This is a genomic window from Anaerofustis stercorihominis DSM 17244 (assembly GCF_000154825.1).
Taxonomy (GTDB): domain Bacteria; phylum Bacillota; class Clostridia; order Eubacteriales; family Anaerofustaceae; genus Anaerofustis; species Anaerofustis stercorihominis.
In genome coordinates this window covers 115,343-173,013 of the sequence record NZ_DS560019.1, presented here as the reverse complement: position 1 = coordinate 173,013, position 57,671 = coordinate 115,343, and the positions used below count along the sequence as shown (strand labels likewise).

54 protein-coding genes and 1 riboswitch (1 of these 55 cut by a window edge) are annotated in these 57,671 nt (G+C 36.9%); of the genes, 38 read left to right on the top strand and 16 right to left on the bottom strand.

Annotated elements, in window-relative coordinates; translation table 11 throughout:
* Positions 1–12 precede the first annotated feature (12 nt).
* From ANASTE_RS05455 to ANASTE_RS05405, 11 genes are all read left to right on the top strand, one after another.
* Positions 13–474 (top strand): ribosome maturation factor RimP, encoded by a 462-nt coding sequence (locus ANASTE_RS05455; RefSeq protein ID WP_052294597.1) that lies wholly within the window; start codon positions 13–15, stop codon positions 472–474.
* Positions 475–491: 17 nt separating this feature from the next.
* Complete coding sequence (gene nusA, locus ANASTE_RS05450; protein WP_007049973.1) at positions 492–1,676, top strand: transcription termination factor NusA; 1,185 nt, start codon at positions 492–494, stop codon at positions 1,674–1,676.
* An 18-nt stretch (positions 1,677–1,694) separates the two neighbouring features.
* Entirely contained in the window at positions 1,695–1,979 is a 285-nt protein-coding gene (gene rnpM / locus ANASTE_RS05445) for an RNase P modulator RnpM (RefSeq protein ID WP_007049972.1), read from the top strand.
* A 1-nt stretch (position 1,980) separates the two neighbouring features.
* The gene (infB, locus tag ANASTE_RS05440) at positions 1,981–4,440 is read left to right on the top strand and encodes a translation initiation factor IF-2 (protein WP_007049971.1); all 2,460 of its coding nucleotides are present in this window, start codon (positions 1,981–1,983) and stop codon (positions 4,438–4,440) included.
* Between the two features lie 5 nt (positions 4,441–4,445).
* The gene (rbfA, locus tag ANASTE_RS05435) at positions 4,446–4,811 is read left to right on the top strand and encodes a 30S ribosome-binding factor RbfA (protein ID WP_007049970.1); all 366 of its coding nucleotides are present in this window, start codon (positions 4,446–4,448) and stop codon (positions 4,809–4,811) included.
* Positions 4,801–5,736, top strand: a complete 936-nt coding sequence (locus ANASTE_RS05430) for a DHH family phosphoesterase (RefSeq protein ID WP_039945181.1) — start codon at positions 4,801–4,803, stop codon at positions 5,734–5,736. Before rbfA ends, ANASTE_RS05430 begins: the two co-directional genes overlap by 11 nt.
* Entirely contained in the window at positions 5,737–6,645 is a 909-nt protein-coding gene (truB, locus tag ANASTE_RS05425; protein WP_007049968.1) for a tRNA pseudouridine(55) synthase TruB, read from the top strand. It begins immediately after the preceding gene.
* Positions 6,646–6,648: 3 nt separating this feature from the next.
* A complete protein-coding gene (locus ANASTE_RS05420) occupies positions 6,649–7,563 on the top strand; it encodes a bifunctional riboflavin kinase/FAD synthetase (protein WP_007049967.1) in 915 nt (304 codons plus the stop codon).
* Between the two features lie 148 nt (positions 7,564–7,711).
* Complete coding sequence (locus ANASTE_RS05415) at positions 7,712–8,485, top strand: transporter substrate-binding domain-containing protein (protein ID WP_007049966.1); 774 nt, start codon at positions 7,712–7,714, stop codon at positions 8,483–8,485.
* A 31-nt stretch (positions 8,486–8,516) separates the two neighbouring features.
* Positions 8,517–9,185 (top strand): amino acid ABC transporter permease, encoded by a 669-nt coding sequence (locus ANASTE_RS05410; protein WP_007049965.1) that lies wholly within the window; start codon positions 8,517–8,519, stop codon positions 9,183–9,185.
* Complete coding sequence (locus ANASTE_RS05405) at positions 9,178–9,906, top strand: amino acid ABC transporter ATP-binding protein (RefSeq protein WP_007049964.1); 729 nt, start codon at positions 9,178–9,180, stop codon at positions 9,904–9,906. Before ANASTE_RS05410 ends, ANASTE_RS05405 begins: the two co-directional genes overlap by 8 nt.
* 27 nt (positions 9,907–9,933) lie before the next feature.
* Here the strand turns inward: ANASTE_RS05405 and rsgA are convergent, their stop codons facing one another.
* A complete protein-coding gene (gene rsgA, locus ANASTE_RS05400) occupies positions 9,934–11,010 on the bottom strand; it encodes a ribosome small subunit-dependent GTPase A (RefSeq protein ID WP_007049963.1) in 1,077 nt (358 codons plus the stop codon).
* 560 nt (positions 11,011–11,570) lie between these two features.
* On the opposite strand from rsgA, the gene ANASTE_RS05395 reads away from it, so the two are divergent.
* Entirely contained in the window at positions 11,571–13,703 is a 2,133-nt protein-coding gene (locus ANASTE_RS05395; RefSeq protein WP_007049962.1) for a leucine-rich repeat domain-containing protein, read from the top strand.
* A gap of 402 nt (positions 13,704–14,105) precedes the next feature.
* Here the strand turns inward: ANASTE_RS05395 and ANASTE_RS05390 are convergent, their stop codons facing one another.
* The 6 genes from ANASTE_RS05390 to ANASTE_RS05365 form a co-directional block, all read right to left on the bottom strand.
* Positions 14,106–14,924, bottom strand: coding sequence for a ClpP family protease (locus ANASTE_RS05390; RefSeq protein WP_007049961.1), 819 nt, complete (start codon positions 14,922–14,924; stop codon positions 14,106–14,108).
* Between the two features lie 84 nt (positions 14,925–15,008).
* Complete coding sequence (gene dapG, locus ANASTE_RS05385; RefSeq protein ID WP_007049960.1) at positions 15,009–16,199, bottom strand: aspartate kinase; 1,191 nt, start codon at positions 16,197–16,199, stop codon at positions 15,009–15,011.
* 25 nt (positions 16,200–16,224) lie between these two features.
* Positions 16,225–16,464 (bottom strand): YlmC/YmxH family sporulation protein, encoded by a 240-nt coding sequence (locus ANASTE_RS05380; RefSeq protein WP_007049959.1) that lies wholly within the window; start codon positions 16,462–16,464, stop codon positions 16,225–16,227.
* Positions 16,465–16,935: 471 nt separating this feature from the next.
* Complete coding sequence (spoIVA, locus tag ANASTE_RS05375) at positions 16,936–18,405, bottom strand: stage IV sporulation protein A (protein ID WP_007049958.1); 1,470 nt, start codon at positions 18,403–18,405, stop codon at positions 16,936–16,938.
* A 61-nt stretch (positions 18,406–18,466) separates the two neighbouring features.
* Complete coding sequence (gene der / locus ANASTE_RS05370; RefSeq protein ID WP_007049957.1) at positions 18,467–19,786, bottom strand: ribosome biogenesis GTPase Der; 1,320 nt, start codon at positions 19,784–19,786, stop codon at positions 18,467–18,469.
* A gap of 11 nt (positions 19,787–19,797) precedes the next feature.
* Positions 19,798–21,546, bottom strand: a complete 1,749-nt coding sequence (locus ANASTE_RS05365; RefSeq protein WP_007049956.1) for an Rqc2 family fibronectin-binding protein — start codon at positions 21,544–21,546, stop codon at positions 19,798–19,800.
* A 131-nt stretch (positions 21,547–21,677) separates the two neighbouring features.
* Here ANASTE_RS05365 and ANASTE_RS05360 point away from each other — a divergent pair, with 131 nt between their 5' ends.
* From ANASTE_RS05360 to ANASTE_RS05310, 11 genes are all read left to right on the top strand, one after another.
* Positions 21,678–22,241 carry a manganese efflux pump MntP gene (locus tag ANASTE_RS05360; protein ID WP_007049955.1) on the top strand — a complete coding sequence of 188 codons (564 nt, stop codon included), beginning with the start codon at positions 21,678–21,680 and terminating at the stop codon, positions 22,239–22,241.
* 80 nt (positions 22,242–22,321) lie between these two features.
* Entirely contained in the window at positions 22,322–22,507 is a 186-nt protein-coding gene (locus ANASTE_RS05355; protein WP_007049954.1) for a hypothetical protein, read from the top strand.
* Positions 22,508–22,678: 171 nt separating this feature from the next.
* Positions 22,679–22,954 (top strand): hypothetical protein, encoded by a 276-nt coding sequence (locus tag ANASTE_RS05350; RefSeq protein WP_007049953.1) that lies wholly within the window; start codon positions 22,679–22,681, stop codon positions 22,952–22,954.
* 288 nt (positions 22,955–23,242) lie between these two features.
* Positions 23,243–24,001, top strand: a complete 759-nt coding sequence (locus tag ANASTE_RS05345; RefSeq protein ID WP_039945177.1) for a DeoR/GlpR family DNA-binding transcription regulator — start codon at positions 23,243–23,245, stop codon at positions 23,999–24,001.
* Between the two features lie 125 nt (positions 24,002–24,126).
* Complete coding sequence (gene dhaK, locus ANASTE_RS05340; protein WP_007049951.1) at positions 24,127–25,119, top strand: dihydroxyacetone kinase subunit DhaK; 993 nt, start codon at positions 24,127–24,129, stop codon at positions 25,117–25,119.
* A gap of 10 nt (positions 25,120–25,129) precedes the next feature.
* Positions 25,130–25,744, top strand: coding sequence for a dihydroxyacetone kinase subunit DhaL (gene dhaL / locus ANASTE_RS05335; protein ID WP_007049950.1), 615 nt, complete (start codon positions 25,130–25,132; stop codon positions 25,742–25,744).
* A gap of 458 nt (positions 25,745–26,202) precedes the next feature.
* A complete protein-coding gene (locus tag ANASTE_RS11945; RefSeq protein WP_148344967.1) occupies positions 26,203–27,786 on the top strand; it encodes an FILTED domain-containing surface protein in 1,584 nt (527 codons plus the stop codon).
* A 358-nt stretch (positions 27,787–28,144) separates the two neighbouring features.
* Positions 28,145–28,522: a dihydroxyacetone kinase phosphoryl donor subunit DhaM gene (gene dhaM / locus ANASTE_RS05325; protein ID WP_007049948.1), complete on the top strand. Its 378-nt coding sequence runs from the start codon at positions 28,145–28,147 to the stop codon at positions 28,520–28,522.
* Between the two features lie 390 nt (positions 28,523–28,912).
* Positions 28,913–29,010, top strand: a riboswitch (SAM riboswitch).
* A gap of 67 nt (positions 29,011–29,077) precedes the next feature.
* Complete coding sequence (gene metK, locus ANASTE_RS05320; RefSeq protein WP_007049947.1) at positions 29,078–30,241, top strand: methionine adenosyltransferase; 1,164 nt, start codon at positions 29,078–29,080, stop codon at positions 30,239–30,241.
* Between the two features lie 93 nt (positions 30,242–30,334).
* Positions 30,335–30,760, top strand: a complete 426-nt coding sequence (locus ANASTE_RS05315; protein ID WP_039945175.1) for an Lrp/AsnC family transcriptional regulator — start codon at positions 30,335–30,337, stop codon at positions 30,758–30,760.
* A gap of 117 nt (positions 30,761–30,877) precedes the next feature.
* A complete protein-coding gene (locus ANASTE_RS05310; RefSeq protein ID WP_007049945.1) occupies positions 30,878–35,158 on the top strand; it encodes a 2-hydroxyacyl-CoA dehydratase in 4,281 nt (1,426 codons plus the stop codon).
* 16 nt (positions 35,159–35,174) lie between these two features.
* On the opposite strand, the gene ANASTE_RS05305 is transcribed toward ANASTE_RS05310, so the two are convergent.
* The 4 genes from ANASTE_RS05305 to ANASTE_RS05290 form a co-directional block, all read right to left on the bottom strand.
* Positions 35,175–35,687 (bottom strand): hypothetical protein, encoded by a 513-nt coding sequence (locus tag ANASTE_RS05305; protein WP_007049944.1) that lies wholly within the window; start codon positions 35,685–35,687, stop codon positions 35,175–35,177.
* A 2-nt stretch (positions 35,688–35,689) separates the two neighbouring features.
* Positions 35,690–36,076: a holo-ACP synthase gene (gene acpS, locus ANASTE_RS05300; protein WP_007049943.1), complete on the bottom strand. Its 387-nt coding sequence runs from the start codon at positions 36,074–36,076 to the stop codon at positions 35,690–35,692.
* Between the two features lie 75 nt (positions 36,077–36,151).
* Entirely contained in the window at positions 36,152–36,415 is a 264-nt protein-coding gene (rpsT, locus tag ANASTE_RS05295) for a 30S ribosomal protein S20 (RefSeq protein WP_007049942.1), read from the bottom strand.
* Between the two features lie 123 nt (positions 36,416–36,538).
* Complete coding sequence (locus ANASTE_RS05290; RefSeq protein WP_007049941.1) at positions 36,539–37,798, bottom strand: pyridoxal phosphate-dependent aminotransferase; 1,260 nt, start codon at positions 37,796–37,798, stop codon at positions 36,539–36,541.
* A 358-nt stretch (positions 37,799–38,156) separates the two neighbouring features.
* Between ANASTE_RS05290 and ANASTE_RS05285 the strand changes: the two genes are divergently transcribed.
* The 5 genes from ANASTE_RS05285 to ANASTE_RS05265 all read left to right on the top strand — a co-directional run bounded on the left by ANASTE_RS05285 (position 38,157) and on the right by ANASTE_RS05265 (position 42,702).
* Complete coding sequence (locus tag ANASTE_RS05285; protein ID WP_007049938.1) at positions 38,157–39,440, top strand: CobW family GTP-binding protein; 1,284 nt, start codon at positions 38,157–38,159, stop codon at positions 39,438–39,440.
* An 11-nt stretch (positions 39,441–39,451) separates the two neighbouring features.
* Positions 39,452–40,396: a TIGR03943 family putative permease subunit gene (locus tag ANASTE_RS05280; RefSeq protein ID WP_007049937.1), complete on the top strand. Its 945-nt coding sequence runs from the start codon at positions 39,452–39,454 to the stop codon at positions 40,394–40,396.
* Positions 40,397–40,546: 150 nt separating this feature from the next.
* Positions 40,547–41,704 carry an endolytic transglycosylase MltG gene (gene mltG, locus ANASTE_RS05275; RefSeq protein WP_007049936.1) on the top strand — a complete coding sequence of 386 codons (1,158 nt, stop codon included), beginning with the start codon at positions 40,547–40,549 and terminating at the stop codon, positions 41,702–41,704.
* A gap of 2 nt (positions 41,705–41,706) precedes the next feature.
* On the top strand, positions 41,707–42,348 hold the full coding sequence (locus ANASTE_RS05270) for an O-methyltransferase (protein WP_007049935.1): 642 nt from the start codon (positions 41,707–41,709) through the stop codon (positions 42,346–42,348).
* Between the two features lie 90 nt (positions 42,349–42,438).
* On the top strand, positions 42,439–42,702 hold the full coding sequence (locus ANASTE_RS05265; protein WP_007049934.1) for an HPr family phosphocarrier protein: 264 nt from the start codon (positions 42,439–42,441) through the stop codon (positions 42,700–42,702).
* 285 nt (positions 42,703–42,987) lie between these two features.
* Here the strand turns inward: ANASTE_RS05265 and ANASTE_RS05260 are convergent, their stop codons facing one another.
* The gene (locus ANASTE_RS05260; RefSeq protein WP_007049933.1) at positions 42,988–43,899 is read right to left on the bottom strand and encodes a LysR family transcriptional regulator; all 912 of its coding nucleotides are present in this window, start codon (positions 43,897–43,899) and stop codon (positions 42,988–42,990) included.
* A gap of 127 nt (positions 43,900–44,026) precedes the next feature.
* Between ANASTE_RS05260 and ANASTE_RS05255 the strand changes: the two genes are divergently transcribed.
* Both ANASTE_RS05255 and ANASTE_RS05250 read left to right on the top strand, forming a co-directional pair.
* On the top strand, positions 44,027–44,749 hold the full coding sequence (locus ANASTE_RS05255; RefSeq protein ID WP_052294596.1) for a DedA family protein: 723 nt from the start codon (positions 44,027–44,029) through the stop codon (positions 44,747–44,749).
* 232 nt (positions 44,750–44,981) lie between these two features.
* Positions 44,982–46,520, top strand: coding sequence for a sodium/proline symporter (locus ANASTE_RS05250; RefSeq protein WP_007049931.1), 1,539 nt, complete (start codon positions 44,982–44,984; stop codon positions 46,518–46,520).
* 43 nt (positions 46,521–46,563) lie between these two features.
* Here ANASTE_RS05250 and ANASTE_RS05245 read toward each other — a convergent pair whose 3' ends face one another.
* A complete protein-coding gene (locus ANASTE_RS05245; RefSeq protein WP_007049930.1) occupies positions 46,564–47,265 on the bottom strand; it encodes a DUF554 domain-containing protein in 702 nt (233 codons plus the stop codon).
* Positions 47,266–47,403: 138 nt separating this feature from the next.
* Here ANASTE_RS05245 and ANASTE_RS05240 point away from each other — a divergent pair, with 138 nt between their 5' ends.
* From ANASTE_RS05240 to ANASTE_RS05220, 5 genes are all read left to right on the top strand, one after another.
* A complete protein-coding gene (locus ANASTE_RS05240) occupies positions 47,404–48,393 on the top strand; it encodes an ABC transporter substrate-binding protein (protein WP_039945172.1) in 990 nt (329 codons plus the stop codon).
* A 19-nt stretch (positions 48,394–48,412) separates the two neighbouring features.
* The gene (locus ANASTE_RS05235; RefSeq protein ID WP_007049928.1) at positions 48,413–49,174 is read left to right on the top strand and encodes an ABC transporter ATP-binding protein; all 762 of its coding nucleotides are present in this window, start codon (positions 48,413–48,415) and stop codon (positions 49,172–49,174) included.
* Entirely contained in the window at positions 49,161–49,970 is an 810-nt protein-coding gene (locus ANASTE_RS05230; RefSeq protein ID WP_007049927.1) for an ABC transporter permease, read from the top strand. The genes ANASTE_RS05235 and ANASTE_RS05230 overlap by 14 nt, the downstream gene beginning before the upstream one ends.
* A gap of 168 nt (positions 49,971–50,138) precedes the next feature.
* Positions 50,139–51,209, top strand: coding sequence for an NAD(P)H-dependent glycerol-3-phosphate dehydrogenase (locus ANASTE_RS05225; protein WP_039945645.1), 1,071 nt, complete (start codon positions 50,139–50,141; stop codon positions 51,207–51,209).
* Positions 51,210–51,223: 14 nt separating this feature from the next.
* Positions 51,224–51,682, top strand: a complete 459-nt coding sequence (locus tag ANASTE_RS05220; RefSeq protein ID WP_007049925.1) for an RpiB/LacA/LacB family sugar-phosphate isomerase — start codon at positions 51,224–51,226, stop codon at positions 51,680–51,682.
* Between the two features lie 79 nt (positions 51,683–51,761).
* Here ANASTE_RS05220 and ANASTE_RS05215 read toward each other — a convergent pair whose 3' ends face one another.
* A complete protein-coding gene (locus tag ANASTE_RS05215; RefSeq protein WP_007049924.1) occupies positions 51,762–51,998 on the bottom strand; it encodes a helix-turn-helix domain-containing protein in 237 nt (78 codons plus the stop codon).
* Between the two features lie 268 nt (positions 51,999–52,266).
* Between ANASTE_RS05215 and ANASTE_RS05210 the strand changes: the two genes are divergently transcribed.
* Positions 52,267–53,163, top strand: a complete 897-nt coding sequence (locus tag ANASTE_RS05210) for a DMT family transporter (RefSeq protein WP_007049923.1) — start codon at positions 52,267–52,269, stop codon at positions 53,161–53,163.
* A gap of 25 nt (positions 53,164–53,188) precedes the next feature.
* On the opposite strand, the gene ANASTE_RS05205 is transcribed toward ANASTE_RS05210, so the two are convergent.
* Together ANASTE_RS05205 and ANASTE_RS05200 are read right to left on the bottom strand one after the other, a co-directional pair.
* Positions 53,189–53,938 carry a hypothetical protein gene (locus tag ANASTE_RS05205; protein ID WP_007049922.1) on the bottom strand — a complete coding sequence of 250 codons (750 nt, stop codon included), beginning with the start codon at positions 53,936–53,938 and terminating at the stop codon, positions 53,189–53,191.
* 9 nt (positions 53,939–53,947) lie between these two features.
* Positions 53,948–55,297, bottom strand: coding sequence for a Mur ligase family protein (locus tag ANASTE_RS05200; RefSeq protein ID WP_148344965.1), 1,350 nt, complete (start codon positions 55,295–55,297; stop codon positions 53,948–53,950).
* A 259-nt stretch (positions 55,298–55,556) separates the two neighbouring features.
* Between ANASTE_RS05200 and ANASTE_RS05195 the strand changes: the two genes are divergently transcribed.
* Positions 55,557–56,699, top strand: a complete 1,143-nt coding sequence (locus tag ANASTE_RS05195) for a CDP-glycerol glycerophosphotransferase family protein (protein ID WP_007049920.1) — start codon at positions 55,557–55,559, stop codon at positions 56,697–56,699.
* 44 nt (positions 56,700–56,743) lie between these two features.
* Positions 56,744–57,671, top strand: partial view of a dihydrolipoamide acetyltransferase family protein gene (locus tag ANASTE_RS05190; RefSeq protein WP_007049919.1) — the 5' portion only. Its footprint extends 332 nt past the window's final position; only the first 928 of its 1,260 coding nucleotides appear in the window; it begins with the start codon at positions 56,744–56,746; its stop codon lies off the right edge, out of view.

Below are 57,671 nucleotides of genomic sequence, written 5' to 3'. Positions count from 1 at the left end.
GGAGGACCTTTTTTGAAAGTAATTGATAGAGTAGAAGCTTTGAGCGAAGATATTTTAAAGGATAACGGATGTGAACTTATAGATATCGAGTTTAAAAAAGAAGGAAACAATAAAGTCTTGAGGCTTTATATTGAGAGGATAGAGGGTAAGGTGAGTTTGGATGAAATAAGTACGGTCAACAGGCTCCTTTCCGATTTACTGGATGAAGAGGACTTCATAGAAGAAGAATATATTTTAGAAGTATCTTCACCGGGAGTAAACAGAGTAATAAAGAAAGAAAAAGACTTTATTAAATTCAAGGGCAGTAAAGTTGATGTGAAGCTTTATAAACCTTTGAACGGCAAAAAACAATTTACGGGGATTTTAGAGGGCTATGAAAATGAGAATGTGTTAATCGACCTTGATGGTGAACATTTGGTTATTCCTCATAAAGATATAAGTAAAGTAAACCTAAGTTTTGATTTTAAATTTTAAGTAGGAGAAAGGGAAAAATGGCAAGAAAGAAAAAACAAGCAGAAGATAATTCTTTTAAAGATTTTATCGAAGCATTAGATGAGATTAATAAAACAAAAGGTATCGACAAAGAAGAGATAATAGTTGCGGTGGAGCAGGCACTTGTGGCCGCATATAAAAAAGATACCAGGACAAACGTGGATTTGGTTGTAAACATCAACAGAGTATCGGGAGCGATAGATGCTTTCTACTCAAAACAAATAGTGGAGGAAGTCGAAGACGAGGACAGAGAAATATCTCTTCACGAAGCATTGGTTCTCGATAAGAGTGCCGTACTGGGTGCGAGCATGGTAACTCATATCGACCCTAAAGGTTTCGGAAGGATAGCTACTCAAAACGCCAAACAGCTTATCATTCAAAAATTAAAAGAATCTGAAAGAAATATAATAAGCAACACTTTCATGAAGAAGAAAGATGAAATGGTTACGGGCGTTATTCAAAGGGAAGAATATAAAGAAATGAGAAAAATGGTTCACGGTGAACCGATAAAAGAACAAAACAGGATAATCCATATCGACCTTGGAAAAGCCGAAGGTATAATGAACAGCCAAAATCAGGTAAGAAGCGAACATTATCATCCGGGAATGAGACTCAAGGTTTATGTTTCCGACGTAATCCTTACTCCGAAAGGACCTCAAATCATTTTATCGAGGACACATCCCGGTCTTATAAGGAGACTTTTTGAAGAAGAGGTTGCGGAAATCTCGGACGGTATAGTTGAAATCAAATCTATTTCAAGAGAAGCCGGAAGCAGAAGCAAGATGGCTGTTTATACGGCAGACGACCAAATCGACCCTGTGGGTACATGTATAGGTCCTAAAGGATTTAGGATACAAAACGTACTCAACGAAATAGGAGACGAAAAGATAGATATAATTAAATATAGCGAAGATCCTGTGGAATATATCAAGAATGCCCTTGCTCCCGCCGATGTTTTGAGAGTAGACATACTTCAAACAGAAGAGGAAGACGGGAAAAATTCCGCTGCGGTAGTCGTTGATGATTCACAGCTTTCCCTTGCCATAGGTAAAGATGGACAAAACGTAAGACTTGCGGCAAGACTTACCGGCTGGAAGATAGATATCAAAAGCAAGAGCAGTGTACAGGAAGAAATCAAGGATGACATAGAAGTCATCGACGATATTATAGAAACAGAAGAATAAACTAAAAGGGGTGGTAATATGAAAAAGACACCGCTTAGGACCTGCATAGTATGCAGAGAAAAAAAAGAAAAGAGAAAGCTTATCAGAATAGTAAGAGATAAAGAAAATCAGACGGTCTTTTTTGACAAAACCGGAAAGGCAAACGGCAGAGGAGCCTATATTTGCGGTAGTGACAAATGCATTGAAGCTTTGGGAAACGTTAAGATGATAAATAATATCCTAAACGTGAATGTAAAAAAAGAAGATATGGAAAACGTCAAAGAAGACATAAAAAAATATTTGAAAGAGGAGGTTTTGAATTAGGATGAGAGTTTATGATATGGCCAAAGAATATGGTTTTCAAAGCAAAGAATTTGCTGAAATAATGAAGGGTATGGGGATACCCGTTAAAAACCATATGAGCGCAGTGACCGCACAGCAGGAAAAATATTTTAGAAACAACTTCAACAAAGAAGCTTATCTAAATAGTTTGAATGATAAAAACCCTTCCAAAAAAGAAGGACCTAAAAAAGAACAACCGAAAAAACAGCCTAAAGAACAGCAGACAAAAAATAAACCTAATGATAAAAAACCCGAAATTATAACCGAAAGAAAGCCTCTTAAACAAGAAGCTAAAAAAGTCGAAAATAAACAGGTAAAACCAAAAGAAAACAAAGGAAATGACGAGCCGGGCGTAGTGGTCATTTACGATAAAGATAAGAAACCTGCAAAGAAAAAACCGAATGCGGGAAACAAACATTATAACTACGACGCAAAAGAAGAGTCTGATTCCAATGTAAAAGGTGAAAAATTCCAAAAGAAAAAACCGGATAATAAAACACCAAATAAAAGCGAAAGACCTCAAAATAACAACAAGAAAAAGAATAAAAACAAAAATAAAAAGGATAATAAGAAGGAAGTAGTTCCTAAGTTTATCGATAACTCAAAGAGGTCTAAGAAAAATAAAGCTACTTACAAGAAAAAGAACAAGCAGGAAAGAGAAGAAAGACAATTAGAAAATTCACAAGTAACGGAAATCACTATCATGGAAGGAGTAACGGTAGGCGAACTTGCCGCCAAACTAAATAAAGCTCCTACGGAAGTGATAAAAGTACTTATGGGCTACGGAGTAATGGCTGCCGTAAATCAGTCTATAGATTTCGATACCGCTTCCATAGTATGCGAAGAATTCGGCGTTACCTGTGAGCTTGAAGACGAAAATCAAGCAATGGACGATCTATTCGATACACATTATCAAAATGAAGACGAATTGGTTAAAAGACCTCCTATCATCACGGTTATGGGTCACGTTGACCACGGTAAGACTTCGCTTCTTGACGCCATAAGACACACGAACGTTATAAGCGGAGAAGCCGGCGGTATCACTCAGCATATCGGTGCTTATACTATCATGATAAAAGACGAAAAGATAACTTTTATCGATACACCGGGACATGAAGCTTTTACGGCTATGCGTTCCAGAGGTGCTTCCGTTACGGATATAGCGGTGCTTGTGGTAGCAGCGGACGACGGCGTAATGCCTCAGACCGTAGAAGCCATAAACCATGCAAAAGACGCAGGGGTGCCTATAATAGTTGCGGTAAACAAAATAGATAAACCGGGAGCAAATCCCGATAAAGTAAAACAGGAACTTACAGAGTACGGCTTAGTCAGCGAAGACTGGGGAGGGGATACTATATGCGTAAATATTTCCGCAAAGAAAAGAGAGGGTATCGAAGAACTTCTTGAAATGATACTTTTGGTTGCGGAAGTAGAAGACTTGAAGGCTCACCCTACAAAGAAAGCAATCGGTACCGTTATCGAAGCAAGACTCGACAAACAAAAGGGTACTGTAGCTACACTTCTCGTTAAATCAGGCGTACTTCACGACGGCGACATAGTTGTCTGCAACGACGTTTTCGGTAAGGTAAGAGCGATGATGGACGATAAAGGTAACAAAGTAAAAGTTGCCGGTCCTTCCACTGCCATAGAAATCTTAGGTTTCAACGAAGTTCCCGGTGCCGGAGAAAAATTCTTCGTAGCTGAAAACGAAAGAGACGGAAGAAAATACGCAGAGAGAAGAAAAGCGATAATGAAAGAAAACGCTCTTAAGAAGAGCGGTCCCGTAAGCTTGGATGATTTATTCAATCAAATAAGCGAAGGCGAATTAAAAGAACTTAAACTTATCGTAAAAGCCGACGTTAGAGGTTCTCTTGAAGCTCTTTCTCAGTCACTGGAAAAACTAAACGACAATGACGAAGGCGTAAGAGTAAGCGTTATCCACGGCGGAGTAGGTGCGATAGCGGAAAGTGACGTTGCCTTGGCGGCGGCTTCCAATGCACTGATAATCGCTTTCAACGTAAGACCTGACGCCAATGCGAAAGCCATGGCTATGAAAGAAGAAGTTGAAATAAGAAGCTATAACGTAATCTACCATGTAATGGAAGAAATCGAAAAAGCCCTTAAAGGTTTATTAGACCCTGAATTCAAAGAAGTCGTAGTCGGCAATGCGGAAGTAAGAGAAACGTTCAAAGTTCCGAACATCGGTCTTGTTGCGGGTTCATACGTCACCGACGGTACGATAAACCGTAATGACAAGATAAGAGTCATAAGAGACGGTGTAGTCATATTTGAAAGTGAAATAGCATCTCTTAAAAGATTTAAAGATGACGCAAAAGAAGTTCAGGCGGGATACGAATGCGGTATCGGTGTCGAAAACTTCAATGACATCAAAGTCGGAGATACTTTCGAAACTTTCAAAATGGAAGAAATTGAAAGAGAGTAATTTAAATGGGATACAGGATTGAAAGAGTAAACGAGCTTATCAAGAACGAACTGTCGCTTTTGATAGAGCTTGAACTCAATGACCCAAGGCTTAAGGAAGCCATAATAAGCGTAGTGAGAGTAAAAGCCACTCCCGATTTGAAATACGCCAAGGTATATGTAAGCGTAATGGGCGAAAATAATAAGAAAGAGGAGATTATAGGAGTTTTGGATAAAGCTAAAGGATTTCTTCGTAAATCCATAGCCAAAGTTTTGAATACTAGGAATACTCCCGAACTCATCTTTGAATTGGATAATTCTTTGGATTATGCAATGCATATTGACGAAGTTTTAGCCGGTTTAGACATTAAAGACGATGAATATGATAGATAAATTTATAAAAAAACTTGAAAGCTATAATTCTTTTTTGATAATAACACATGAAAACCCGGACGGTGATGCTCTGGGTTCTTCTGTTGCTCTTAAAAGGACATTGGAACTTATTGGCAAAGAGGTGGATCTGTATGCTCAAACACCTATCCCCGTAAATCTCGAAGATTTGATAAAAGAGAGTGATATAACTTCTCTCGATGATCTAAAGACGGGATATGACGTTTGTTTGTGCCTCGACTGTTCCAGCGAGGATTATCTTTTCGGAGGGAACCTAAAAAACCTCTGCGGGGATATGATCGTTATCGACCACCACGTTACAAACAGCCGTTACGGAGATATAAACATGGTAAGCGAAAAGGCTTCCGCTACCGGAGAACTTATATTTATGATAAGCTCTGCAATACTCGGTACAATACCTAAGTATATCGCAAGCCTGTTATACGTTGCCATATCTACGGACACCGGAAGTTTTTCTTATTCAAACACTACTCCCGCCACTCACATAATAGGAGCTAAGCTTTTGAAATGCGGCGTTGAGCAGGGTAAATTAAGCGAAATGGTGAAGCTCAAAGATATCACCAGCTTATTTGTAAGGAAAAAATCTTTGGAGAGCATTTACGCTTTCAAGGAAAATCAAATCCTTGTTATGGTGCTTGATGATGAGAACATCAATGGTGAAACGGATACCGAAGGGCTCATAGACGCCATAAGATATATCAAAGGCTGTAAAGTCGCTGCGTTGGTTAAGAGGATAGATGATGAGAGCTTCAAAGTTTCCCTTAGAAGCGGAGGATCGGAAGTTGACGTGTCGAATATCGCTCATCACTACGGAGGCGGCGGACATAAAAAGGCTGCGGGCTTTACCTTCAAAGGAAGCAAAAATGAGATTTTGACTATCATAAAAGATATTGATTTAGAGGTTTAAATGTTAAACGGCGTAATTTGCATAAATAAAGAACAGGACATGACAAGCCACGATGTGTGCTTTAAAGTAAGAAAAATACTGGGTACAAAGAAAGTCGGACATAGCGGTACATTAGACCCTATGGCGGAAGGTGTGATGGGTGTTTTGGTAGGCAGGAGCACTAAGCTTTCAAGCTATATAACAAGCTTTGATAAAGAGTATATAGCCGGTATAAAGTTCGGCAAAGACTCTGACAGCTACGATATATGGACGGATATGAAAGATGTGCCCATACCCGATTTTACCAAGAAAGATTTTAAAAAAGTCATAAATCGTTTTGTGGGGGATATAACTCAGACCCCGCCCATTTATTCTGCAATAAAAGTAAAAGGAAAACCTTTATATAAATACGCACTCAAAGGGGAGGAAGTAGAAATACCTTCAAGAGAAGTCTGTATAGACAGTATAGAAATCATAGAAACAAACCTTCCTTACAGTGCAAAAATAAAGGTCTCATGCTCAAAAGGGACTTATATAAGAAGCCTTATACACGATATAGGCGTATCACTCGGTACTTCTGCCGTCATGAATAGCTTGGTCAGGACGAAAAACGGGGTGCTTAACATCGAGGACAGCATTACATTATCAAATCTTGAAGACAAAGTAAAATCGGGCAGAGTGGATGAAGTGATAAAGCGTGACGATTACTTCCTTACGGATATACATAGGGTGGACGTAAATCCATCAAGCGGTAAAATACTTCTTAACGGGAATGGTCTTATAAAGAAAAATCTCATAACTCCCACCGATGATATAAAACCCGGGACTACAGTGAGATTATATCTTGAAGATAAATTCATAGGGCTTGGGAAAAAGACAGACGAAGAAGGTATTTTAATAAGACCGATAAAGATATTATATGGGGAATAAACAATGAAGATAGTACATTCTTTTGACGCAGTAGATAAAAATGAACCATTATCTTTGGCATTCGGATACTTTGACGGTATCCATCTGGGTCACAGAAAAATAATCGAAGAAAATAATAAAGACTTAAAGAACTGTGTGGTAACATTCGATAAACATCCCATGGATCTCATAAACAAGGACAAGTCTCCCAAAATGCTCATGACCATGGAAGAAAAGGAAGGATACCTTGAAAAAATGGGTGTGGATTATTTGTTTATAATCCATTTCGATTCCAATTTTATGAACCTTACCGACAGGCAGTTCATAAGTCTCGTGATAGACAATGTAAACATGAAAAAAATGAAAGTCGGTTTCAATTACCATTTCGGTAAAAACGGAAGAGGGAACGCCGACTTCTTAAGAAAGGTTTCAAAGGAAGAGGGCTTTGAACTCGAAGTAGTCGATGAATATAAAATAGACGATGAGAGAGTCTGCTCCACTGCCATAAGAAACCTCATATACGAAGGAAATATCAGTAAGGCAAATAAGTTTTTGGGAAGACCTTATTCCATTACGGGAAAAGTCGTGGAAGGAAAACATCTCGGCAAACAAATAGGTATACCCACGGCAAATATTTTCCCCGACCCCGTAAAAGCTATACCCAAAAGGGGAGTGTATGTAACAAGAGTTACCATAGATGATGAAATATATTATGGGATAAGCAATGTAGGGATAAATCCCACGTTTAACGAAGAGCCGAAAGTAGAAACAAATATATTCGATTTCGACGGGGATATATACGGTAAAGAAATAAAGGTGGAATTCCTCGAATTCGAAAGAGAAGAAAGAGCTTTTGAAAGTATCGACGAACTTAAGAAGACAATTGAAAAAAGTATAAAGTTCGGAAGAGATTATATAGCTCATAAACTTAATTATTAAAAAAAGACTTAGAGCAAATTGACTTTTTATTTAATTTAATAAAAAGAAACAAAAAATTTACTTTATTTACTAAAAGTATTGGTAAAATGGGGCTTATAAGTTATAATAGAATTAATATTCTATATTCTAATGTTAAAGGAGGAAAGAAATGAAAAAAGGAAAGAGAATTTTAGCGTGTATATTAGCGGTAGGTTTGATAGTAGGACTTGCGGGATGCGGTTCTAAATCAGACTCAAAGGGTGGCGATAAATCTTACATAATCGCGACCGACACAACATTCGCACCGTTCGAATTCACAGATGATAAGAATAACTTTACGGGTATTGATGTTGATATCTTATCTGCAATAGCAAAAGACCAAGGTTTTGACTATGAACTTCAATCTTTGGGTTTTGATGCTGCGGTTGCGGCTTTGGAATCAGGTCAGGCTGACGGAGTTATAGCGGGGATGAGTATTACAGACGAAAGAGCAAAAAAATACGACTTTTCCGATGCTTATTACGATTCAGGCGTAGTTATGGCTATCAAGGCTGATGACAGCTCAATCAAAAGCTATGAAGATTTGAATGGCAAGAAAGTTGCTTGCAAGACAGGTACCGAAGGTGCTACATTCGCAGAATCTATCAAAGACAAATACGGATTTGAAATAGCATATTTCAAAGATTCTCCAAAGATGTACGAAGACGTTAAGACAGGTAATACCGTAGCATGTTTTGAAGATTATCCTGTTATGGGTTACGGTATCAGCCAAGGCAACGGACTTAAAATGGTAACAGATATGGAAAAAGGTTCTTCTTACGGATTTGCCGTTCTTAAAGGAAAGAACGCAGAACTTCTTAAAATGTTTGATGAAGGTTTAAAGAACATTAAAGCAAGCGGAGAATATCAAAAAATATTAGATAAATATATTGCTAACAAATAGTAATAAATAAACAATTAGTTGGAGTGATTTAATGAATTTTTTAGAAGTCTTTTCCGGTGCAACGCCTCTTCTTTTGGAAGGGCTTGCGATGACAGTACAAATTACTATAATATCATTAATAATAGCGTTTTTCTTAGGGCTTTTTTCATGCGTGATGGGAATTTCCAGCTTTAAGCCTTTCAAAGCCATTTCTAAATTTTATCTATGGCTTATCAGAGGGACTCCTCTTTTGGTACAATGTTTCTTTGTATACTTCGGTCTTCCTCAGCTCATACAGTCTTTCGGTATAGATTTCAGACTAACCGCATATTCTGCGGGCATCATAACACTTTCTTTAAATGCCGGTGCTTATATGTCTGAAATATTCAGAGGCGGTATCCAAGCGGTGGATAAAGGACAAATGGAAGCGGCAAGAAGTCTCGGACTACCTAAAGGCAGAGCCATGATAAAGGTTATTTTACCCCAAGCACTAAAAATATGTATACCTTCACTTGTAAACCAATTTATTATTACACTAAAGGATACATCTATTATTTCTACCATAAGTTTAGCGGAAGTCGTTTATGCCGCTAATATTTATATCGGTAGGACAATGAATTCTTTTGCTACTTGGACTCTTGTCGGACTTATGTATCTAGTCGTTGTTACCCTACTTTCTTCGCTTTCTAATTATATTGAAAGGAGAATAAGTAATGAGTAAATTAAGAGTGACGGATTTACATAAATCCTTTAAAAAGTTAGAAGTATTAAAAGGCATTGATCTTGAAATCACGGAAGGGGAAGTGGTTTGTATTATCGGACCTTCGGGTTCGGGGAAAAGTACTTTTCTAAGATGTTTAAATTTATTGGAAGTTCCGACTAAAGGCGAAATTGAGATTGATGATCAGTTAATTACAGACAAGAAAAATGATATTAACAAAATGAGAGAAAATATAGGAATGGTATTCCAGCAATTCAATCTTTTCCCTCATTTGACGGTAAAGAAAAATATAATGCTTGCTCCCGTGGATCTGAAACTTAAAACTGCGGAGGAAGCGGAAAAGAAAGCTTACGAACTACTGGATAGAGTAGGCTTAAGAGAAAAAGCCGATGTTTATCCAAAGAAGCTTTCCGGAGGTCAGCAACAAAGGGTAGCTATAGCGAGAGCTCTTGCAATGGAGCCTGATATAATGATGTTCGATGAACCTACATCTGCCCTTGACCCTGAAATGGTAGGGGAAGTTCTGGGTGTTATGAAGGAACTTGCCGCACAGGGTATGACAATGGTTATCGTAACTCATGAAATCGGATTTGCCCGAGAAGTTGCGGACAGGGTGATTTTTATGGACGAAGGCGTTATCATAGAACAAGGACCGCCTAAAGAAGTAATAAACAACCCTCAAAATCAAAGAACGAAAGACTTTTTAAATAAAGTTTTATAATAAAAAAGACCACATAAGTGGTCTTTTTTATTTTCTTTTATCTTTGTCTTTTAAATATTTTCTTGCTTTCTTCATTCCTCCGACGCTTTTAAACATCTGATTTAATTTTTCTTTTTCTATTTCCTTGGAATTAAGCCCTGCGTATTTATTTTCTCTTTTTATTTTTTCGTAGTTCTCATATCTTCTTAAATCCAAAGTTCCCTTTTCAATCGCTTCTCTTACTTTACATCCGGGTTCTCCCGTGTGAGTACAGTCTGAGAACTTACATTTTGAAATGAGTTCTTCGATATCTTCAAATCCTCTCGATGTTTCGGCAAAGCCCGTTCCCAGTTCTCTCATTCCCGGGGTATCTATCACTATGCCTCCGTCCTTCAGTAATATCAAATCTCTGGTTGTGGTGGTGTGTCTTCCCTTATCATCATTTCTAAGCCCGGAAGTCTTTATTATCTCTCTGCCCAGCAGATGATTTATTATGGTCGATTTCCCCACGCCCGAAGAACCTATGAATGCGCCTGTAATACCCGGCTTTAAATATTCATATATTTTTTCATAAGAACTCTCGTCTTTGTTTGTTGTAAGGATTATATCGTCTGTGAAAGTGACGGAAGTTACCTCATTCAGGATATTATCTATGTTTTCGGACAAGTCGGATTTCGTTAGGATTATTACCGGCTTTGCTCCGCTGTCCCAAGAAAGGGTCATGTATCTTTCCAGCCTGTTTATATTATAGTCGTTGTTTAAAGCCATGCAAATAAATATAATATCGACGTTTGAAGCAACTATCTGCATTTCTTTTTTAGAACCTGCGGCACTTCTTTTAAATACGCTTTTTCTGTCAAGCACGCGGTGTATAACGGAAGTTTCACCTTTTTTTCTGAAGCCGTCAGTCATGACATAGTCGCCGACTGCGGGATAGTCCGATGCATGGTATGCCTCATTCATAAATTTTCCCGATACCTTTGCCAGACATTCGCCCTCTTCCATGATTATCTTATAAATCCCTTTATACTGAGAAATCACTCTTGCAAGTTTTAAATCTTTATATTCTTTTGCTAACGTTAAAAACCTTTCGTCAGCACCGTATTTTGTTAAACTATTATTCATTTTTTATTACCTCCTTATTATTGTTCCAATGGAGGTATCATGTATTATGTTATTTTACACATACCTCCGTGTATAACACAATATCCGTTTTGATTACTGTTTTAAACATAAAAAAGTATCTCCTTTCTTTCAAATGTTTTTATATTATAACATATATCTCTCATTTTTATACAAAAAAAATCGGGGCACTACGCCTCACTGCGTGAGATTCCGCGCCCCTAACTTAATTCACTATCTATCAACCCTATATTCTAAAAATCTTATTTTTATCAAAACAAAACTCTCACGTCTCACTTTTTTATCTTAACGATTAAATACCCTATAAAAGTTTCAAAAACAGTAAAAAATACCAAAAATTTCTATAAAAAGGTGTACTTTTTGTAACATTTGTGCTATACTCAAAACGTATTGTAATAATATAAGAAATCACATATAACGACACATTATTATTACATGTAAACAATTATTTGTAATAAAATCTATATATTACAGATTTCTTATCTACGTTACAAAAAGTACGATTTTTGATATTATTGTCGAAAAATAAAGGGGAGTTAGAAATGAAGAGTAAGAGATTACTGGCAGTAATGCTGAGCGGGTTTATGGTGTTAGGAAGCATGACACCTGTGTTTGCCGAAGAATTAAAGAATGAAAACACGAAGGACAATGCCGTAGTAAGCGAAGAACAACAGGGAACTGACGTAAATAGCAGCGAAGAAGTTAAGACTAACGATGAAGCTGTAACAGATAAAGTTAATGAAGATAAAACATCAGAGAATGTGAAAGCGGAAGAAAATACTTCTTCAAATGAGCCTTCTAAAACGGTTAAGTCGTCTTCAAAGACATCTAAGGCAGTGGTTACGGGTCAATTTGATGAAACAACAGGGTTTAAATTCAGTTATGATGAGGATACAAAGGAAGCGGCGCTTACGGGTGTCGGTACTTTTAGTGCTACAGAAGAAAGCTTTACCGTACCAAGGGAAGTAAACGTTGCGGGAAGTGATGAAAAATATACAGTAACGTCTATTGAAACAGGTGCTTTTTTCGATGAGGCTCCTTTTGCTTCAATAAAATATCTGACAATACCTAAAAATATTGAATTTGTTGGATTTGCATCTTTTGGGGAAGCTTTTAAAAATGTAGAAACAGTGACCTTTGAAGAGGGGAGTCATTTAAAAGAAATAGGTTCAGGTGCTTTTTGCTATTTATCTAAAATAAAGAGTATAACGATACCAAAGTCAGTAGAAAAAATAGACTACAATACTTTTTCTGGTTGTTCGTCTTTATCTTCCTTTGAATTTGAAGAAGGCAGTGCTTTAAAGTCTTTGGGAAGTAGTGGTGCTGTTTTTGACGAATGTCCTAACTTAACTTCAATAGTATTACCTAAAAGCTTGGAAGTTTTAGCTGGATTTAAATCCAGTAGTATTACAAGTATAGCTTTTGAAGAAGGCTCAAAGATTAAAACTATTGCAAATTATGCTTTCAGTGGGTCTAAAATAACCGAAATAACTATACCAAAATCTGTAGAGTCTATAGGTGACAGCGCTTTTTCAGATTGTTCCGATTTAACTTCCATTACTTTTGAAAAGGGCAGTGCATTGACTTCAATAGGGTTTAAGACATTTTCTGACTCCGGGATCAAAAGTATAACCATTCCCAAAAACGTTACCACTTTGGGTTCAAGTGCTTTTTCAGGTTGTTCTGCTTTGGAAATGATTGATACCGAAGAAGGAAGTGCTTTAACTTCAATAAATTATATATCATCCGGTGATTGTGATAATTTAAAGACTATCAGGATGACGAGTCCTAACATTACATCTGTTGATAGTGATTTAGGTGAAAAAGGTAACGGTTCAAAGATAAACGGATTTACCATAATAGCTCATAAAGGCTCCGCGGCTTCAAAGAGTGCATTATATCAATACTATGAAGATAATAATGATGGTTCTTGGGTATTTAAAACCGACGGCATATGCCACGGATCGGATGAAGTGGCGTCGACGAGAGTTGAACCTACATGTTTGACCCCAGGAAGTGTTACATATCAAGCTGGAACATGCGAATGCGGGAATGAAGTAAGCGAACAAGTCAGTGTTGTACTTCCCGTAAGCAGAACTCATGATTATAAAGATATTACAGATAAAGAAGCTACATGTACGGTCAAGGGAAGCAAACACAGAGAATGCAGTGTATGCGGGGATAAAGAAGACGGTTCCGATGTAGATATACCAATGCTTGCTCATACTTATGCAGAAATAATAGACACACCTGCAACATGTACTGAAGAGGGAAGTAAGCATTCAGAGTGCAGTGTTTGTAACACTAAAAAAGAAAATTCAGATGAGAAAATAGGAGTTTTACCTCATACTTTTGATAAAGAAGTGGTAGACAAGGAAGCTACATATACAGAAGAAGGAAGTAAGCATACAGAGTGCAGCGTCTGCGGTACTAAAAAAGAAGGTTCAGATGTCGTTATCCCAAAGATCGTAAAAGAAGAAGATAAGAATAATAATAACAATGGCGACTCAACATCAAACGGAAGTACCGTGACAAAGACAGGAAGTGATAAAACAGCGGTAAATAATCCTCAGACTTCTGATGAAATGAATATGGTTTTATATGCCCTATTGTCTTTTGTGTCTTTGGGAGCGGTAAGTACCGTGGGATATAAAATCAAGAAGAGGAATATCTAATTAGTAAAAAAGATAAATAATTAACTAAGATTTATATATAAAAGAAATGTTCAATCAACTTATATATAAGAATAAATAAGATATTTAATCAGTTAAGATATAAAAATAAAAATATATATAAGCTAGAGATGTAAAATAAATATGTACATATTTATTTGAAAAAGTTACCCGGATGATTTCACTCAGCAGAAATCATCTTGATATAAAGGTAAGATTTAAAACACCGATCCTAAAAAAGACCCTACCCCGATGGGTCTTTTTTAGTTCCATGTTTGTTTTATAGTTTATATCTTGTTTAAAGATTTTGTTAGTATGGTAAAGTGTGGGGATTAATAAGAAATTTTGTTAGAAGTACTTGTTAGGGGCGCGGATTCTGCCGAAGGCAGGCATAGTGCCCCGAGATTATTTACCTCCGTTATCCTCTTTTTTGTTGTTTTTACTGCTGCCCTTGCTTTTCTTAGTGCTGTTTTTGTTTTTATCTTCTTTGCTTTTGCACTTTTCATGTTCGTATTCTCTGATAAGTTCAAATAATTTGTTCCTTGCATCGCTAAGAGAACCTACAGCATCAATAAGTCCTATTTCAACCGCTTGTTCTCCCACAAGGACCGAACCCATATCATTTACCAGCTCATCGGTATTTAGCATTATTTTATTGAATAACTCCTTATCCACATTGGAATGTTCCACTACGAATTCCGTTATCCTTTCCTGCATTTTTTGGAAGTACAGAAAACTTTGAAGTACTCCTATCACAAGTCCCGTAGTCCTTATCGGATGTATCATCATAGTAGCTGTCGGAACGATAAATGAATAGCTTCCGCTTACCGCAAGAGGTACTCCTATGCTGTGACTCCCTCCGAGGACTAATGTAACGCATGGTTTGCTCATTCCCGAAATAAGTTCGGATATAGCAAGCCCCGCTTCCACATCTCCTCCCATTGTGTTTAAAATGAGAAGCACTCCTTTTATTTCGTCTTTTTCTTCCACGTCAATTATCATCGGGATTATATGTTCGTACTTAGTGGATTTTTTCGGAGAACCCGCTTCTATATGACCTTCTATTTCTCCGATAATGCTTATAGTCTGTATCCCGCTGTTATATCCGTCGTTCAGCTGTCCAAGCTCTTTTAATCTGTTCAGAGTTTCATCGTCAAAATCAGATTCGTGAGATAAATCAAAGTCTTCTTGATTGTTCATTTTTAATTCGTCTTTATTTTTCATTATATTTCCTTTCAAACAAAATAAAATAAGAAAGAACTTTTGTCCTTTCTTATTTTTTCCTTTTATTTAAAATTTATGTAATTTTTATTTTATTAAATTTGTATGTAATACGTTAACCGCATCCTTTGCTTGTTTTGTATCAACAAGAACGGATACCGTAGTGCTTGAGTCGGAAGACTGATGTACAAAAATATTGTTTGAATAAAGTGCTGCGATTATTTTTGCGACTACTCCCGGAACACCTTTCATTCTTCCCATTATGGTTATCTTTGTAAATCCGTCGCAGATAGTGTATTCAAGACCTATCTTGGACATTACTTCGTCAACTACGTTTTGTTTATCCGTATCTATGATAAATGTTTTTCTGTCAGGGAAAATGTTTATCATGTCGATAGATATTTCTTTTTCCGCAAGTAAGTCGAATAGCTTGTCTTCTTTTTTAAGGTCGGTGAATTTGATATCTACCTGACTGCATCCGTCTATTTGTGTAACTGCAGAGAAATTCTTTTCGCTGTATATATCCTGAGAAACATCTTCTATCCTCGTTCCTCCGTAGTATCTTCCTTTTTGCGTATTTAAAATAGCAATCGGTACATCAGCTTTCATTGCGTATTCCACAGCTCTCGGATGAATTACTTTAGCTCCGTATTCCGCAAGCTGGAATACTTCGTCGTAATCAACGGTTTCTATGAGTTCCGCATTTTCAACTACTCTAGGGTCAGCTGTCATGACTCCGTCCACGTCTGTGTATATTTCAACCAAATCTGCGTTTAATGCCGCACCCAAAGCCGTAGCGGTAATGTCGCTTCCGCCTCTTCCTAGGGTAAGTATCTGTCCGCTTTTGCTCATTCCCTGAAATCCTGCGACTACGGGAACTACATCCTGATTTAAAAGTTCCATGAGTCTGTTCGTATCTATGTTGACGATCTTTCCGTCTCCGTAATTTTCATTAGTTACGATACCTGCTTGTCCGCCTGTAAGAGCTCTTGCATTTATGCCTTTTGCTCTTATTTCTTCGCTTACCACGACAGTAGTTATGATTTCTCCGCAGGTGGCAAGTAAGTCTTTGTTTCTGAGATTTGCTTTTTTCATATCGGGAAGAAGGCTTAACAGCGAATCGGTCGCATATGGTTCGGGTTTTCTTCCCATAGCGGAAACTACAATGATAGGTTTGAACCCGTCATCAATTGCGTCTATCATGTTCTTTATGATCATACTTCTTGATTTCGCGGTGTTTACACTGGTTCCGCCGTATTTTTGTACTATAATTTTCATATTTGGACCCCTATAACTAATATTATTATTTTTCTAAATTGACCATTATTGTATCCATCCCGATTTTTACTATACTGTCCCAAGGAATAGTTAAATATTCCACTTCTCCGGAAAAGAATTTTCTGGCTTTGCCTTGCGGAATTAATACTGCTTCTATTTTACCCTGTTTTTCATCTATTTTCAAGTCACAATTACCTAAAACCCCCAATTTTTCGCCGTTATTTATGTTTACAATTATCCTGTTCTTCAACTCTTCTAAATGCATATAACTCACCTCATTTATATATATGAAATAAGGTTTTGTTTTATAATAAAAATGATATTAAATAATCTAAAATTTTGTTACTAAAAAATATATTTAGTATTGTTAAAGGTTATAAAATCATTTTCAATTTGGTGGTATTTAAGTGATTTTATCTAAAAAAAACAATTTTTTTTTAATTTATTAGGTATAAAAATTTACTGAATTTCTTTTGAAAATTAAAAATATAGTGAAAAAGATATAGAATATTATCTATATATAAATATGAGCATCGTTATAATACATTTTTGTTATAATTTTCACGCAATAATTTAAATATTTAATTTAATTTCGGGGACAAACGTATCATGCTCATTACGTAAGGAAATATTGGACGTATCGTTATCTAAGGGGCGCGGAATCTGCCGAAGGCAGGCGTAGTGCCCCGAAAATCATTGTAGATAATAAAAAACCGCATTTCTGCGGTTTCCATTTTTATAACCAAAGAAGTATTATCCCGCCTTTGCCGGAATTTACGACCTTAGTAAGGGTCTTTTGGATTTTCATCTTATTGTCATCTTCTATTGAGATAAGTTTGTTTTGCATATTATCGCTTATCATATTTTTTAAATTACGTCCGAAGAATTCACTTTCCCATATCTTATCCTGATCGTTTTTGTATTCATCTATAAGCTTGTCGTAGAACACCTGACATTCTTCTTCTGAGCCTATTGTAGGGCTTACAGATGTTTCCACATCAGTGCATATGATATGAAGTGCCGGTGCACAAGCTTTTATTTTTACTCCGTGACGGGATGATTTACTTATCATTTCCGGTTCTTCAAGTTTATAATCTTCAAACTCCGGCATAACTACTCCGTATCCGCTGCTTCTTGCCAAAGACAGTGCCGATGCGATTTTTTCGTATTCTCTCTTTATTTGTGTCAAATCGGATACGAGTCCGAATAAGTCGGATTCTCCGTTTATTTCGATATCGTTCTTTTCGCTGAGAAGATCATAGAATGCACTGTTTTCAACTTTTACATCTACGTCAACGATACCGCTGCTTAAATCTATATTTGTAACTTCCATACCGAACTTATCAAAAGAAGAATTTTTAACTCCGAAAATGACCTTGTTCAAGGTATCGTTATCGTTGCTGTTCGATTTGATGAAATCATAAATATCATTATTTATAGTATTTTCTTCTCTTACCAAATCAAGCCATAGAGGAAGAGAATAATTGATTTCTTTTATAGGGAATTCAAACAATACATCTTTAAGAAGAGCTTCTATATCATCCAAAGTTATATTCATGACATCGAGAACTATGACCTTACACTCGTACTTTTCTTCAAGTTCCAAACCAAGGTCTCTCGTAGCCTTGCTGTTAGGCGTCGTAGTATTCAAAATGGTAACAAAAGGTTTATTTATTTCTTTAAGTTCGTTTATTACCTTTTCTTCCGCTTCTATGTAATTGTTTCTTTCGATACCGCTTATGCTCCCGTCGGTAGTCACAACTATACCTATAGTCGAATGTTTTTCAATTACTTTCTTCGTTCCGATTTCCGCCGCTTTTTTAAATGGCATAGGACTGTCTGACCAAGGGGTCCTGATCATTCTTTCTTCGTTTTCGTCCATGTCGCCTACGGCACCCGGGATAACATATCCCACGCAGTCTACGAGCCTTACATTCAAATTCACACCGCTGCCAAGGTTGATGTTAGCCGCAGTGTTGGGTACGAACTTCGGTTCGCACGTCATTATAGTTTTGCCGGAGCCGCTTTGAGGTAGTTCATCCACTGCTCTTTCTCTTTTAAATTTATTTTCGATATTAGGTATTACTAAAACGTCCATAAATTTTTTGATAAAAGTGGATTTTCCACTTCTAACCGGTCCCACCACTCCTAGATATATATCACTTCCTGTTCTTTTTGATATATCTTCGTATATTCCTAAATTCATAAGAAAACCTCCAAACTCAAGTATCTTACTTATACTTATTCGCCTGGAGGTAAAAATATCATTAATTTTCTTGTTTTTTTCTATAAATTAATTTTATCGGGCTTCCGAGGAAGGTAAAAGCTTCCCTGAGCTTGTTTGTAAGGTATCTGGAATATGCGTCCTGCTCCAGTTCCGGATCGTTTACGAAAATCACGAAAGTAGGAGGCGCCGTTGAAACCTGAGAAGTATAGAATATCTTCATCCTTCTCGTTCCTTTTGACGGAGGATTGTTCATCATGACCGCATCGCCCATTATTTCGTTTAAGAGTCCCGTTGTGATCCTCTTGCCGTACTCGGTCAATACTTCTTCTATAAGAGGCATTAATTTATGAGTCCTTTTCTTTTCCGTTGCACTGATAAATAATATAGGTGCGAAGTCAAGGAAATAAAGTGAACTCCTTACTTTCTTTTCCATGTCTTTCATGGTATTGGTTTCCTTTTCCACCAAGTCCCATTTGTTTATTACTATGATCACCGCTTTATATCTGTCTTTTATAAGTCCGGCTATCTTGACGTCCTGGTCTGTAACTCCTTCCATGGCGTCTATCATTAAAAGGCATATATCCGCTCTTTCTATGGCACCGATGGCTCTTATGGTAGAGTAATGTTCTATGTCGTCATATATCTTCGCTTTTCTTCTTATACCCGCTGTATCTATAAGGGTATAATTCTTCCCTTCATAATTGAATATGGTGTCTATGGCGTCTCTTGTCGTTCCGGAAATATTACTTACTATAACTCTGTTTTCACCGAGAAGCGTATTGACCAGGCTGGATTTTCCCGCATTCGGTTTCCCAACAACTGCAATTTTAGTCCTCTCTTCCTCTTCCACACCCTTTTTATTTTCGGGAAAGTGTTTTACCACTTCGTCAAGTAAATCTCCGAAACCGAGGGCATGCTCCGCACTTATCCCTATAGGCTCACCGAGGGCTAAATCGTAAAATTCGTATCTTAGATAATCTATATCGAAAGAGTCGATTTTATTTACCGCAAGGACGCATGGTTTCCCGCTTTTTCTTATCATCGTGGCAACTTCTCTGTCTGAAGCGGTAACTCCCGCTCTTCCGTCCACAACAAGGACTATTACGTCCGCCATATCTATTGCAAGATTTGCCTGTCTCTTCATTTGTTTTAATATGACATCATCGCTTTTAGGCTCTATCCCGCCGGTATCTATAAGGAAGAAACTGTTTCCCGACCAAGATGTATCTGTTATTATCCTGTCTCTGGTAACTCCGGGAGTATCCTCTACTATAGAAATCCTTTTTCCGGATATTTTATTGAAAAGCGTTGATTTTCCCGTGTTGGGTCTTCCTATTAATGCAACAAAAGGTTCTCTCATTTGTTTTCTCCTTAACTGCTTAGTTTATCTATCATTTTTATATCGTCTTCACTCAGCGTTACTTCCACTGTCTCGTTGTTTGTATATATCACTTTTCCTTCTTTCATCCCGCTGGGTTTCTTTACATATTTGATGTAAGCATAGTCCACGGGAACATTTGAAGAGTTCTTGGCTTTTGAATAATATACACAAAGTTTGCACGCCAGTTCCAATGCTTCATTTGAGTATGTTCCGTTATTTGTCCTTATTATAACATGAGAAGAGGGGATATCCTTGGTATGGACCCATAAATCCGTCTTAAAAGCAAATTTTCTCGTTAAATAATCATTATCCAGTGAATTTCTTCCCACGTATATTTCATATCCGTCGCTTGTGGTAAATTTAAGTTTCTTTACCTTTTTTAGATTGTGTTTCTTCTTTTTCTTCTTTATATATCCAAGCTCTTCCATGACGCTTTTTATATCCTCTACTTCCGGATAGGTCTTGGCTCTTTCCAGATAAAGAGACTGAGATTCGAGAAAATATACATTTTCTTCCCCGTCTTTTATAAGCTTTTCAAGGTGTTTCTTTGAATTTTCAAGCTTGGTGTATTTCTTGAAATACTTATTGGCGTTTTCGCTCGGAGAAAGAGCGGGGTTTAGAGATATCGTAATATCTTCGTATGGTTCTTTGAAGAAGTTTTGCACGGTTATGCTTTTATCTCCTTTTTTTATTAAATGAAGATTTGAAAGCAGAAGCTGTCCTTTTATATTGTATTTCTCGCTTCCTTCTGCTTTTTCAAGGTCTTTCCTCCTAAGCTCCAGCTTATGCTGTTCTCTCGCCAAAGAACGGTTTATAAGGTTATACACATCTTTATAAACTACCTTTAACCTGTTTAGCCTGTCTATATCGTGATAGTACGTATCTATCATTTTTGACGGCGTATCAAAGGTCATCTTTTCCATATCCTCGTATGAAGATATATCAATGCAGACATAATCTTTGTTATTCCCGTCTTTTCTGTATAAGTTATATTTTAGTCTTTCATCTAAACCGCTGAAATATTCTCTTATCCTCTTTATTATGTTTTCTATATCTTCTTTGCTCAGTTCGTTTACTCCCGCATTATTATCTATATCGAGTACGGAAGTGATTTCGCTGAAGATTATAGGGCTTATGCCGTTGAATGTACTCATCAGCGCACTCTTTAAAGTCCTGCCTGCGTTACTTTTTATATTGTCCGCCGCAACGAACTCATTGAAATCCAAAGGGTTCAGCCTATCTTTTGTCGGATATTCATAATCGATTTTGGGTATGACCTCTCTCATAAGCGGATTATCGGGTCTGATGTGTTTTATGGAATCTATTATTTTCCCGCTTTCGTCGTCAATCAAAATAAGGTTGGAATTCCTTCCCATTATTTCGGCTGTCAAAGTCAGGTTTTGATATTCTCCGAGAAGATTTATACTTTCAAAACGGATTTTTATTATCCTGTCGAATTCATATCCCTCTATATCGGTTATTACCGCTCCCGAAAGATATTTTCTAAGCAGCATACAAAAACCGTAAGGTTCGTTCATGGAAGCGTTGTAATCTTCTATAAAGTGCACCCTCGGAGTAGACGAGCCTGCGTTTATAAGTAACATTTGTTTGTCGCCGTCAAAAGTATGGAGGACTACTTCATACTTCGTGGGCATATATATTTTACTGACTTTACTTCCTTTGAGCTTACTGTTCAATTCTTTTATGATTGCGTAAGTTGTGATAGAATCAAAAGGCATTGTTTTCTCCTTACTTTTAGCATAGTCTAAATTATATATTAAAATTTATTTTATAGCAAACTATATGAAGAAAATAATTGATAAATAATACCTTTTGTTTTATAATTGGAATACTTTGTTTAGGAGATATTATGGGGATATTAGAATTATCGTTGATCGGTATAGGTCTTGCTATGGACGCTTTTGCGGTATCCATATGCAAAGGTCTTAACATGAGAAAAATAAACTACGTTTACGGGATTATAACGGCACTGTTTTTCGGGGTGTTTCAGGCTGTGATGCCTCTTATAGGTTTCTTCCTCGGAAGACAGTTCAGTACATATATAACGACCGTAGACCACTGGATAACTTTTATACTCCTTGCATTTATAGGCGGGAAGATGATATATGAAGCGTTAAGCGAAGACAGCGAATGCGAAACCTGCGGTTCGGGTATAGATATAAAAGAATTGTTCCTTTTAGCTATAGCGACGAGTATAGACGCTCTGGCTGTTGGGGTCACTTTCGCATTTTTAGATGTATCCATCTTTTCATCGGTACTCTTAATAGGGGTGATAACTTTTGTGATTTCTTTTATAGGAGTGATAATAGGAAATATATTCGGAAGCAAGTATAAAGAAAAAGCCGAGATATTCGGAGGAGTTATACTTATCCTTATAGGTCTTAAAATACTTTTGGAAGCTCTCTTTTTTTAAGGGAGCTTTTTTCTTGACCGGGATTAAATATTGATATATATTGGTAGTATAAAATCTTATTATACGAAAGAGGGTAAATCATGAAGAAAAAAGTATTATTTTCATTATTGTCATTGATGTTTTTACTTGTTTTGGTATCGGGCTGCGGTAATGACGGTAACGGTTCGGGTGAAGAAAAGCAGCTTATAAAAGTCAGAGAATACATAAGTGAACAAAAGTATGATAAAGCAAAGGATGAGCTGAAAAAACGCAGATTTTATGATTAACTTAATTATTATATTGCATGCAGTGAGTATTATGTTGCCACCAAAGAATATGGAGAAGCTTTATATGAATTAGATTATGGTGCTTCATTAAAACACACTCTTGGAGATGAGGGTGTAAAAAAGCTTAATACTTTAATTGATGAAATTCTCAAAGAACATCAAAGTGAGATTATGAAAACAAGAGAAAAAGAACGGGAAAGTTATAGTACTTTTGTATTAAAGTTGAATGAAATCAATAAGAATATGAGTAAAGGGTTTGAATTATATGCATCAAATAAAATAACAAAAAGTGAATTATCTAAATTAGCAAATGAAAGTTTAGAGTCACTTCCTTCCGGTTATTATATTAAATGTGACGAGGCTACAGATGAGTATAGGGCAGCGTCGACTTATAGAAGTAAGATGAAAAAGGGAATTAAAAAGTTAGTCCAATCAATTAAAAGATGAACAAATTTATTCGGATATGACAGGAGTGTAAAAAAAAGAAGTTTTATACTTGGAGTATATGGATGAAGCCAATTCAGAAAAAGAAAAATTCGAAAAACTGATAAAAGAGGAGCCTAAATTATATTAAATCTAAGGAACATATCATTTCTAAACAAAAGAAAGATATGTTCTTTTTGATTAGAAAAAATAACTAAATGAAGATTTATGATTGACAAGTAGTTTTAATTTTGTTACATTTATAAATGTAAAGGTTTATAAAGATTTTATTTTTTAGTTGTGGAGGAAAATATGTACAAAGAACAAAGACAAGAAGCGATTTTGCAGTATGTATATGAAAAAAAGGAAGCAAGCGTAAAAGAATTGTCCGAAATGCTTGATGTTTCGAATGTGACGATAAGAAAAGATTTGATAGAGCTTGCAAAGATGGGAAAGGTATTGAAGACTCACGGAGGGGCTACTTCCGTTGAAAGTATCCTTTCTACGGAAACTCCACATTATCAAAAGGACAAGACGTTCAGAGAAGAAAAAGAAAGAATAGGAAAAGCTGCGGCTAAGCTCGTCGAAGAAGGAAACACCGTAATAATAGACAGCGGTTCCACTCCTTATCATGTCGTGCCTAATATTTTGGATAAAGAAGTAATGGTAATAACAAACGATGTAAAAATAGCGTACAAACTTGCCCTTGACTCAAAGGCAAAGGTTTTGGTGGCGGGAGGATATATCGAAAAATCCGTATTTTCCCTTCTTGGTCCAACATCGGAAGCTCTGTTTGAAAACACCCATGCCGACTTTGCGTTCATAGGTCTCGACGGTATGGATATTGAATACGGAGCCAGCGTGAAATCTTTTACTGAAATGCCTGTAAAACAAGCTATGATAAGGAATGCGGATAAGGTTGCGGCGGTCATGGACTCATCAAAGCTAAAACAGAAAATGCTTGTTAAATTTGCGGAAGTAGAGGATTTTGACTACATAATAACCAATGAAATGGACGAAGAAGATAAGAAAGCCTATGAAGAAAAGGGCGTTAAAGTGATAATAGCATAAGTAAACGATATAAATAACGGAAAGGAGCGGTATACGCTCTTTTTTATATTATTTTAATAAAAAATCTTTACATATTTTGAGAAAATTTATAAGGTATGATATACTGATAAAAAAGGAGGTTTCTTATGAAAAAATTTATTAATAAACCCGAAAACGTAGAAAACGAGATGTTAGACGGGATAGCAAAAATGCACCCGGAATATGTAAGGAGACTCGATGGTCTCGATGTGATAGTAAGGAGCGAAAAAAAGAAAGATAAAGTCGCTTTGATAAGCGGAGGCGGAAGCGGACATGAACCTGCTCATGCTGGATATGTAGGTTACGGTATGCTTGACGGAGCGGTTGCGGGACCTGTGTTTACTTCTCCTACACCCGACCAGATTTACGAAGCCGTAAAAGCGGTGGACGACGGCAAGGGGACTTTACTTGTGATAAAGAACTATACCGGGGATATAATGAACTTCGATATGGCGGCTGAAATGGCGTCAATGGAAGGTATAGAAGTGGAACAAGTAGTGGTAAACGACGATGTTGCGGTAAAAGACAGCCTGTATACAACAGGAAGAAGAGGCGTTGCGGGAACCGTATTCGTACATAAAATCGCGGGAGCTGCCGCAGAAGAGGGCAGAAGTTTAAAAGAAGTAAAAGAAGTTGCAGAAAAAGTAATCGCGAACGTGAGGACAATGGGCGTTGCCATATCTCCATGTACCGTTCCTGCGGCGGGAAAACCGGGCTTTGAAATAAACGACGATGAAATGGAAGTTGGTATAGGTATTCACGGAGAACCAGGTACACATAAAGAAAAACTTACAACGGCGGACGAAATCACATCTCATTTGCTTGAGTGTATATTAAAGGATATAGACTTTGAAGGAAGCGAAGTAGCGGTAATGATAAACGACTCTGGAGCTACTCCTTTAATGGAACTATATATAGTAGGAAATAAAGTATCTGATATATTAAAAGAAAAAGGAATAAAAGTATATAAGAGTTTAGTTGGACATTACATGACTTCAATCGAAATGGCGGGATTTTCCATAAGCTTACTTAAACTTGATGAGGAACTCAAGACATTACTGGATGCAAAAGCGGATACCGTAGGCTTCAAGGCATTATAAGGAGAGTTGTATGACAAAAGAAAAATTAATAGAACTTATAAATGATATAGCGGATAAGATAGAAGAAAATAAAGATTATTTGACGGATTTGGACAGTGCCATAGCGGACGGCGACCACGGGATAAATATGGCAAGAGGTTTTTCGGCGGTAAAAGAAAAACTTCAAACCGTCGAAGATAAAGACTGCGGGACTATACTGAAAACAGTCGGAATGACCCTTGTATCTACAGTCGGCGGAGCCGCTGGACCTTTGTACGGAACGGCTTTCATGAAAGCGGGAATGGCAGTGGGAGGCAAAGAAGAAATAAACGGCGAAGATTTTATCAAGATGATGGAAGAAGCCATAAACGGAGTTAAGATGAGAGGAAAATCGGAAGCTGGTGAAAAGACCATGCTTGACGCCATGATACATGCTTACGATGCCTTTAAAGAAGGACTTTGTGACGGAGCCAAATCCGCTATTAAAAAGGCTTTGCAGGCTTCAATGGACGGAGTGGAATATACAAAGACCATTAAAGCTACGAAGGGAAGAGCCTCTTATATAGGGGACAGAAGTATAGGTCATCAGGACCCGGGAGCCACTTCTTTCACTTATATGATGGAATGTATAAATGATATTATATAAAATAAGGCCCCTCATAGGTTTCTATGAGGGCTTTTTTATTTGCGATTTTTATTTTTTATTATAGGGTTTTGTCCCAATCATTTTCTTAAAAAATTAATTTCTCTTTTTTAATCTAACTCAGTAAATAATATATTTTTATATCTAATTAATAAAATCAGTTTGTTTTATTATTTTATTATCTCAATTTTGCAGTATTTTGATGTTTTATTTTATTGTTTAATCCAAATAAATGATAAAGATGAAAATTCCTGTGTAACAGTTATAAAAATAACATGAAAACCATAAAAACAAATATAAAAGTATCTAAATAGTTATAAAAACAAGTAACTTTTTAAAATATTTCCCAAAAAAGTAACTTAGAGATGAAAATGTAACCGGTGAGTAACTGTAGTGTCATATACTGGTAACATAAAGAGAAAGAAAAACGTTGAGGTGTAGATATGAAAAAGAGAAAAGGAATGAAAAGTTTAGTAGCGATAATGATAAGCGTGTTACTTGTACTGCAGTGTGCCGGACCTATATTCGCAGCGGAAGAAATAATAGAAGAAACATCTAAAGTAAGCGAAGAAGTTATGGATAAGACAGCTAAAGAAGTAAAAGAAGAAGCTACTGAAGAAAAAGCCGAAACAACAGAAGCTAAAGAAGAAGAAAAAACCGAAGCTGAAGAAGAAAAGGCAGAAGTAAAAGAAGAAGCAAAGAGCGAAGAAAAAGAAGCTTCTAAAGAAGAAGTAAAAAAAGAAGTAAAAGCAGTTAAAGGTACAAAAAGCGTAAAAGAAGCAAAAGAAACCAGCGAACCTTGTACTATCACTTATGTGATGGACAAAGAATACTTCGATGTATACAGCTTCAACAAAGGACCTGCGGACGCAAAGACATACACCGAAGAAAAGAACAGGATAACAGGTTTCGGAGCATTTTATAAAGACAGAGAAACAAACAAATATATGTTTGATGTAACGATGACATTATTGAATGACGCAGTAGGAACATTAAACGGAAAGAAAGTTACATTCCCTGCAGGAACTATCGTATCTGTAAGAAGCGAAAGATATGACGGTACTTTTGAAGCAAAAGTAAACTACAGTACAGAAGGCGAAGGAAAAGGTTTCGGATATACAACATTCGATGAAGGACAAAATATCAGGATATTGGTTACACCTTATTATACGATAAAATACTCAGTAAACTTCGAAGCAGGAGAAAACGGAAAATTAGAAGGACAAACTGCATTTGAAGACATCAATAAAGGAAGCGAATTCAAGAACGTAGTAAAAGTTCCGACACCCGTAGCGGAAGAAGGATATGAATTTTCACACTGGGAAGAAGGACTTCCGGAAGAAGGACACAGAGTAAGAAGTAATGAAACATACAAGGCAGTATTCGAAGCAAAGAAAGCGGCTGAACCTGTAGTACCTGAAGAACCAAAAGATGAAAATAATACACCTGCACCTGATGATGAAGAATTCATAACACCCGACGATGAAAATAATACAAACGGCGAAGATGTTGTAGTAACTACAACGACTACAACAGTAAAGACAACAACTGTAGAAAGAAATAATGATGGAGCATCGGTTGGAACATCAGCAGCAAACACAGGAAACGCACAACCGGCAGCGGCAGCAAATAATAATACGGCAGTAAACAATAACGTAGCAATAAATGATAATCAAACACCGTTAGCAAGCGGAGCGAACGCAGGGGAAGCAACAACAATAAATGATAACGAAACACCGCTTGCGAATGCTGAACAAACAAACGCAGGAAGCTTTGCATTAGTAAATATATTGTTAGCAGTACTAAGTATAATATCAGCAATGGTAATGGGACTTAAGGGAATGAGAAGAGAAGGCAAGATGAGCATGACAGCAGCAGGCATCGTTTTAGCGATAGTAAGTGTAGCGGTATTCTTCTTGACACAAGACTTAAGCGGAAATATGGTAATAGCTGATATGTTCACTGTAGTGATGGCAGTTATAGCAGTGGTACAGATAGCGGTTGGATGTATGATGAACAGAGAAGAAGCAAAGGAAAACAGATAGGAAAAAGAAGTAATAGATATTAGATATAAAAAGGAGCCTGTACTAAGGCTTCTTTTTTTGGGGGTATTTTATAGATCAAGGTTGAAATACTATTTGACAGCGGATTTATGGTTTATCGGTCCTTAAATAATGATGTTATAGGTTAAAAATCATTAATGTCCTTTTCGTATATAATGTATATGGCATTCTTTAAATATTTATTGTAAAGAGATATATCTAATATTGATTATGTATTTGATTACGGAGAATGTATTTTATTTAAATATTATTTATTTACCGTTATTATGTATAAGAATTATTTAACATTTGGTTATTTATGATATAATGATAAAAAATAATCGGTAACGGAGATGAAAATATGTTAGGAATGGTAATAGTATCACACAGTGAAAAGATAGCTGAGGGAGTTAGGGAGTTAGCTCTTCAAATGGCAAAGGACGTAAATATAGTCCCTGCGGGCGGACTTTGCGACGGGGGTATAGGCACTGACCTTGAAAAGATAATGAATGGTATAAGTGAAGCAGACAGCGGAGAGGGTGTTATCGTCCTTATGGATCTCGGCAGTGCTGTAATGACTACTGAAATGGCTATAGATATGGTGGAAAATGATGTAACTATGATAGACGGTCCTGTAGTCGAAGGAGGTATTGCCGCCGCAGTTACTATAATGAGCGGAGGAAGTATCGAAGATATCAAAAAGGCTGTAGATGAATGTAAGACTATAAATAAGTTTTAAGTGTATTTATCATTGTCTTATTTGATTTTGTACTTAAGGTCAAATGTTATAAAAATATAATTATAAAATCTAAATCGAAAAAAGACCTTATAGGTCTTTTTTATTTTATATTATATATTGGAATTAAAAGTGATAAATGCGATATCGAGTGTTTAAAAATAATGTGGATTAAAAAGTAAATTTAAAAATGCAGGATTTATATACTTGGATTTATTTAAAATGTGGTTTTGTGCAGGGGCGCGGAATCTGCCGAAGGCAGGTGTAGTGTCCCGAGACGTATCTTATACGCTTCTGTATTCACCTCATACATAATTGAATTATATATCGACAATTATCTTGCTTTTCTGTATACAGTATGTTAATATTTTAGAGTAAATTACAATGAAATAGACCTTATTTAGAGCGGTGGAGTGAATAGGCACTATGAAACCCGGCAACCGGCAAAGGTACGGTGCTAATACCTACGGGATTTTTCCGAATGATGAGTATTAAGATAATCTCATGGGAGAACCTATGAGAAATTTTTTTATTTAAGGTCATGGAAAGGATATAGTAATGAATAAACATTTTTTTACATCGGAGTCTGTAACAAAGGGACATCCGGACAAGATATGTGACCAGATAAGCGACAGCGTTTTAGACGCTATCATTGCACAGGATCCATATGCGAGAGTAGCCTGTGAATGTGCGGTGAATACGGGACTTGTACTCGTAATGGGTGAGATAACCACAAGCGGTTATGTGGATATATCTAAGATAGTTCGTAAGACCATAAAGGATATCGGATATACAAGGGCAAAATACGGCTTTGACGGAAGTACCTGCGGTATAATAAGCTCAATAGATGAGCAGTCAAGCGATATCGCAATGGGGGTAAATAAATCTTTGGACTCAGACGACAGCACTGAAGAAGAGAACGGAGCGGGAGACCAAGGGATAATGTTCGGCTTTGCCTGCAATGAAACCGAAGAATACATGCCTCTTCCCATATCTCTTGCAAACAAGCTTGCATTCAAGCTTACCGAAGTCAGAGAAGATGGCACTCTCGATTATTTGAGACCGGACGGTAAGACTCAGGTGACCGTTGAATATGACGGGGATAAGCCTGTAAGAGTTGATACCATAGTTATATCTACTCAGCATGATGAGAAAGTATCTCTCGATACCATAAAAGAAGATATGATAAATCACGTCGTTAAAGCCGTTATAGACGAAAGTCTGCTTGATGAGAACACAAAGTACTTTATAAATCCTACGGGAAGATTTGTTATCGGAGGACCTCAGGGGGACAGCGGACTTACGGGAAGAAAGATAATAGTAGATACATACGGAGGATACGCAAGACACGGCGGCGGAGCATTTTCCGGTAAAGACCCTACAAAGGTAGACAGGAGTGCTTCATATATGGCAAGGTATATCGCAAAGAATATAGTTGCAAGCGGTATTTGCGATAAAATAGAAATAGAGGTCGCTTATGCCATAGGTGTTGCAAGACCTGTTTCTATATATGTAAATACGTACGGGACAAGTAAGCTAAGCGACGAAAAAATAGTTGAAATAATAAATGAAAATTTTGATTTAAGACCTACAAGAATAATCGAACACCTTGACCTCAGAAGACCTATTTACAGAAAAACGGCCGCTTACGGACACTTCGGCAGGAACGAATTCCCTTGGGAAAAACTGGATAAGGCTGAAGTATTAAAAAAATATTTATAATTTAAAGTAAATGCCAAAAAAAGGTTTATTATTTTAAGCAAATGTAGTAATATGGTTTTAAGGTATCATCATATTACTACAGGAGTTCTTATTATGGATTTGATAGATAAAAAAATATTAGAGAGATTAAACGTTGACGGAAGAATAACCATGAAAAACCTTGCGACCGAGCTTAATCTTTCGGCGCCTGCGGTTGCGGAGAGAGTTAAAAGGCTTGAGCAAAAAGGGATAATAACAGCTTACAAAGCTATTATAGACAGAGAAAAATTGGGGCAGGGCATAACAGTATTCATAACTATAGATATGCCTGCGAGTAAATATGAAGAGTTTAAGGTGTTTGCCAACGGTGCAAGCGAAATAAGCGAATTTTATTATTTAACAGGTCAGTATTCTCTTATTATAAAAGCCTATGTGACCAGTACCACTCACCTTGCGGAACTTCTTGAAGGTGCTCAGCAATTCGGTACTACGGAGACGTTCGTGGTCATGTATGCTCATGTCAAAGACAATATTTTTTAGTAGGAAAATTATGTAAATCTATGTCAAAAAAAGTCGAAAATTGATGTTTTTCGCCTTTTTTTATTGCTATTTAAAATTTAAAGAATTATAATAAAGGATACTATTTTGGAGGATATAATGGAAAGAATTAATAAACTTGGTATTGATATCGGCTCGACAACCGTTAAGGTTGCCATTATGGATACCGAAGATAATATACTTTATTCTAAATACGAAAGACATTTCGCAAACATTCAGGACACCCTTTTATCCATGATAAAAGAAGCCCTTGAAATAATCGGGGATTGTAAGATATGCCCCGTTATCACAGGTTCGGGAGGCTTAAGTCTTTCATCATATCTGGATATACCTTTCGTGCAGGAAGTTGTTGCCGTTTCTACGGTGCTTAGAAAATTTCATCCTACCACCGATGTGGCTATAGAAATCGGCGGGGAAGATGCGAAGATAATATATTTTGAAGGAACTATAGAACAAAGGATGAACGGCATCTGTGCTGGAGGCACGGGCTCGTTCATAGACCAAATGGCGTCTTTACTAAAGACCGATGCAAACGGACTTAACGAGCTGGCAAAGGGATATGAAAATATATATCCCATAGCGGCAAGGTGCGGAGTATTCGCAAAAAGCGATATCCAGCCCCTTATAAACGAGGGAGCCACGAGAGAAAACTTGGCGGCTTCTATATTTCAGGCAGTCGTTAATCAGACTATCAGCGGTCTTGCATGCGGTAAACCCATAAGAGGGAATGTAGCCTTTTTAGGCGGACCTCTTTATTTTATGAGCGAGCTCAAAGAGGCTTTTATTAGGACACTTGGCTTAAAGGAAGAAAATGTCATTTCTCCTAAGAATCCTCATTTGTTTGCCGCTATCGGTGCTGCTTTAAGCAGCGAAGAAGAAGATGGGAATATAACTTTATCTCAGCTTAAAAACAGGCTTGACAGCAAGATAAAACTGAACAGCGAAATAAAGAGGATGGAACGTCTTTTTGAAGACAGTGAAGATTATAAGAAATTCTCTGAAGAACATGCGGTCCATACTGTTGAAAAAGGAAGTTTAAAAGATTATAAGGGGAATTGTTATCTCGGGATAGACGCAGGTTCCACCACGACCAAGCTCGCTTTATGTTCCGAGGACGGGAAGCTTTTATATTCTTTCTATTCAAACAACAACGGTTCCGTTTTGGAAACGACCGTAAAGGCATTGAAAGATATATATTCAAGGCTTCCAAAGGAAGCGAAGATAGTATATTCATGTTCTACGGGATACGGAGAAGATTTGGTAAAATCCGCATTCATGCTGGATGAGGGGGAAGTAGAAACCATAGCTCACTATTATGCGGCGTCTTTCTTTGACCCTAAGGTGGACTGTATACTTGATATAGGTGGTCAGGATATGAAATGTATCAAGATAAAAGACGGTTCCGTAGACAACGTACTTCTTAACGAAGCATGTTCTTCGGGGTGCGGTTCATTCATAGAAACTTTTGCCAAATCTCTCGGCTACAGCGTAGAGGACTTTGCAAAGGAAGCTTTGTTTGCAAAAAATCCTATCGACCTCGGAACGAGATGTACGGTATTCATGAACTCAAACGTAAAGCAAGCACAGAAAGAAGGAGCTCCCGTAAGCGATATTTCGGCGGGGCTTGCTTATTCCGTAATAAAGAATGCTTTATACAAGATAATAAAACTTACAAATCCCGATGATTTGGGTAAACACGTAGTCGTTCAGGGCGGGACTTTCTATAACGATGCGGTTTTAAGGGCATTTGAAAAGATTTCCGGACACGCTGCGGTAAGACCCGACATTGCGGGGATAATGGGTGCTTTCGGTGCGGCACTTATTGCCAAAGAGAGATACGAAGAGGGTAAAGAAAGCACTATGCTGGATCTGGAGAAGGTAGAAAAGCTTACTTATACCACAATGATGACGAGATGTAAGGGTTGCACAAACAATTGCTATCTTACAATAAACAGTTTCGACGGAGGAAAGAGAAAATTCATAACCGGGAACAGATGTGAAAGAGGAGCGGGAATACATAAAGATAAGTCTCAGGATATAAACTTATTCGATTATAAGAACGAGATAACTTTCGGATACGAGCCTTTAAGGGAAGAAGAAGCGGTAAACGGAGTTATCGGGATACCGAGAGTCCTCAACATGTTTGAAAATTATCCTTTCTGGGCTACACTCTTTAAAGAACTTAAGTTCAGAGTGGAACTCTCTCCCGTTTCTACGAGGAAGATATACGAATACGGGATAGAGTCTATACCGAGCGAATCGGAATGTTATCCTGCTAAGCTTACTCACGGGCACGTTACATATCTTATCAGAAAAGGCATAAAGACGATATTCTATCCTTGTATACCGTACGAAAGGAACGAAACACCCGACGCGGGGAACCATTATAACTGTCCTATCGTAACTTCTTATGCGGAAAACATAAAGAATAACGTAGAAGAAATCGAAACGGAAGATGTGAAATTCTTAAATCCTTTCTTAGCATTTACGAATAAGGAGACTGCCAAAGAGGGTATCGTAAGAGAATTCACAAAAGGCGGAGAAACCGGCTTTGACTTGGATAAGAACGAAGTTTCAAAAGCGGTGGATAAAGCTTGGGCTGAACTCATGAGCGTCAGAGACAAGATAGCAAAGAAGGGCGAAGAAGTCGTAAAATACCTTGACGAAACGGGAAAAAGAGGTATCGTTCTTGCGGGAAGACCTTATCATATAGACCCTGAAGTAAATCACGGAATAGATAAGATGATAAATTCATACGGGATAGCAGTTCTCACCGAAGACAGTGTATCTCATCTTGCTGAAGTCGAAAGACCGCTTATCGTAACGGATCAATGGATGTATCATTCAAGGCTTTATAAAGCTGCAAACTTTATAAAGACAAAAGACAATATAGATTTGGTACAGCTAAATTCCTTCGGCTGCGGGCTTGATGCCGTAACTGTGGACGGAGTTAGAGATATACTTTCTTCTGCGGGCAAGATACATACCGTACTTAAGATAGACGAAGTAAACAACCTCGGTGCGGCAAGGATAAGGATACGTTCTCTTCTTGCTACCCTTAAGATAAGAGATAAAAAGAAAGTAAGGAGAAAAGTAAAGAAAGCAAGTTACCAAAGAGTAGAGTTTACGAAGGATATGAAGAAGGAATATACTATCCTTTCTCCTCAGATGTCTCCTATACATTTTTCACTGTTTGAAGCCGCACTTAACTCATGCGGATATAAATACGAAGCCCTTAAAGATGACAGCAAGCACGCCGTGGATATAGGGCTTAAATACGTGAACAACGACGCATGTTATCCTTCACTGATAGTCGTGGGTCAAATCATGGAAGCACTGAACTCCGGTAAATACGACACGGACAAAGTTGCCATAATGATAACTCAGACAGGGGGAGGATGCAGGGCTACAAACTACATCGGCTTTATACGTAGGGCTCTTGAGAATGCGGGAATGGGACATATCCCCGTAGTATCACTCAATGCCAACGGTATAGAAACCAACGAAGGATTTAAGATAACTCCGAAGCTACTCAATAAAGCACTTCAGGCTGTTGTGTACGGAGATTTATTCATGAGAGTTTTATATAGGATGAGACCTTACGAAGTCGTTAAGGGGTCTGCCGATATGCTTCACAGAAAATGGGAAGCGAAATGTATAGAGGATCTGTCAAGACCTAGGTCATCGAAAAAGCTCTTTAATGAAAACATCAGGAACATAATAAGAGAATTTGACGAGCTTCCTATAACCAACGAAGTAAAACCAAAAGTTGGTATCGTCGGAGAGATATTAGTTAAATTCTTACCCGGGGCAAACAATCACCTTGTGGATTTGATTGAAAAAGAAGGTGCGGAGGCAGTAATGCCCGATTTACTCGACTTCTTATTGTACTGCTTCTACAACAACAACTTTAAATCGGAAAAGCTTGGTATGAAGAAGATGAGTGCAAGGATATCCAATATAGGTATAAATTTCGTTGAAACTTATAGGAAAGCATATAAAGACGCATGTGCAAAGAGTGTTCACTTTACTTCTCCAAATGAAATAAATAAACTCGCTTATTATGCAAGCGATGTCGTTTCGGTAGGTAATCAGACCGGAGAGGGCTGGTTCTTAACGGGAGAGATACTGGAACTTATAAAGACGGGAGTGAACAATATAGTGTGTGCTCAGCCTTTCGGCTGTCTTCCGAACCATGTCGTTGGTAAGGGAGTAATAAAGAAAATAAGAGAGATGTATCCTATGAGCAATATCGTAGCTATCGATTACGACCCGGGAGCAAGCGAAGTGAATCAGCTCAACAGGATAAAACTTATGCTTTCTCAGGCTAATATGAACTTAAAAGAAATACCGGAGCTTATGGAACCGGAGATGGTATAGAAATAAAAAAGACACCTTAGCGGGTGTCTTTTTTTGTATATATGATGTTTACTTCTTTGTCTTTTAAATATCCCTTATTGATACTTATGAAATATCCTCTGAATTTCAAATCCATAGTCATTTTCCCGTTTGGCAGTGTTTCGTTTATTTTTATGGCTATACTGCCCTTATTTATTACGGGTCCTTCCATGCTGTGTTTGATAGAGGAAGACGTAAACCTGAATGTGATAAATAAGTCGTTATCTTTAAAATAATCCTCAGAGAACTTATGGAGATAAGAATTATCTATTTTATTGTTATTTACGAAGTCTTTAAATCCATCAAAAGTTTCGAATTCAATGTAGCCCTCTTTATCCATTTGTTCCATTAATCCGTTGTCGTAATCAAGGAAAGGGTCGGGGATATTTTCGATCGTTATTTTATCATTCATGTTTGTTTTCTCTTCTTTACTATTTGTACTTTTATCTATACAGCCCGAAAAAGATATAAGCATGACTATAATCAAGCAAAGTATTATATTTCTTTTCATTTCTACACCGCTATGACGAATGCCACCGCATATTCGTCTTCGTGTGATATGGATATTTTAAAGTCGGTCAAACCGAGGCTTTCCATGTAATCTTCGGCTTTTCCGGAAAGCTTTACATAAGGTTTGTTATCTCTCGTTTTAAGTATTGTGATGTCTTTGAAACTGAGTTTATCCATACCTTTTCCGAGAGTCTTCATTATAGCCTCTTTTGCGGCGAAATATCCCGACACGCTTTTGGGGTTATAATTATTATGTTCAAAATAAAATATCTCTTCTTTGTTGAATATCTTCCTTAAGAACAGATCTTTATGTGTGCCCATAAGGATTTTTTTTATCCTTTTTACTTTTACTATGTCTACTCCGTTGGAGAGTGCTTTTTTATCTACCATATCAATATTTCCTCTTAATACTACAAAAAGACCTTACCAATCGTAGGAAGGCCTTAAATAGTCTATATGATCATACTAACCTAAAGCATTTACTTTTTTAGCTAATTGTGCTTTTTTTCTGTCAGCAGCATTCTTGTGAATGATACCTTTGCTTGCAGCCATGTCGAATTTCTTGCTTGCAACTTTGCATGCTTCCTGAGCTTTTTCTACGTCATTAGATAAAATAGCTTGGTCGAATTCTTTTTGAGCTGTCTTTAAATTAGTCTTAATAGCTTTATTTCTAAGTCTGCTTTTTTCGTTTGTAATAGCTCTTTTCTTTGCAGATTTAATATTTGCCACTTGCTACACCTCCACTTTATAGTCTCGCGAATGATATTATATCATTTTAATATACTAAATGCAAGCATTTTTTTCCTTTATTTTACGGTGTTTCGGCAAAATATATAAGGAAAAACTAACTTGTTATATTGCGTACTGTTCTTTGTTTAAAACCACGCCCGGCTTTTTATTGATACTTACGGATTTTTCTTCCGCCAATGCTTTTTGATATGCAAAAAGCCCTTTATCGAGGATATTTACCGCCTTTATTAGGTCTTCTTCTTTTAAGACGTATGCAAGTCTTACTTCGTCTATCCCAAGTTCTTTTGTTGCGTAGAACTCGCTTGCGGGACAAAGCATAACGGTTTCGCCTTTATGGTCGTATTTTTCAAGCAGCCATTTTGAAAATTCGTGTGCGTTTTCTACGGGAAGTTTTACTATCATATAAAATGCTCCCGCAGGCTTCTTTACCTGTACGCCCTTTATTTTCTTAAGCCTGTTATATATGGTGTCTCTTCTGTTTTTATATTCTTTGATCACTGAGTTTATGTAATCCTTGCTCGTGTTTTTCAGTACTGCGGCTGCTCCCACTTGGTCTAGGTAAGGTGCGCAAAGTCTTGCCTGAGCAAGCTTTAATACGTGAGCCATGAATTCTTCGTTCTTTGAAGCGATAAGTCCTATCCTTGCTCCGCATGCGGAAAATCTCTTTGAGATGCTGTCGATTATTATCACTCTGTCTTCCATTCCTTTTACGCTTGAAAAACTTATGAATTCTCCGTCGTATACGAATTCTCTGTATACTTCGTCCACTACTATGAATAGGTCATGTTCTTTTGCTATTTCGCAAAGTAAATCAATCTCGTCTCTCGTATATACTCTTCCCGTTGGGTTTGAAGGGTTTGTGATACAAAATGCTCTAGTTTTATCGGTGATTTTTGCTTCGATATCTTCCTTCTTCGGAAGTCTGAAGTTCTCTTCGGGTTTTGTGGTTATGGAAACCATGTTTATTCCCGCCTGAGTGGCAAAGATATTGTAATTTGTATAGTAAGGTTCGAATACAATTATCTCGTCGCCTTCGTTGCAAAGGGTGAGGAAGGCAAATGAAATAGCTTCGCTACCGCCGTTTGTAACTATCATATCTTCCTTGGTTAAATCGGTACCGATTTCTTTATAATAATCTTCGAAAGCTTCCAAAAGTTCGGGTATACCTTTTGAATTGGTATAAGCAAGTATACTTTCGTCGAAGTTGTTTACCGCACTGAAAAATTCCTTTGGAGTCACGATATCCGGCTGTCCGATATTGAGCTGATAAACCTTCGTTCCTTCTTCTATTCTTTTTTCCTGAATCGGGGCAAATTCTCTTATGGGAGATTGTCCTATGGATGTTACTTTATTTGAAAACATAACCTTCTCCTTGACTGTCTTTGATTTACTAAATATATACTATCATAAAGTAAGGTATATTGCAAGTATTTATTTAGTAAATGAACTATATTTTATCACTTACATTATTATAATATGTAAAAATAAAAAATATGTTAATATAATAAATAATAATAAAGTTTTACCGATATATCCTTAAAATAATAAAGCAGAACGTGAAAAAAATTTTATTTTAATTAGTTTATTGAAAAAGATTACATAAGGTGTTATACTATGTTAGTTAAAACTAACGCAGTAAAATATTAAAAACATTGGATATATTGAAATTTTATATGAATTGGTATAAAATAATAATATTTTAAACGAAAGAAGGGTATATATGACAAACGTAGATATCATTTCAGGATTTTTGGGGGCAGGAAAGACGACATTTATCAAAAAATTGGTAAATGAAGTATTTAAGGGCGAAAAAATCGTATTGATAGAAAATGAATTCGGAGAAATCGGGATAGACGGAGGTTTCTTAAAGGATGCGGGTATAGAGATAACGGAGATGAACTCGGGGTGTATCTGCTGTTCTTTGGTAGGGGATTTCAGCAAGTCTTTAAAAGAAGTAATCGAAAAGTTTTCTCCCGACAGGATAATCATAGAACCGTCGGGGGTAGGTAAGCTCTCCGACGTTGAAAAGGCTATTTTAAACGTGAAAGATGAGCTTGATATAGTTCTTGACAGCAAGATAACCGTAGTGGACGGAAAGAAAACAAAGATGTATATGAAGAATTTCGGAGAGTTCTTCAACAATCAGGTGGAAAGTGCAAATGTGGTAGTGATGAGCAGGACTCAGGACATGAAAGAAGAAAAGATCGAAGAGTGCCTTAAATCGTTAAAGGAACATAATAAGGAAGCGAATATCATAACCACACCTTGGGACGAGCTTGAAGCGGACGCGGTATTAAATGCGGTAACGAAATTCGATGAAGAAAACGAACTTTTGGAAGAAGTTTTAAAAGCACGACATGAACACCACCATGAACATGAACACCATCATAATCATGGGGAAAGCTGCGAATGCGGACACGAACATCATCACAAACATGAACACCATCACGAACATGGCGAAGGCTGTGAGTGCGGACACGAACATGAACACAATCATAATCATGGGGAAAACTGCGAATGCGGACACGAACATCATCACAAACACGAACATCATCACGAACACGAACATCATCACGAACACGAACACCACCACGAACACAGTGAAGGCTTCGAATGCGGACATGAACACCATGAACATCACCATGAACATGAACACCATCATGAACATGGCGGGAGCTGCAGCTGCGGGTGCGGAGGAGACCACGAACATCATCATCACGACCACCATGCAGAGGAAGTGTTTACCAGTTTCGGTATGGAGACGGTTCATAAATTTAAAAAGGATACTTTGGAAGATATCCTCGAAGTCCTTGCAGACGGCAGTAAGTACGGCGTAGTACTAAGAGCCAAGGGTGTTTTGGAAGGTGAAGAGGATAAATGGTATGAATTCGATTTGGTACCGGGAGAATACGAAATAAGGGAAAGAAAAGCGGATTATACCGGAAAAGTTTGTGTAATAGGTACCGAACTTAAAAAAGATAAATTGGAAGAAATATTCAGTTAAGAGGTGAGGATATGAATACTCCTGTATTTGTTATATCGGGACTGTTGGAAAGCGGAAAGACGACACTTATCAAAAACATGTTTTTAAGCCCGGAATTTAAAGCGGGCGGGCCCACTCTTTTGATACTCTGCGAAGAGGGGGAAGAGGAATACGAAAGAGAGTTTTTGACGGAGGCCAATATCACGAAAGTAGTGGTAGAGGGAAGAGAAAAATTCACTCCTTCGCTCCTTAAGAACTACGAAGCCTTGTATCATCCAAGGCAGGTGGTGATAGAGTACAACGGTACATGGGAGATGAGCGTGCTTTTAGATACAAAGCCGCCTGTGAACTGGGAGCTTGCGAGTATATATTCTCTTGTAAATTCCAAGACGGCTGAACTTTATTTGACGAATATGAGATCTATGTTCATGGAACAGATATCTCTGTCGAGCCTTATCATATTCAACAGGTGCGATGACAGTGTAAACAGAGGAATGCTAAGAAGAAACATAAAGGCACTTAATATGGGTGCTCAGATAGTTTTCGAGAGGGAAGACGGGAGCATCGTAGAGGAAACGACAGAAGACCTTCCTTTTGATGTAAATAAAAATGTGATAGATATTTCCGACGAAGACTACGGGGTATGGTTCATAGATACTCTTGACCACCCGGAAAACTACTCGGGGAAGAAAGTCAAATTCAAAGCTCAGGTATTCTTGGACCCAAATCTTCCGAAAAAGACTTTTGTTCCGGGAAGATTTGCAATGACTTGCTGTGCGGACGATATCCAGTTCTTGGGGCATGACTGCAGATATGAAATGAAGAAGTTGAATTTTAAGACGAAAGACTGGGTGGACGTGGAAGCGAGGATGGAGTATGAATTCAGTACAGAGTACGGAGAGGACGTACCTGTTTTATATCTGGAAAATATAAGAAAAGCACCTAAAGCAAAAGATGAGATAGTATATTTCATGTAATGTTAAAAGGGATATATGGGAAAATCATATGTCCCTTTTTTATGTTTTACGCTGTCGAAATTATGATAAATTTCTTAAAAGAGGGTTAAAAATGTTGAGTTATTTTATAATACAAGATATAATTTAGTATATGTTAAAAGGAGAGGGCATATGGAGAAAAAGAAAAGAGCAGTAAAAGTTAAAAAGAGTATAAAAAAACCTAACATAAAAAAGACCAAAGTAAAGGAAGAAAAAAGCCCCAAGGATAATAAGCTTAAGGTAAGGAACAATAAAAAGAAGACATTGTTCATGATAATAGGAGGGGCAGTCGTTGTCGTTATAGCGGGTATGATACTTACTTATAATATAATGCTCGGAGCAGTCGATAAAAATAACGGACAGACGAAGGAATTTTTGATCGAAGAGGGTTCTTCCCTAGGCGGTATAACAGACGCACTTAAGGAAAATAACCTTATAAAGAACGAGACCGCATTCAAGATATACGTTAAATTGACGGGGAAATCGAACGATTTGAAAGCGGGATATTATTCCCTTTCTCAAAAGCTTCCCGCAAGTGAAATAGTTAAATCTCTGGTTAAAGGCGGAACAAGCAAGACGACCTCGATAACAATAAAAGAGGGGCTTGACCTTAACAGGATAGGAAACGAATTCGAGAAAAAAGGGATATTTACCAAAGCGGAATTTCTAAAGGAAATAAAGGACAATGCGGATTATTACAGAAAAAATTACGATTTCTTAAGCAGCGTACCTAAGGACAGAGAGTATATCCTCGAGGGATATTTATTTGCGGATACGTATAATGTATATGTAAAAGCCGTACCGAGGGATATAATAACGAAGATGTTAGACAGGTTCGACCAGGAATATACGGATGAGTATAAAAAGAGGACGAAAGAAATGGGTAAGACCATAGATGAAATAGTGACTATGGCGTCCGTAGTGGAAAGGGAAGGTATTTTGGACTCCGAACTTCCGACAATTGCGGGAGTATTTTATAACAGACTGGATAAAGGTATGATGTTACAGTCATGCGCTACGCTTCAGTATATATATAAGGATTATCAGTTCTCCTTTACGGAGTCACAGAAGAGTATAGATTCTCCTTATAATACTTATAAGTACACGGGACTTCCTGCGGGACCTATATCGAACTTCAGAGCCTCGGCTTTAAAGGCTGCGTTATATCCGGAAAAGACAAAATATATATACTTCTGTACAAAGAACGACGGAACGGGAGCCAGTGCGTTTGCGGAGACTTTGGATCAGCATGAAAAAAACATACAAAAATACAGCGGGAACTGGGATTAAAAATGATAGACGAAATAACCAAAGAATATTTGAATGGTTTGCTTCACTTAAATAGTGAAGTAAGCCATTTATCGAGTTTCAGAAAAGAAGCGAAAGAAAACAGGATACCTATAATAACGGAAGATGTAGAGAGGCTCATTGAAATAATATTAAAGTCTCACGGAGCAAAGAGGCTCTTTGAAGTCGGTGCGGCGGTGGGTTATTCTGCCTGTGTATTTGCCGATATAATGGGTGAGGATAGCTTTGTGAAGACCGTTGAAAGAGATGAGATAAGGTATACAGAAGCAAAAAACAACATAAAGAAGTACGGTTACGATGATAATATAAACCTTATCATGGACGATGCGGGGGAAGTATTAAAAAGGGAAGATGAATTATACGACGCAGTGTTTTTGGACGGCAACAAAGGACATTATATCCATATGCTGGGAGACTGCAAGAGGATACTGAGACCCGGCGGGCTTTTGATATGCGATAACGTACTCTTCAGAGGAATGATAGATAAAAGTTCTCCTCTTATAAGAAGAAAGATAACCATTGTAAAGAGGCTTAGGATGTTTTTAGATGCAATAAGCGAAGACAGTGAACTTACTACCTCTGTTCTGCCTATCGGCGACGGGTTAAGCATTAGCATAAAAAAATAATATTTTATTAAAATTATACTAGTAATTTATTAAGATTATGTTATAATTGAGTTAATATTGATAAAGATAAAAATTAGGAGGAACTATATAATGTATTCAAAAAATGTAACAATTACAAATCCTACAGGACTTCACGCAAGACCAGCATCTCAATTCGTTCAAACAGCTGCTAAATTCGCATCTGAAATCCTTTTGGTAAAGAACGGTAACGAAATCAACGCTAAATCAATCATGGGTGTTATGGCAGGCGGATTATCTCAAGGAACAGAAATCGAAATCAGAGCTAACGGTGCTGACGAACAAGAAGCTGTAGATACATTAGCTGCATTAATCGAAAACGGATTCGGTGAATAATTAAGTTTTTTATATTAAAAGACACATATTGATGTGTCTTTTTTTAGTGTCAAATAAAATGTGAGAATATAAATCGTATATAATATAAAATCATAAAAATAAAGGTAAATACTTGCCTTTATTTTTTAGTTAAAGTCATATTTACTATTTTAATTAAAATGAAATTATTGATTTTAGAGAGTAAATAATAATATGTTATTTTGAAGAGTTGATACTTATAAATAAGGATATTTTAAATATTCATACATCTCATTACGGTGAATTAAAAGACCGATTGATATTTTATCAGTATTTATATTCCTTTATATAATGTTCAAGCTGTTCTATATATTTCTTTGCGGGGATACTGAGGCTCACGTTCTTGTGCTTTATATATCCGAGCCTTATCACTTCATCGCTTTCGAGAGGTATGGAAACCAGATTGCTGCCGTTTAGTTCAACGCTTAGTATACCCGTCGTTATTGTGTATCCGTGAAGCCCGATGAGAAGGTTTGAGAGGGTGGCTCTGTCGCTTACGAGCAGGTTTTTCTTATGGGAGAGAGTACTTAAAATCTCTTCGGAAAAGTAGAAAGAGTTATAAGTGCCCTGCTCAAAGGATACTCTGGGATACGGCTCCAAGTCTTCTATTTTGATTGACTTTTTCTTTGCAAGAGGGTTATCTATACTCAAAAATATATGAGGTCTTGCGTCGAAAAGATGAGTAAAAGTAAGTTCGTTGTCTTTGAGTATCTTATTGATGACTTTTTCGTTGAAGTCATTTAGGTATATGACACCGATTTCGCTTCTGAGGTTTTTGACGTCCTCTATTATTTCGTGGGTCTTTGTTTCTCTGAGGGCGAATTCGTATTCGTCCTGGTCGAATTCTTTGACGAGATTTACGAAAGCATTTACGGAAAAGGCATAATGCTGAGTGGAAACGGAAAAAAGCCTTTTTGAAGGAGTCTTATTTAAGTATCTTTGTTCCAAAAGCTCGGACTGCTCAACGACCTGTCTTGCGTATCCGAGGAACTCCGCACCGTCTGCGCTGAGGGATATGCCTCTGTTTGAGCGAACGAATATTTCAATTCCAAGTTCGTTTTCAAGTTCTTTTACGGATTTTGAAAGGCTGGGCTGAGTTATAAAAAGCCTTCCGGCGGCTTCGTTTATGGAACCGCAGTTTACTATTTCGATTATATATTTTAGCTGTTGAAGTGTCATGATTTATTTACCTTTATTTTACATATTTTTAATTTGTATCTAATGAGTTTTCTTTATATTATAACATATTACTTAAAATTTGAAGATAAAATATATTTGGGAAGTATATATAAAAAGGAGAGAAATCTTGGAAGAAAGTTTGATAGGAATAATAAATGTTTACGGATATATCGGTATAATGTTTTTGATACTCATAGAAAATATATTCCCTCCCATACCTTCGGAAGTTGTTTTGCTTTTCGGAGGGTATTTGACTGCAACGGCAGGAATGAACCCGATACTTGTCATATTCTCAGCGACCGTCGGAGCTATCTTCGGAGCTGTTATTTTATATTATTTGGGATACATCTTAAAAAGAGAAAAACTGAGGAAGTTGTTTTCGGGAAAGTTCGGAAAAGTACTTCATTTAAAGCCTGAGTACATAGATTTAAGCTATAGGTGGTTTTTAAGATATGAAAAGAAAGCGGTGCTTATTTGCAGGTGCATACCCGTTGCTAGGAGTCTTATTTCCATACCTGCCGGTATATCGAGGATGAAGTTTTCTTCCTTTTTGATATTAAGTTTGATAGGAACTCTCATATGGAACAGTATACTTATAGGTCTAGGTAGTATAATGGGAGAAGCATGGGAAGCTTGTCTCCCGTATTTGAAAGGTTACTCCGAGGTCGTTATTATCGGAGGGATCACCTTAGGGATAATATATGTAATGATGTATAAGAAAAGGAAGAAAAAGAAAAAAGGGAGTTTGGAGTATATCCAAAACGAAAAAGAGGATATATCAAAGGAAAATATATATTTAAAGGAAAGGGATATGGATTATGATATTTATTTGAAAGGAGAGGATTTATAAAATATTCATTCTGAGATATTATATAAAGGTGTATTTTAAGGGGTCGGTTTTAAAATACCCGTAAAAATATAAATAAGTAAGATTTAAATTGATTGAATATTCAGTAATCTTGACAAATTTCTCTATTTAATATAAAATATTTATTAAGGTACTATAAGTAGATATAGTACCTTAATTTTTATATTCAACGGATTTATATGAAATCATAGTTATATATTAAGGAGAAATTGTTATGGAATCAAATCAAATCGGCATTTTGCTGGTAATCGTCATTTACCTGTTAGGGATGATAATAATCGGTGCGATGTTTTCAAAGAAAAATGAAACTGCCAATGATTTTTATCTGGGAGGCAGGAGGCTTGGACCTTTTGTGACCGCAATGAGTGCGGAAGCTTCGGATATGAGCAGTTATTTACTAATGGGTATTCCCGGGCTTGCTTATATTTCGGGGATAGCCGATGCGGGGTGGACGGCTATAGGGCTTGCCATAGGTACATATGTAAACTGGCTTTTGGTTGCAAAGAGGATAAGAGTGTATACTGCGGTATGTAAGGATTCGTTCACACTTCCTTCTTTCTTTTCCAACAGATACAGGGATAACAAAAACTTATTGATGCTTCTTGCTTCTTTGGTCATCATCATTTTCTTTATCCCTTATACAGGTTCGGGATTTGCAGCATGCGGTAAACTGTTTTCGAGTCTTTTCGGAGTGGATTATACCTTGGCTATGGTCGTAAGTGCGATAATAATCATTTTGTATACCGCACTGGGAGGTTTCCTTGCCGCAAGTACGACTGACTTTATTCAAAGTATAATAATGTCTGTTGCACTTCTCGTTATTTTTGTATTCGGTATCGGTGCCGCAGGGGGAATGGATGCAGTAATAGACAATGCAAAAGCTCTTCCCGGGTATTTAAGCATGTCCGCCACACATGATATGGCAAGCGGAGCATCTTCTCCATACGGATTTTTAAGTATATTTTCCACTTTGGCGTGGGGGCTTGGATATTTCGGTATGCCTCATATACTTCTTCGTTTTATGGCTATCGAAGACGAACAAAAATTAAAAGTGTCAAGAAGGATAGCTTCGGTTTGGGTAGTCATATCAATGGCAGTTGCTGTGTTTATAGGTATAATCGGTTACGGTATGTCAAAAGCAGGTGTAATACCTATGCTTGAAGGAGCAAGTTCCGAGACAGTGATCGTACAGATTTCCCATTATTTGAGTACACACGGGTTTATCTTTGCGGTCCTTGCTGGTATAGTGCTTTCGGGTATCATCGCGTCAACCATGTCAACAGCGGATTCACAGCTCCTTGCTGCGTCTTCGAGTGTTTCGGAAAATATAATAGGCGGATTTTTCGGAAAAGAACTTGATGATAAAAAGAGAATGATAGTTGCAAGAAGCTGTTTGGTTATTATTGCACTTATAGGGATGTTTATAGCCCGAGACCCTAACAGTTCGGTATTCGGGATAGTATCCTTTGCCTGGGCAGGGTTCGGTGCGGCTTTCGGTCCTGTCGTACTCTTCGCACTCTTTTGGAGAAGAAGTAATAAATACGGAGCCTTGGCTTCCATGTTATCCGGGGGAGTAATGGTTTTCGTATGGAAATACTTGGTAAGACCTCTGGGCGGAGCATTTAATATTTACGAACTCCTTCCCGCTTTTATTGTGGCTTGTGTATTTATGGTAGTGGTAAGTCTTGTTACGGAAAAACCTGAAAAAGAAATCACAGATGAATTCGACGAAGTTCAAAGACTTTTAAAATAGTGTAAAAATTTATAATAAAAAGACCCGTCAGGGTCTTTTTTATTTAAAATATCAAAGCATATATTATAGGTACCAAAAGTCCCGGGAGCATATTGAGTACCTTTATCTCTTTTATTTTCATCAGATCCAGCCCAATAGATACTACCATTGCATATCCCACCAAACATATGTTATTTACCAAAGCATCGGATAAATAAGGAGATAAATATATCCCGAGAAGTGTTATGGAACCTTGATAAACTCCCACGCTCACACTTGAGAAAAACACTCCAAACCCAAGGGTAGCGGTAAATAAAATTGCGACCACTCCGTCCAGTATGGATTTTGTATATAAAATGGTAGGGTCGTTGAGAAGTCCGTCGTTTAATGCTCCCACGATTGCCATCGCTCCCGTACAAAATAGAACCGAAGCGGGAATAAATCCGTCGGAAAATCCTCCTATGGAAAATTTTTCTTCAAATTTTTTTATCACATTCGTTATTTTTGTGTCTATATCCAAAAGCTCTCCGACAAGTGTACCTATAACGAGGCTTATTACCAGCAGGAGTGTGCTGTTTGACTGAAGCGTACCGTTTTTATTTATTGTTATGCTGGAAGTAATAATTCCCAAAATACCTACTATAATAGTAGAAAGCCCCAATACATTTTTTATACTTGCTTCAATTTTATCATCTACTATTTTTTTACCTGCCATACCAATGCTGCTGCCAATTAGTATCGCTATTATATTTACGATCGTCCCCATGTTTGCTCCTTTAAAATGACATATGTATATAATACTATTTTTTTATGACATTTTCAATAAAAGACTTTACATGGGCTCACCAAAGAAGGTCATTTCACATATTATAATGTGAATAATAATTTTAGGAGGGATTATATATTGAAAAAACTTATAGCACTAGCTATTAGTGCGCTGATGTGTCTTACATGTTTTGTTGGTTGCGGAAAAAGTGAAGACCTTACAAAGGTCAAGGTGAGCGAAGTCGCTCGTTCTATTTTCTACGCTCCGCAGTATGCGGCAATAAATAAAGGTTACTTCAAAGATGAAGGAATAGATATCGAACTTACTACCGCTCAAGGTGCCGATAAAGTTACGGCAGCCGTTTTAAGCGGAGACAGCGATATCGGGTTCTGCGGACCTGAGGCAACTATTTATGTTCAAAAGGGCGGAGAAAAAGATTATCCCGTGAACTTTGCTCAAATAACAAAAAGAGACGGTTCTTTCTTGGTCGGAAGAAAAGATAATGCTAAATCATTTAAGTATTCCGATTTAAAAGGCAAACATATCATTGCAGGCAGAGCGGGCGGTGTACCTGAAATGACTCTTGAATATGTTTTAAAGAAAAACGGTCTTGACCTCAAAAAAGATGTGAAAATGGATACTTCTATTCAGTTTGCTGCAATGGCAGGTACATTCGTCGGAGGTACCGGAGATTACGTAGCTTTATTCGAACCTAGCGCAACGGAAGTTGAAGCTAATAAACAAGGTTATGTACTTAAATCGATCGGAGAAGAAAGCGGTGAAGTCCCATATACTGTTTACAATGCTAAGAAAAGTTTCATAAAGGATAACCCTGAACTTATCCAGAAATTTACAAATGCGGTTCAAAAAGGACTTGATTACGTTCAGACTGCAAGCAGTGAAGAAATAGCTGACCAAATCAAAGATTTCTTCCCTGATAACGATAAAGAAACACTGGTCAAAGTAATAGACAGATATAAAGACATAGATGCTTGGAAAGATACTCCGGTACTAACAAAAGATTCTTTTGACAGACTTCAGGACATCATGAGTGAAGCAGGTCAATTGGATAAAAAAGCGGATTATAAAGATTTAGTAAACACTACATTTGCCGAAAAAGCAAAATAGATTATAAGGAGTAGATATTATGAGAAAGCCTATAGTAGAAATTAATGATTTAGTTAAGAATTTTCATACTAAAAAAAGTGTAGTTACGGCAGTAGAAGGGTTTTCTCTAGATGTATATGAAGGTGAGTTTATCGCACTCGTAGGACCTAGCGGGTGCGGAAAAAGTACGATTCTATCAATGCTTTCAGGATTAATCGAACCAAGTTCGGGCTACTATGAATATAAAAAAGAAAATCCCAGTATCGGATATATGCTTCAGCAAGACCAGCTTTTTTCCTTTAGGACCATATTAGACAATGCTCTTTTGGGGCTTGAAATAAGAGGTAAAGGAAAAATAGATGATGAAGACAAAGAGTATGTTTTGGGGCTTTTAAAGATGTATGGACTTGAAAGTTTTATGCACGCATACCCAAGACAATTATCGGGAGGGATGAGACAAAGAGTAGCTCTAATTAGGACACTTGCACTTAAACCGGATATACTGTTATTAGATGAACCATTCTCGGCACTCGATTATCAAACCAGACTTGCGGTAAGTGAGGATATAAGCCTTGCAATAAGGAATAGCCATAAGACCGCAATACTGGTCACCCATGATTTATCGGAGGCAATATCTTTGGCAGACAGGGTTATCGTAGTTTCTTCGAGACCCGCAAAAGTCAAAAATATATATGATATCAACCTTTCAATCGATTCTTTATCGCCCGTCGAAAGACGAAAGGCTAAAGAGTTTTCTGATTATTATGATAAGATTTGGAGGGATTTAGATGTGCATATATAATGAATTAAAAGAGAGAGAACATGAACAATTTCTAATAAAGCAGAAAAAGGAAAGATTCATAGTTAGTTTTTCTAGGATAGGTATCCTGGTTTTATTTCTTGTTTTATGGGAAATGGCAGCCAGACTTGGATGGATAAATCAATTTATTACTTCCTCTCCAAGCAGAGTATTTGAAACTATAGTGGATCTGATAAAGACCCACAGCTTATATAACCATTTATTTGTTACGACATTCGAAACCGTAGCCGGATTTACTCTGGGAACGGTGTTCGGTACCATAATAGCGATGATGCTATGGTGGAGCGAAAGGTTAGCTAAAATACTGGATCCTTATTTGGTGGTGCTCAACGCACTTCCAAAAGTAGCGCTCGGTCCCGTTATAATCGTATGGGCGGGAGCAGGCATGGGTTCTATTTTGATCATGACCCTTGCCATTTCCATAGTCGCTACGATAATAGGCGTATATTCCGGATTTATGCAGGCAAGCGAAGAAAAGATAATTTTACTTAAGACATTCAATGCCAGTAAAATGCAGATTTTCACCAAAGCCGTATTCCCTTCGAGCATAAAAAATATAATCAATGCTTTGAAGATAAATGTCGGTCTTTCATGGGTCGGGGTCATTATGGGTGAATTCCTGGTAAGTAAAGCGGGACTCGGATATTTGATAGTATACGGTTCTCAGGTCTTCAACCTTGACCTTGTAATGGCAGGAGTCGTTATCCTATCCGTCGTTGCGGGGCTTATGTATTTCTTAGTTTCATATTTGGAGAAAAAAGTTGTGAAATATGATTAAAAATATATTGAAAAATTTTCATATTTCGTATATAATGTTAATAACTTAATACAAGTTTTGGAAGAGATTATAAGAGAAACCATAACACGAGCACATTGTAAATGTGTTATTATGTTATGGTTTTTTTATATAATATATAGTAATTATATAAAGAGAGGTACATATAATATGGCTAATGTTACAATACTTGGCGCCGGTGCGATGGGCAGTGCCCTAACCACACCGCTCAGAAAGAACGGACACAATGTTAATTTATGGGGGACACATCTTGATACGAAAATTATAGACCAGCTGAAAAAAGACGGTACTCATATAAAACATAAGTGTAAGCTCGAGGACGGGATAAATTATTTTTATAATGAAGAGCTGGAAGAAGCTATGAAGGATGCCGACCTTGTTATTATGGGTATCACAAGCGATGGACTTGCTAGTGTATTTAAAAAAGCTATACCTTATTTAAAAGAAGGTATGGTAGTGGGAAGTGTGGCAAAAGGGTTTGAATATGATTTGAAGGATAAGGATAAAGTAATAATCCTTCCGGATATTTTAGAGGAACTGCTTCCGGAAAATTTAGTGGGTAAAATTCCTTTTGTCTTTGTGGGAGGCCCTTGTAAAGCTGTCGAAGTGGTATGGGAATGTCCTAACTCGGTAGATTATGCAAGTAAAGATATAGAGGCTGCAAAATACATGAGAAGCCTTCTTGTGACGGATAAATACAATGTAGGTATATCAAGTGATGTGATCGGGTTAGAGATCTGTGCGGCAATGAAGAATGCATATTCTATAGGACTCGGTATGGCGGAAGGTTTTAAAGAACTTGACGGAAAGCTTAACAATAACTGTAAAGCGGCACTGTTTACCTTTGCGGTAGCGGAAATGGGTGTCCTTACAAAAGCAATGGGCGGAAGCTATTCTTCTGTTATCGGACAGCCGGGAGTAGGGGATTTGGAAATCACATGTGAAGCCGGCAGGAACAGGATATTGGGTGAAGTGTGCGGGGGCGGAATGCCCGGAACGAAAGCTATAAAGAAGATGAGAGACGAAGATATAACCGTTGAAGGTTATAATGCGATAAAGTTTGCATGGGAACTTATCCCTCAGCTTGAAGAAAAAGGTGTACTTGACAGAAGTAAACTTCCGTTCCTTCAGGCTTTGTATGAAATACTTTTTGAAGATAAAAACGCATATGACACAATAGTAAAAGTCATGAATAAATGTACCGGATTTGATTACGAATAATAAGGAGAGATTAGATGAAAAAAATAGCAGTCGGTGCCGACGCTGTCGGTTTACTTTTGAAAGATGAAATAGTATCTTATTTGAAAGATGAAGGATACGGAGTTACGGACCTTGGTGTAAAAGAAGAAAGCGACAAGACTTTCTATGCTAACGTTGCTGAAAAGGTTGCTTTGGCTGTAAGGGACGAAGATTACGACAGAGGACTTCTGTTCTGCGGTACTGGTATTGGTATGAGTATTGCCGCAAATAAAGTTCCCGGAGTATTCGCTACTGTTTGCCATGACCCGTATTCTGCTGAAAGAGCAAGCTTAAGCAACAATGCAAAAATCATTACTATGGGATACAGGGTAATAGGGAAAGAAACAGCAAAGGTTGTTTTGAAACACTGGTTGGATAATGATTTTGTAGAGGGATGCAAGAGTCAAAGCAATGTGGATGAAGTAACAAAGCTTGACGAAAAATATAAAGGCTAATTATTTCCAAATAATTATATATGTTTACCATTTTTTCTTTAAAAGGACCGCTTTATATTAAAGCGGTCCTTTTACATTTTTATATATCTTCGTATTCACTGAATATCGGGCTGTCAAAGAATTCGGACAGTGGCATATTCATGCCTAAACAAATATGATATACGGTGTTCAAACACGGATTTTGACTCTTGCCTTTCATTATACTGTAAATAGTAGATGGAGGCATGCCGCACATATTTGCCATTGCATTTATGCTCATATGATTTTCCCTACATAATTCTTTAATTCTGTCTGTTACTGCTTTCCTTAAATTCATGAATAAATCCTCCTTAAAAATATTATTGATATCGAAGTTAGTACGTACATTTTTAGGATTGGAGGATATAAAAATATATATTTAATAATAGTATTTTTTACGACAGAATATGTGTGACATATCGCAAACTGTGCAAAATTTTGTATTTTTTTATGTAATATCGCACTTTTTATCGGTTTTTCTCTAAAATTCCTTGTTAAATTTGTTTTTGATTTTCATTTAATGTATCATTATTAATGATTTAAATTTAAATACAGAGAGATACAAAATGAACAAAAAGTTTACCATCGGGATCATTTGTGCGGCGGTCTGCGAAACTATATTCGGACTCAGTTATTTATTTACGAAAAATATCACGTTATCTTTTACTCCCATTGATGTTTTAAGCTGGAGATTTATCATTGCTTTTATAGGTATCAACTTATGCTTGTTATTTAAGGTAATAAAAGTAGATTTTAAGGATAAAAGTTTAAAACCTATATTAATGACTGCTTTGTTTTGTCCGGTCATTTATTTTACCTCGGAGACTTTCGGTATAGAGCTTACCACTGCAAGCGAAAGCGGAACTATAATAGCGAGCATACCTATCGTGACTATATTATGTTCGGCACTTATTTTAAAGGAAAAACCAAACAAAAATCAGATAGTCGGTATAAGCCTTACTTTCATCGGAGTCGTAATTACCGTTATAGTAAAAGGTTTATCTGCTTCATTCGATATACTTGGTTACTCAATGCTTTTCATGGCTGTTTTGTCTTACAGCCTATATTCCGTATACTGTAAAAAATCAGATAACTTTACAAATATCGAAAAGACTTACATAATGATAAGTATGGGTTTTGTATTCTTTGGGGCACTTGGTATGGGAGATAACTTGATAAAGGGTACTTTTTATGATTTCATCGTGCTCCCTTTTGTTAACCGTGAATTCTTGATTACAGCATTATATTTGGGGCTTGGTGCTTCAATAATTGCATTTCTCCTTTCTAATACTGCTATCGGATATCTCGGTACCAATAAGACTGCCTCTTTTGTAGGGCTTTCTACCGTTGTTTCCATATTGAGCGGTATAGTGATACTTTCCGAAAGTTTTACTATTCTCCAGCTTGTCGGCAGCATTTTGGTCCTTTTGGGTGTATATGTTTCCAATACGAAACTTAAATAAAAAAAAGAGGCATAACGCCTCTTTTTTATTTTACCGCTTCCTTTTTACTGATAAAATCTTTTATTGTTTCTTTTGACGCTATTTCTAAAGAAAAATCCAAGTCTTTGTTTTCTACGTCAATACCTTTTTTATCAGCTATATCAATGATTATTTCCTGGGTCATCCAAGGGTTTTTAATAAATACCGGTCCCAAAGCATTTGTGTAAATAAGATTGTTTCTTCTTGCTCCTTCTTTATGTTCGCTGTCATTTCCGTATCCGTAAGTTACCCTTCCGAAAGGAGTTATATCCGTATTAAATTTCATGTTTATGGAATTTATCTGGCAAGAGATTATTTCCATTTCCTGTCCGTTTATATCTGCATTGAATGTCAAATCGTCTCCGTATATGGAGCTTCTTTCCTCCGCTGTCATATCGAAGATACCTAGACCTTCTTTTTTGTTTCCGTTTTCAAATATTATATCTTTTGCCAGTATCGCCCCCGTAGTCCCGATAACGAATAAATATTTGTTTTCTTCTATATATTTTTCCAGTTCGTCTCTTTGTTTATCGAAAGCATTTGCTATGGTATCCATTACTTTCAGTTCTCCCGGAGACAAAAGGATAATATCAAACTTATCAAAATCTATTTTCTCGCTGATACTGTCTATCCTTGTTGTTACCAACTCGATCCCCATATCTTTTGCTGCCTTTTCAAAAGCAAGGACGTTTCCTCTGTCGCCGTGAAGATTTAATATATCCGGATATAGGTAAGCTAAATTTATTTCTTTTCCCATTTTTCTCTCCTATAAATTGTTTTTCTTAACGTAATTTTTGATGTCTATAAATGTTTCTAGCCATGTTATCAAGTACACATTGTTACATCCTGCTTTATCCACTTCTTCAAGTATCTTTTCAACATTATCCGTGTTTAAAACAGCTATTTTTTCTTTATCCACACCTTCATATACGAATCTGTTTGCCGTATCGTAGCATACATATTCCGAAAAGGCGATGTATTTTTTTACGTTCGAGTTTACCAGTTCATTGAAGTTGCAGTCGTAAGCGTAAAATGTATTTGTATAGTGAGGCGGTTCGTCTTTTATTATACAAAGTCCCAAAATAAAAGTCTTTTCTTCCTTGTCATTTGCCACTACATCTATTGCAGACTGGAGAGTTTCAGGGTTTTCCTGTTTTATCCTTATATATTTAAGTTCTTTATCTTTGTATTTTATAGTCTCTATTCTTCCGCCGATATTTATAAAGGTGTTGAAAGAATGCTGCATTTGTTCTTTTGTAAGCCCAAGTGTATCTCCGAGAGCGATAACAAGTGCGTAGTTATACATCATGAAAGGAACGTTGTAAGGCATTTTGAATGTTGTCCCGTCGTATGTGAAAGTTGCGTTTTCGAAATCCACATCTTTCATTTGGTATTTAGGGGTTTCTTTACTTTTGAACCCGCAGTTTGTACAGTTAAAATCTCCTACGTTGTCTACATTATAATAATTGAAATTGATTTTATGGTTGCATTTAGGACAAGGCATCGTTACTCCGAGTCTGTCTTCATCGACTACAGACCTTGAATTTTTATCTACGCTGTAGTAGGTGACCGTATCGGCACTGTCTTCAAAAGACTTGCTTCTCGGTTCTTCATTATTTAAGTATAAGTGCATATCTTCTTTGACTACATCTTTTATTTTCCTTAAGATAAAATCGGGGTCGGCATTTCTGTGTACCTGGTCTTTTTGAAGATTTGTTATCACCAAGTGTTTTGCGGGAATAACTCTGTGTATATTCTTAAGAGACCTTTCATCTATTTCAAATACGAAGTATTCAGGTTTTAATTTTCCTGTTATTGTTGAGTTTTTGATAAGTGTCGTCGTGATACCCGCTATAAGGTTCGCTCCTTCAAGGTTTGAAGCTACGCTGAAATCATTTGATTTAAGTACGTGATGTATCAAATTCGTCGTTGTGGATTTTCCGTTGGTCCCCGTTACGAAAATCACCTTATCGTAATCTATATTTTTAAATCCCAGCGGGAAGTTTTTATTAAGTTTTAAAGCGATTTTTCCCGGCAGATCCGTTCCTCTGCTTTTATCAATAATGTTTATTAAAAATATTATTAATTTTGATATTATCATATCGATGTAAAACATACTACTTACCTCTTTTTTAATATTTATCATGGTAAAATATTGTATCATAACTATAAAAAAAAGTAATAGTCATAATCGATTTGTCTGAAAATTTTAAATTTTTTAAAATTGATTTATTACCATTAAATACTTACATTTAGTTTCGTGATGAAAATAAAAACAAGCATTTTTTACGTTTTAAAGCTGATTTTTCTTTGACAAAAGAAACTTTATAAAGTATAATTACGGTATAGAAATATAAAAAGGAAAAGGACAATATATGAACAAGTTAGAATATACATTATCGAACATATTTTTACATTTCTTTTATTATCTTTTTTGTTTGATACCCGTAAATAATAAAAAAATCACATTTTCCACTCCGAGAAATACAAAACTGGACGGAAATATAAAATATATATATAGGGCATTAAAAGAAAAAAGAGACGATTTAAAGTTTGTATTTTTATTTGATAAATACGATTATTCACTCAAAGGTAAGATTTTATACCTTTTAAGACTTGTTAAAGGGGTATATCATCTTGCAACTTCAAGAGTATTTATAGTAGATAATGCTTATTTCCCAGTTCATGTCATAAAGCATAAAAAAAGGACTGTGGTAATTCAGGTTTGGCATGCTGCCGGAGCGATGAAAAAATTCGGTAATGATGTTGAAATCAAAGAAGAAGCCGTTGAGGATAAGTTCAGACATAAGAATTATGACTACTGCATAATGGGAAGCGATTTTTCAAAGAAGCATTATGCCACCGCATTCGGTATGGACGAAGAGAAGGTCTTGGTGCTCGGAAGTGCCAGAACGGATCTGTTCTTTAAAGAAGATGTTTTGGATAGAGTGGAAAATGAATTCTATGATAAATATCCAAATCTAAAGAGTAAGAAAATCATCCTATATGCTCCTACGTTCAGAGGAAGAGGAAATGAAAAAGATACAAAACTTCATTTGAATGTCGAAAAAATGAAAGAGGAACTCCAAAGTTTGGGATATGTCCTTTTGTATAAACCTCATTTAAATGCGAAATCCGAAGATAATAAAGATGATGATTTCATAAAGTATTTAGATAAGGAAGATGTTTTGAATAAGGTGATGCCTGTCTGCGATATATTAATCACCGATTACTCCTCTGCGGTAATAGAATATTCTGTTTTAAGAAAACCTCTTATACTTTATGTATACGACCTTGAAGAATATATAGATGATCCGGGATTTTATCAGGATTTTGAAACAGAGATGATAGGCGAACAGGTAAAAAAGACGGACGATGTGATAAGGCTCATAAAGGACAACAAATTTGATTTAAGCGGCTATGATGAATTTATAAATACCCATTATAAATATCTGGACGGAAACAGTTCTGATAGGATAGCAGATTATCTTATTAAAAATTTTATAGATAAAAAATAGTAAATAACTATTTAAAATAACAATATTTTATTAGGAGGTAATGTATGGCAACCGGTGTTATTATGCCCAGACAGGGGCAGTCAGTCGAAAGCTGTATCATCACTAAGTGGAACGTTAAAAAAGGTGACAGCGTAAAAGAAGGAGATGTTTTATTCGAATATGAAACGGATAAAGCTGCTTTTGAAGAAGAAGCTAAAGTGAACGGTACCGTTTTGGAAATTTTAGCGGAAGAAGGAGACGACGTGCCTTGTCTTGACACGGTATGTGTGATAGGAAATGAAGGAGATGACATCAGTGAATTTTTAAGTGCTTCATCCGGGATCGAAGAAGAAGCGGAAGTTAAAAATGAAGCTGGTGAAGCAAAAGAAGAAGTTGTTATCGTATCAACCAAAAAGGGAGATGAAGAGAAAGTTTCTCCTAGGGCAAAGATGATGGCAGAGGAAAAAAATCTTGATTTGTCTAAAGCAGTCCCTACGGGACCTGACGGAAGGATAATTGAAAGAGATGTTTTGACTCTCGCTAAAAACGGATTTAAAATCGTAAAAGGTGAAGATAATAAAGAGGTTTGTGACGCCGTTGATGTAAACGTTGCAAATAATGCAGAAATCGCTGAATATGAAGATATCAAACATTCAAATGTAAGAAAAGTTATTGCAAAATCCATGCATGCTTCGCTTACAAATATGGCTCAGCTTACTTTTAACAGGTCATTTGACGCAACAGAAATGATGTCTTACAGAAAGACTTTAAAGAAAAGCAGTGAAGCGATGGGGCTTGTCAATATAACCATCAACGATATAATAATGTACGCTGTTTCAAGGACTTTACTTCAACATAAGAGCTTCAATGCTCATTATGATGATGAAAAGTTAAGAGTATTCAATAATGTTAATTTAGGTATGGCTGTAGATACGCCTAGAGGACTTCTTGTTCCGACCATATTTAATGCAAATAAAATGTCGTTAAATGAAA

What these genes read in the sequence shown, in the direction of transcription:
- ANASTE_RS05270 (WP_007049935.1), top strand. Translation starts at nt 41,707, where the DNA reads ATGATAGACGAAATAACCAAAGAATATTTGAATGGTTTGCTTCACTTA.
- nusA (WP_007049973.1), top strand. Translation starts at nt 492, where the DNA reads ATGGCAAGAAAGAAAAAACAAGCAGAAGATAATTCTTTTAAAGATTTT.
- ANASTE_RS05290 (WP_007049941.1), bottom strand. Translation starts at nt 37,798, where the DNA reads ATGTTTTCAAATAAAGTAACATCCATAGGACAATCTCCCATAAGAGAA.
- rbfA (WP_007049970.1), top strand. Translation starts at nt 4,446, where the DNA reads ATGGGATACAGGATTGAAAGAGTAAACGAGCTTATCAAGAACGAACTG.
- ANASTE_RS05420 (WP_007049967.1), top strand. Translation starts at nt 6,649, where the DNA reads ATGAAGATAGTACATTCTTTTGACGCAGTAGATAAAAATGAACCATTA.
- acpS (WP_007049943.1), bottom strand. Translation starts at nt 36,076, where the DNA reads ATGGTAGATAAAAAAGCACTCTCCAACGGAGTAGACATAGTAAAAGTA.
- ANASTE_RS05315 (WP_039945175.1), top strand. Translation starts at nt 30,335, where the DNA reads ATGGATTTGATAGATAAAAAAATATTAGAGAGATTAAACGTTGACGGA.
- ANASTE_RS05215 (WP_007049924.1), bottom strand. Translation starts at nt 51,998, where the DNA reads ATGAATTTAAGGAAAGCAGTAACAGACAGAATTAAAGAATTATGTAGG.
- ANASTE_RS05195 (WP_007049920.1), top strand. Translation starts at nt 55,557, where the DNA reads ATGAACAAGTTAGAATATACATTATCGAACATATTTTTACATTTCTTT.
- ANASTE_RS05355 (WP_007049954.1), top strand. Translation starts at nt 22,322, where the DNA reads ATGAAGAAAAAAGTATTATTTTCATTATTGTCATTGATGTTTTTACTT.
- metK (WP_007049947.1), top strand. Translation starts at nt 29,078, where the DNA reads ATGAATAAACATTTTTTTACATCGGAGTCTGTAACAAAGGGACATCCG.
- infB (WP_007049971.1), top strand. Translation starts at nt 1,981, where the DNA reads ATGAGAGTTTATGATATGGCCAAAGAATATGGTTTTCAAAGCAAAGAA.
- ANASTE_RS05415 (WP_007049966.1), top strand. Translation starts at nt 7,712, where the DNA reads ATGAAAAAAGGAAAGAGAATTTTAGCGTGTATATTAGCGGTAGGTTTG.
- rnpM (WP_007049972.1), top strand. Translation starts at nt 1,695, where the DNA reads ATGAAAAAGACACCGCTTAGGACCTGCATAGTATGCAGAGAAAAAAAA.
- ANASTE_RS11945 (WP_148344967.1), top strand. Translation starts at nt 26,203, where the DNA reads ATGAAAAGTTTAGTAGCGATAATGATAAGCGTGTTACTTGTACTGCAG.
- ANASTE_RS05405 (WP_007049964.1), top strand. Translation starts at nt 9,178, where the DNA reads ATGAGTAAATTAAGAGTGACGGATTTACATAAATCCTTTAAAAAGTTA.
- ANASTE_RS05210 (WP_007049923.1), top strand. Translation starts at nt 52,267, where the DNA reads ATGAACAAAAAGTTTACCATCGGGATCATTTGTGCGGCGGTCTGCGAA.
- ANASTE_RS05235 (WP_007049928.1), top strand. Translation starts at nt 48,413, where the DNA reads ATGAGAAAGCCTATAGTAGAAATTAATGATTTAGTTAAGAATTTTCAT.
- dhaM (WP_007049948.1), top strand. Translation starts at nt 28,145, where the DNA reads ATGTTAGGAATGGTAATAGTATCACACAGTGAAAAGATAGCTGAGGGA.
- truB (WP_007049968.1), top strand. Translation starts at nt 5,737, where the DNA reads ATGTTAAACGGCGTAATTTGCATAAATAAAGAACAGGACATGACAAGC.
- ANASTE_RS05310 (WP_007049945.1), top strand. Translation starts at nt 30,878, where the DNA reads ATGGAAAGAATTAATAAACTTGGTATTGATATCGGCTCGACAACCGTT.
- ANASTE_RS05200 (WP_148344965.1), bottom strand. Translation starts at nt 55,297, where the DNA reads ATGTTTTACATCGATATGATAATATCAAAATTAATAATATTTTTAATA.
- ANASTE_RS05205 (WP_007049922.1), bottom strand. Translation starts at nt 53,938, where the DNA reads ATGGGAAAAGAAATAAATTTAGCTTACCTATATCCGGATATATTAAAT.
- ANASTE_RS05430 (WP_039945181.1), top strand. Translation starts at nt 4,801, where the DNA reads ATGATAGATAAATTTATAAAAAAACTTGAAAGCTATAATTCTTTTTTG.
- ANASTE_RS05220 (WP_007049925.1), top strand. Translation starts at nt 51,224, where the DNA reads ATGAAAAAAATAGCAGTCGGTGCCGACGCTGTCGGTTTACTTTTGAAA.
- mltG (WP_007049936.1), top strand. Translation starts at nt 40,547, where the DNA reads ATGGAGAAAAAGAAAAGAGCAGTAAAAGTTAAAAAGAGTATAAAAAAA.
- ANASTE_RS05365 (WP_007049956.1), bottom strand. Translation starts at nt 21,546, where the DNA reads ATGCCTTTTGATTCTATCACAACTTACGCAATCATAAAAGAATTGAAC.
- spoIVA (WP_007049958.1), bottom strand. Translation starts at nt 18,405, where the DNA reads ATGAATTTAGGAATATACGAAGATATATCAAAAAGAACAGGAAGTGAT.
- ANASTE_RS05305 (WP_007049944.1), bottom strand. Translation starts at nt 35,687, where the DNA reads ATGAAAAGAAATATAATACTTTGCTTGATTATAGTCATGCTTATATCT.
- der (WP_007049957.1), bottom strand. Translation starts at nt 19,786, where the DNA reads ATGAGAGAACCTTTTGTTGCATTAATAGGAAGACCCAACACGGGAAAA.
- rsgA (WP_007049963.1), bottom strand. Translation starts at nt 11,010, where the DNA reads ATGAATAATAGTTTAACAAAATACGGTGCTGACGAAAGGTTTTTAACG.
- dhaK (WP_007049951.1), top strand. Translation starts at nt 24,127, where the DNA reads ATGAAAAAATTTATTAATAAACCCGAAAACGTAGAAAACGAGATGTTA.
- ANASTE_RS05225 (WP_039945645.1), top strand. Translation starts at nt 50,139, where the DNA reads ATGGCTAATGTTACAATACTTGGCGCCGGTGCGATGGGCAGTGCCCTA.
- ANASTE_RS05395 (WP_007049962.1), top strand. Translation starts at nt 11,571, where the DNA reads ATGAAGAGTAAGAGATTACTGGCAGTAATGCTGAGCGGGTTTATGGTG.
- ANASTE_RS05410 (WP_007049965.1), top strand. Translation starts at nt 8,517, where the DNA reads ATGAATTTTTTAGAAGTCTTTTCCGGTGCAACGCCTCTTCTTTTGGAA.
- ANASTE_RS05260 (WP_007049933.1), bottom strand. Translation starts at nt 43,899, where the DNA reads ATGACACTTCAACAGCTAAAATATATAATCGAAATAGTAAACTGCGGT.
- ANASTE_RS05390 (WP_007049961.1), bottom strand. Translation starts at nt 14,924, where the DNA reads ATGAAAAATAAAGACGAATTAAAAATGAACAATCAAGAAGACTTTGAT.
- dhaL (WP_007049950.1), top strand. Translation starts at nt 25,130, where the DNA reads ATGACAAAAGAAAAATTAATAGAACTTATAAATGATATAGCGGATAAG.
- ANASTE_RS05280 (WP_007049937.1), top strand. Translation starts at nt 39,452, where the DNA reads ATGAATACTCCTGTATTTGTTATATCGGGACTGTTGGAAAGCGGAAAG.
- ANASTE_RS05245 (WP_007049930.1), bottom strand. Translation starts at nt 47,265, where the DNA reads ATGGGGACGATCGTAAATATAATAGCGATACTAATTGGCAGCAGCATT.
- ANASTE_RS05345 (WP_039945177.1), top strand. Translation starts at nt 23,243, where the DNA reads ATGTACAAAGAACAAAGACAAGAAGCGATTTTGCAGTATGTATATGAA.
- ANASTE_RS05230 (WP_007049927.1), top strand. Translation starts at nt 49,161, where the DNA reads ATGTGCATATATAATGAATTAAAAGAGAGAGAACATGAACAATTTCTA.
- dapG (WP_007049960.1), bottom strand. Translation starts at nt 16,199, where the DNA reads ATGAAAATTATAGTACAAAAATACGGCGGAACCAGTGTAAACACCGCG.
- ANASTE_RS05250 (WP_007049931.1), top strand. Translation starts at nt 44,982, where the DNA reads ATGGAATCAAATCAAATCGGCATTTTGCTGGTAATCGTCATTTACCTG.
- ANASTE_RS05350 (WP_007049953.1), top strand. Translation starts at nt 22,679, where the DNA reads ATGAAAACAAGAGAAAAAGAACGGGAAAGTTATAGTACTTTTGTATTA.
- ANASTE_RS05360 (WP_007049955.1), top strand. Translation starts at nt 21,678, where the DNA reads ATGGGGATATTAGAATTATCGTTGATCGGTATAGGTCTTGCTATGGAC.
- ANASTE_RS05265 (WP_007049934.1), top strand. Translation starts at nt 42,439, where the DNA reads ATGTATTCAAAAAATGTAACAATTACAAATCCTACAGGACTTCACGCA.
- ANASTE_RS05285 (WP_007049938.1), top strand. Translation starts at nt 38,157, where the DNA reads ATGACAAACGTAGATATCATTTCAGGATTTTTGGGGGCAGGAAAGACG.
- ANASTE_RS05380 (WP_007049959.1), bottom strand. Translation starts at nt 16,464, where the DNA reads ATGCATTTAGAAGAGTTGAAGAACAGGATAATTGTAAACATAAATAAC.